This is a genomic window from Cupriavidus sp. 10L45 (genome assembly GCF_056395225.1).
In genome coordinates this window covers 1-56,775 of sequence record NZ_JBFTJC010000012.1, presented here as the reverse complement: position 1 = coordinate 56,775, position 56,775 = coordinate 1, and the positions used below count along the sequence as shown (strand labels likewise).

Genomic DNA, 56,775 nt, shown 5'->3' with positions numbered 1-56,775 from the left:
AACGACTGGCTCGTGCCGGCCGCCACGCGGGACTCGAAGCCGCGCCCGCTGATGGTCAGCGCGAAGGTGCCCTGGGTTTCCTCGCAGGCGCGCACGCAGCGGTTGCAGACGATGCACTTCGAGGCATCGTAGGTGAAATACGGGTTCGATTCGTCCTTGGTCAGCGCCGTGTGCGTGGCCACCGGCACCGCGCTGGCGCCGTCGTTGTAGCGCACCTCGCGCAGGCCGACCACACCGGCCATGTCCTGCAATTCGCAGTTGCCGTTGGTCGGGCAGGTCAGGCAGTCGAGCGGATGATCGGAAATATAGAGTTCCATCACGCCGCGCCGCAGATCGCCGAGCTTGTCGCTCTGGGTGCGGACCTTCATGCCCGCCTCCGCCGGCGTGGTGCACGAGGCCGGGTAGCCGCGCCGTCCCTCGATCTCCACCAGGCAGAGCCGGCACGAGCCGAAGGACTTCAGCGAATCGGTGGCGCACAGCTTGGGTACGCCCACACCGGCCTCGGCCGCCGCCCGCATCACCGAGGTGCCGGCCGGCACCGTAACGGCCACGCCGTCAATTTCCAGCGTCACCTGCGTCTCGGACAGGCTGGCCGGGGTTCCAAAATCGAAATCGTCGCGTGCGTTCAAGGGATGTCTCCCGTCAAACTTCGTAGGGCTGCGCGCCCCTGAGGGGCGCGTCGTTCTTTGATCTGGCTCGGTGATCCGGCTCAGGCGGCCTTGGCGGACTTCGGCGCGAGGCCGAAATCCTCCGGAAACTCGTTCAGCGCGGAAAGCACCGGGTACGGCGTCATGCCACCCATCGCGCAGAGCGAGCCGTTGAGCATGGTGTCGCAGAGGTCGCGCACCAGCGCCACCTGCTTCACCGGCTGCTCGCCGGCAATGATCCGGTCGATGACCTCCACGCCGCGCGTGGAGCCGATGCGGCACGGCGTGCACTTGCCGCAGGACTCGATCGCGCAGAACTCCATGGCGTAGCGGGCCATTTTGGCCATGTCCACGGTCTCGTCGAACACGACAATGCCGCCGTGGCCGACCACCGCGCCGAAGGCGGCGAAAGCCTCGTAGTCCATCGGCGTGTCGAAGCGCGACTCGGGCAGGTAGGCGCCCAGCGGCCCGCCGACCTGCACCGCGCGGATGGCCCGGCCGCTGCGCGTGCCGCCGCCGTAGTCCACCAGCAGTTCACGCAGCGTGATGCCGAACGCCTTCTCCACCAGCCCGCCTTGCAGGACGTTGCCGGCCAGCTGGAACGGCAGCGTGCCGCGCGAGCGGCCCATGCCGAAGTCCCGGTAGAACGTGGCGCCGCGCGCCAGGATCACCGGCACCGTGGCCAGCGAGATCACGTTGTTGATGACGGTGGGCTTGCCGAACAGCCCTTCGATGGCCGGCAGCGGCGGCTTGGCGCGCACCACGCCGCGCTTGCCTTCCAGGCTCTCCAGCAGCGCCGTTTCCTCGCCGCAGACATAGGCGCCAGCGCCCTTGCGCACTTCCAGATGGAAGCGCCGGCCGCTGCCGCGAATGTCATCGCCCAGCCAGCCGGCCCGCGTGGCCAGGGCGATGGCCGCCTCGGTCACGGCAATCGCGTGCGGGTATTCGGAGCGGGTATAGATATAGCCGCGCTCGGCGCCGACGGCGAGGCCGGCGATCGTCATGCCTTCGATCAGCATGAACGGATCGTCCTCCATGACCATGCGGTCGGAGAAGGTGCCGGAGTCGCCCTCGTCGGCATTGCAGACGATGTACTTGATGTCCGACGCCGCGCCCAGCACGGTCTTCCATTTGATGCCGGTGGGAAACGCGGCGCCGCCCCGGCCGCGCAGGCCCGAGTCGGTGACTTCCTGGACGATCTGGGCCGGCGCCATGGCCAGCGCGCGGATCAGCCCCGCGTAGCCCTCATGGGCGATGTAGTCGTCGAGCGAGAGCGGATCGGTGATGCCCACCCGCGCGAAGGTCAGCCGCTCCTGCTTCTTCAGGAACGGGATCTCGTCGGTCAGGCCGTGGGCCAGCGCGTGCGCGCCGCCGGTCAGGAAGTCGGCGTCGAACAGGCCGGGCACATCGCTGGCGGCCACCGGCCCGTAGGCCACGCGGCCCGCGTCGGTCTGCACCTCGACCAGCGGCTCAAGCCAGAACAGGCCGCGCGAGCCATTGCGCACGATGCGCACGTCCGCGCCGCGCTTGGCGGCTTCCTGTTCGATGGCGCGCGCCACATCGTCGGCGCCGAGGGCCAGCGCGGTGGAGTCGCGCGGGACGAAGATCGTCGTGCTCATGCCTGGACCTCCGCCTCGGCCGCTTCGGTGATTTCCGGCAGCGCCGCCACCAGCGCGTCGAAGCGCTTCGCATCGACGCGTCCGTGGAGCTGTTCGCCGATCAGCATCGCCGGGCCGCATGCGCACTGGCCCAGGCAGTAGACCGGCTCCAGCGTGAAGCGGCCATCGGCCGTGGTCTCGTGGAAGCCGCAGCCCAGCGCCCGGCTGGCGTGCGCGGCAAGCGCGTCGGCACCCACGGACTGGCACGCCTCGGCGCGGCAGACCTGCACCACGTGCCGGCCCGCCGGCTGCTCGCGGAAATGGTGATAGAACGTGATCACGCCGTGTACTTCGGCGCGCGAGAGATTCAACGCCTTGGCGATGACTGGCACCGCATCGGCGGGAATGAAGCCGTGGCTGTCCTGAATCTCGTGCAGGATGGGCAGCAGCGCGCCCGGCATGTTGCGCCGGGCATCGACGATGCGCGTAATGGAATTGGGGATGTCCGGCATGGTTGTCTCCGTGCTTGTCATCGTTCTGGCCCCGGGACCACATAGGCTATTTATTTCATATTCCGGGGTTTCGCAGCTGGCTCTTTGGGCCTTTTCGCGACTATAAGCCCGTGATTTCTGGCGTTCAATATGCTATTTTCTGCATATGCTACGTATCTCGATCGAGCCCCATCTCCAGATCCGCGACGACGCCGCCCCCGATGCCGCGCGGGCCGCGCCCAGCCTTGATGTGTCACGGCTGGTGGCCCTGCTTGGCCATATCGAGGCCACCGGCAACATCGCCCAGTCGGCCGAGGCCGTGTCGTTGTCTTACCGCTACGCCTGGGGCATCCTGCGCGACGCCGAAACGCTGTTCGGCGGCGCCCTGATCGCCAAGACACGTGGACGGGGATCCACCCTGACGCCGATGGCCCAGCAGTTGGTGTGGGCCAGCAAGCGCATCGCGGCGCGGCTCTCGCCCACGCTGGACAGCCTGGCGTCCGAACTGGAAATCGAACTGAAGAAGCTGATGGATGCCACCGACCCGGCCGTGCGGCTCTACGCCAGCCACGGTTTCGCGGTGGCGGCGCTGCGCGACTATCTCGACGAACAGAAGGTGCGGCACGACCTGAAGTACTGCGGCAGCCTGGAAGCCGCGGCGGCGCTGGCCGAGGGTGCGTGCGACGTGGCCGGCTTTCATGTGCCGATTGGGGCACTCGAACAGGATACCCTGCACCGCTTCGCCGCCTGGCTGCGGCCCGAGACGCATTGCCTGATCCATCTCGCCGTGCGCTCCCAGGGTCTCTTTGTGCGGCCCGGCAACCCGCTTGGCGTGGAAACGCTGGAAGACCTGGTCCGGCCGGACGTGCGATTCGTGAACCGGCAGGTCGGCTCGGGCACGCGGCTGCTGCTGGAGCTGATGCTGGCGCGGCGCGGTATCGACCCGAACCGGATCGAGGGCTTCAGCAATGGGGAGTTCACGCACGCGGCGGTGGCGGCCTATATCGGCAGCGGCATGGCCGATGTGGGCTTCGGCGTGGAGACGGCAGCGCGCCGCTTCGGGCTCGAATTCGTGCCCGTGCTCAAGGAGCGCTATTTCTTTGCGATCGGAAAGGCGGCGCTGCACAGTCCGGCGCTGGCTGGCGCGGTGTCGGCCATGCGCAGCGCGGCCTACCGTGAACGCGTCAACGCGCTGCCGGGCTACGACGGCGCGCTGACGGGAACCGTGCTGACCTTCGAAGAGGCGTTCCCGGGCATCCCGCTATAAGTCATAGGGGATGCCGGGAAGCGATCGGACCCGGCAGGACCGATCAGTAGGCCACGACGGACAGCGTCACGCCGGCCGGCAGGCGCACCTTGTCGCTGTAGACGCCATTGGTGGCCGTGCGCTTCAGCGGCAGCGTGCCGAGGCCCTGCAGGAAGGTCGGCACCGACGCCGGCAGCTTGCGCAGCGCGGCATTGGCGGTGGAGGCCGGGTCGATCTCCGGCAGCTCGAAGGTGCCGTCGGTCCAGCGCGGATAGCCGTAGCCGGTCGGCGCCTTGTCCGCCGGCATGCCGCTGCCGTTGGTCGCCGCCCAGCGCGTCAGCGCCAGGTTGAAGGACAGGCCCGGCTGGGCCGCCTGGATCGCCTGGTCGAGCACCGTCTTGGAGCCCACCACCTGGCGCGTCAGCAGATCCTTATAGAAGGGCAGCCCGAGCTGGCGGTCCAGGTAGCCGCCGAAGCTGCCGGAGACCGAGTAGCTCTCGCACGTGCCGCCGCCCGTGAAGGTCAGCAGCGGGCAGTTGAAGCCGCTGTAGCGGTAGAAGTCCGGGAAGCGCACATCGCGGATCGCGTTGTAGGTCGGGTCGATGCTGTAGCTGAGGAAGTCCTCCATCTGCATCGCCGTCATTTCCTCGAGCCAGTCGTCGTAGGCGTAGGCGGTGCCCATCTTCACGGCGCGGCGGTAGAAGTTCTGCATGTGCGTCCCTTCGTGCGCCATGGTCATCTTCATCGCCTTCATGCCGGTGGCGCCGCCCAGGGCCAGCGTCTCGCTGTCCAGGTACAGCGAAATCGACTCGTTGCTGCGCGAATCCGTGGTCTTCAGCAGGTTGTGCAGGCCCCAGAAGTAGCCCACGGTGCCGCCCGGGGCGCCGTTGCCGTCGAAATTCAGGATGACGATGTCGATCGGCTGGCCGGCGGGCAGCACGGTGTCCGGATGCGTGTTTGCGCCCCAGACCGCGCCGCCGATGCCCGTCAGCAGGTCATAGATCTTGCCCGTGCCGGCGAAGGCGGCGCCCAGGTCGTCGACGATGGTCGAGTCGATGCCGTTGACGACGTTGTACTGGGAGTCTTCCACCCAGACATTGACGAGGGTGCCGTCGGTGGCGGTCATCTGCTTGCGCAGCGTGGCCGGGCGCGTGGAGCCGTCGGTGTGGTACCAGGACTTCGTCGAACCCACGCCCGGCACGGCGACGGCATGTGGCGCCGGCACGCCCAGCGTCTGGCGCAGCGGTTGCGCGGCGGCAACCTTCTCGGCCCAGCCGGTGCGGTTGAATTCGGCGATCTCGCGGCGGCGGGCTTCGGCCTCGGCGTCAGCGGTCAGGGCCTGGGGCGACAGGCGGGTCACCGTGGTGGCATCGAGCATGCTGGCGGAGAGCCCGGCCGGCATCAGCGCCAGGGTGTCCTTCACGTTGGTCAGCAGCAGCGAGATCGAGGTGCCGAGCAGGCCCGAGATCGAAAACTGCACGTCTTCGGAGGTGCCGCCGGCGTTGGTGTGGCCCCAGATGCCGGTGCCCGCGCCCGAGAAGGTGGCGCTGGTGGCGGCGCTGCATTGGACGCCGCTGCAGGCCTGGTCGAGGCCGGTCACCAGCAGCGGCTGCGTCGGGACTACGGGCGTGTTGGTGTCGCCGGCCTGCTGCTGCGTCGTGGTGGTAGTGGCGGCATTGTCACCGCCGCCGCCGCAGGCGGTGAGCGCAAGCGCCGCCAGGACGGTCAGCGCGGGGAGGCCGCGCGAAAACAGGGACAGATCAGAACCACGCACAGCAAGGCGACGCATCAGGACACTCCCAAGAAATAGGTGAGCCCCCGGCAGGGTGCCGGGGCGCGTCCTGTCTTAACGGCGGGCGTCACCCGTGCTTTAGGGATTTGTCAGAATTTGTCGCGTTCTGTCGATTTTGCTGCTTTGGGGTCAGATCTGGCGGATCAGTAGACCTCCGGCACGATCATCGAGTCCGGCACCGGCTGGCGCGTGTAGTCGGCATGGCGCTCGCGCTCGGGCAGCACGATGACCGGCTGCGACGGCTCCACGTACGGCATCTGCGTCAGCAGGTGGCGGATGCAGTTCAGCCGCGCGCGCTTCTTGTCCACGGCCTGCACGATCCACCACGGCGCCTCCGGAATATGGGTGCGCTCGAGCATGGTCTCCTTGGCCCGGGTGTAGTCTTCCCAGCGGCGGCGGGACTCCAGGTCCATCGGGCTCAGCTTCCACTGCTTGAGCGGATCGTGGATGCGGCTCAGGAAGCGCAGGTGCTGCTCCTCGTCCGAGATCGAGAACCAGTACTTGACGACCTGGATGCCCGAGCGCACCAGCATGCGCTCGAACTCCGGCACCGAGCGGAAGAACTCCTCGTACTGGTCGTCGGTACAGAAGCCCATCACGCGCTCCACGCCGGCGCGGTTGTACCAGCTGCGGTCGAACAGCACCATCTCGCCGGCGGCCGGCAGGTGCGACACATAGCGCTGGAAGTACCACTGCGTGCGCTCGCGGTCGTTGGGCGCCGGCAGCGCGGCCACCCGGCACACGCGCGGGTTCAACCGCTGCGTGATGCGCTTGATCACCCCGCCCTTGCCGGCGGCGTCGCGGCCCTCGAACAGGATCACCACCTTGTGACCGGTGGCCACCACCCAGCTCTGGAGCTTCACCAGTTCGCCCTGCAGGCGGAACAGTTCGCGGAAGTACATGTGACGTTCCGCGCGCTCAGCGTCGCTGTCGGGCACGTCCGAAGTATCGCCAGGCCCGCCCGATTCGCGCGCCAGCAGGCTCTGGATCACCGAAGGATCCCGGTCCTCGAGCTCCAGTTCCAGTTCCTCGTCGTAGTAGTCCGCCACCTCGCGGTGGATGCGCCGGATCAGCGCTTCGTCGTTGTAATCCATGGCAAATCCTCCGTCATGTCCTGCATCGGCTATGGCGAAATATCGTACGCCTGACCCATGGCAATTGCATGAATTTGCGTGGTGCGGGTCACTCCGCCTGCTTCCGGAACGCCCATCGCCCGGCCAGCACCGAGAAGCTGCCCACCACCGCCACCAGCACCCAGAAGCCGTGCGGGTGGTCGGCCAGCGGAATGCCGCCCACGTTCATGCCGAAGAAGCCGGCCACGATGTTGATCGGCAGCGCCAGCACGGTCACCAGCGTCAGCGTGAACAGCGTGCGGTTGGTCTGCTCGTTGAGCTTGGCGGCGATTTCTTCCTGCAGCAGCTTGATCCGCTCCACCAGCGCGGCGAGGTCGTCGAGCACGAGCGAGAATTCCTCGGTCGACTCGCGCAGCGCCTGCAGGTCGGCCTCGCGCAGCCACGCCGGCGGGCGGTTCAGCAGCCGAAACAGCGCGCCGGGCTCGGGCGCCAGCAGGCGCTGCAGCCGCACCAGCCCACGCCGCATGGCGCCCAGGTCGGCACGGTTGCCCTGCAGCCGCTGGGACAGCAGGCGGTCCTCGATCTGGTCCACGCTGACCCCGGTTTCACGCACGATCTGTACCAGCACATCGGCCTGATCGCGCAACAGGTGCACGACGAGATCCAGCGGCGAGCGGAAGTCCTCGCCCCGGCGCACGGCGGCGCGCAGCTTGTCCACGGAGCGCAGCGGGCGTGCCCGGGCGGTCACCAGCAGGCGGTGGTCGGCGTTGGCCCATAGGGTGGAGATGTCGGTCGAGGTCACCCCGAAGTTGTAGATCACGTCGTTGACCACGGCCAGCAGCGCGTCTTCCTGGCGCTCGATGCGCGTGGAGTGCGACCCCTGCCGCAGCGCCTCGAAGAAATCGTCGGGCAGGCCGAGGTGCATCTTCATCCAGCGCTCGCAGGCGCTGTGCGACAGGTTGAAATGCAGCCACAGGAACGGCCCGTCATGGGGACGCGCCTGGGAGGGATCGGCGTCCGCCGCATCCTGGCGCTGCAACCAGGCTACTGCCTCGGCGGATGGAATCTCGCGCGGCGGCTGCCCCGGCTCGAACAGGAACCCGTTGACGAGCCCCACCGGATCGGAACCATAGCCGGATTCGACAATGCCGGATTGCATGAAACCCCCTGTCCCTTCGTCGATGATCGACACGATGTGCGCCAGCGCGCGACGCTAGCACAACAGCGTGAAAAGTCGGTGACAGACCCCCCATCCCGCGCGAATCCGAACGCGCCGAATGCACTATAACTAACCCATCACCACAAAACCGGGCGCCCGACGCCCACCAGGAGGGGACATGTCGAGACAGATCAAGAACAAGGCCGAAGTCCGCGCGATGATCCGCGCCGAGCAGGAAAAGCTCCCGGCCTGCAAGGGATGCTGCTTCGGCGACGTCTGCTGGAATGCGCCCGATGGCGACGGCTGCAACTGGAGCGTCTCGAAGATGGAAGGCGAGAGCGGCGCGGCCTGCAGCGAGGCGCTGGCGCCGAAGATCCGCGCGCTGCAGGCGCAGTTCAATATCGCCGAGGAATCGCCGCGTGGGTGAGGCCCGGCAGCCATAAAGCGCGCCCGGGGCATCTTTCGGAAAGCCACGTGAAATAAACCCGGGGCGCGCCTGTTTTGGTGTGGAATTGCGCGTACAGTGGGCCCATCCACTTTCCCGGAGGCGGCCATGGACACATCACCGAGCGCCAGCTACAAAGGGTACGACATCTACCCGCTGGTCTACACACATGCCGCGACGCACGAATGGTACGAACGCCGCCCGGACCGCACCTACAGTGCCTCCGTGGTGATCTGCCGTGAAGGGACCGATCCGGTATCGGCCCTGGTCCGGGTCTTCCCGATGCTCGCCCGCCAGTGGGACAGCCTCGGCGGCGCACGCCGCGCGGCGGTACAGGCCGGCACTGAAATCATCGACGGGCAAGTGCCCGGGCAGTCAATCTCAGGGCTCTAGCCCTTCCCTCCCCCTTACGCTTAGTACCCGCCGCCTGCAAGGGGCGGCGAATCGGGCTACCCTGTCGGTCATCGCTTTTTTGCGCGCCGAACAGGATTGCCATGACCCAAGCCCAACCCCTCCGCATCGACTTCGTTTCCGACATCGCCTGCCCCTGGTGCGCGATCGGCCTGTCCTCGCTCCAGGTCGCACTCTCCCGCCTGGGCGACGCCGTGGCGGCCGAGATCGTCGTCCATCCGTTCGAACTGAACCCGCAGATGGGGCCCGAGGGCGAGGACATCGTCGGCTACATCAGCAAGAAGTACGGCCGCACGCCGGCGCAGATCGCCGAGACCCAGACGATGATCCGCGCGCGCGGCGCCGAGGTGGGCTTCACCTTCGGCCCGCGCGAGTGGGTCTACAACACCTTCGACGCCCATCGCCTGCTCGAATGGGCGGGCCAGCAGGCGCCGGCCAAGCAGCTGGCGCTGAAGGAAGCCCTGCTGCGCGCCTATCACGGCGAGGGCAAGGACCCGAGCAGCCACGCCGTGCTGGTGGAAGCGGCACAGTCGGCCGGGCTCGACGTCGCCGCGGCACGCGCCGTGTTGGACAGCGACGACTTTGTCGAGGAAGTCCGCGCCGAGGAGCAGCAGTCCCAGGCCATGGGTATCACGTCCGTGCCGTCGATTATTTTCGACAACCGCTACCTCGTCACGGGCGGCCAGGCGCCCGAGGCATTCGAGCAGGCCATCCGGCAAATCCTTGCCGAGCGCGGCGAAGCGGCCTCCGCCTGATCTCCCTGTCCTCTTTAGGTACACGCTTATCGCGTTGGCGGTGTGACGCCAACGCGACACCCCTCTACGTCGCCCACACTTTCCCGTTCACATTTGCTAACTTTCACCCCCATTAAGTAGGGGCAGCCCTGCGCATGCATCATGCGACCAGGGCGCCGGGCCATGTCGATACATGACATTTGTCATGTACCTGTCATGAACCCAGCGACAAATACGAGCGGCACCGAAGAGTGACCGCCGGCAGTAACGGGAAGCTGTTCAACAAAAACGAAGGGGTCAAACCATGCAGGTCCTTACATCACGCCCTCGGCCGGGGCGCGACGGGCATCGCGCCACGTCTCGCCTATCGCGCCTAACGAGCCTATCCGCCGCCCTATCGGTCTGTGTTGCCGCCACCCTGCTGCTGGCCGCCTGCGGCGGCGGCGGCGGTGACAGCGCGCCGCCCGCGAGTACGCCAGCCGGCGACACCCTCGGGTACACGCCGCTGTTCCCGGCAGGCACGCCGATGAACGAGCAGATCCAGTACCGTGAAGCCGACGGCACGCTGGTCACGATGATGGGCTCGCGCCCGACCGAGCGCCACGCGCGCGAGCGCGGCGAGGCGTGGGACGCCCCCGATGCGGGCCCGGGCCGCTACCTGACCTTCCCGACCTTCTACTTCCAGAACCGCACCTTCGGCCTGGAGATCCACGACCACGTGCCGGCCGGCATCTCGCGCGTGGACGTGTACCTGCGCGTCAACCAGGGCATCTTCGACGGCACCACGTTCAGCCTGTTCCGCAATATCCTGGACACCACCGTGCGCGACTACGGCTGGTCGCTGAACTACGGCTTCAACAATCCGAAACAGGGCGGCCTGCCGATCTGTAGCGAGGGCCAGCCGAAGGAGGACTGCATGATGTCCTTCGACTCGAACTGGCGGACCGATCCGCACAGCCCGCTCAAGATCGGCGACAAGGTCGAACTGGCGCCGGCGCCGCGCCTCAAGCGCGACCCGGTGGTGGACGGCGGCGGCAGCCGCTACTACTCGTTCGAGCAGCTCTACGTGGTGGGCGTGGGCATGCGCCCGTGGTACGGCATCGCCCCGAACCTCGACTCGGAACCGCTGCCCGAAGAGACGCTGCTCGGCGGCCAGGCCAGCATCTCGTACAACTACTCCGAGGAGCCGATGCGCGTGTTCCAGCAGATGGCGAACAACATCGGCATCGTCAACACGCAGCGTTTCGTGGAAGGCCGCCGGCTGTTCCACACCTCGTTCCTCGACGGCAAGCACTCGGAGCACGACGCCGACAACCCGGTCTTCACGGCCCACATCGGCCAGCTCGGCCCGCGCTACAACCAGCCGCGCTGTATCGAGTGCCATACCAACAACGGCCGCAGCGTGGCCGCCGGCATCGGGGCGAAGCTCGACACCATGTCGATGCTGACCAACGGCGCCGATGGCCGCGCCGACCCGGCCTACGGCTACAACGTGCAGCAGCACGCCCAGGACCCGACGGCGACGCCGTTCGACGTCACGCTCCAGGCGCTCGACAAGACCGTGCGCACGCTGCCTGACGGCGAGCGCGTGGAACTGGTGAAGCCGGTGTTCGCCTTCAAGGGCCCCACGCCCGCGCAGTTCTCCGCGCGCCAGGCGCCGCAGGTGATCGGCATGGGCCTGATCGAGGCGCTGCCCGAGGCCACCATCCTGGCCCAGGCCGACCCGAACGACGCCAACGGCGACGGCGTGCGCGGCATCCCGAACTGGATCGTCGATCCGGAAACCGGCAAGACGCACCTCGGCCGCTTTGGCTGGAAGGCGTCGAAGGCCAGCCTGCGCCATCAGGTGGGCGATGCGCTGATCAAGGACATGGGCGTGACCTCGCCGACGTTCCCGACGCGCGGCTGCCAGCGCGGCGCGCCGGACTGCCGCACCACCTCGGCGGCCACCTCGGTCTCCGAGGGCGAACTGCAACGGCTCACGCACTACCTGTCGCTGATCGGCGTGCCGGCCCAGCGCAGCCTGCGCAGCGGCTTCCCGGACGGCATCCGCGTGTCGCCCGAGCATGACGTGGACCCGCCCCTGATCGCACGCGGCGCCGCGCTGTTCAACCAGGTCCGCTGCGTGGCCTGCCACACGGCGACGATGAAGACCGGCAACACGCACCCGTTCGCCGAGCTGCGCAACCAGACCATCCACCCGTACTCGGACCTGCTGCTGCACGACATGGGCCCGAACCTGGCCGACTCGCTGCGGGAAGCCAACGCCGCGCCGAACCTGTGGCGTACCGCGCCGCTGTGGGGCGTTGGCTCGCTGCGCTTCGTACAGGGCGGCGACGCGAACGTGCGCCTGCTGCACGACGGCCGCGCGCGCTCGATGCTGGAAGCCATCCTCTGGCACGGCGGCGAGGCCGACAGCAGCCGCACGCAGTTCGAAGCGCTGCCCAAGGCCGACCGCGACGCGGTGGTCGCGTTCCTGCAGTCGCTGTGATGTCGATGTAGTACCAAGCGTTGAAAAGAAAACCGGGGCCTTGTGCCCCGGTTTTTGCTTTCCTCCAAGCCAGTCTGGCTAATCCGTCTGCCGCGCCGGCACCGTGAACTGGACCACCGCCCCGCGCGGGGTGTTGGGGCTGGCCCAGAGCCGCCCGCCGTGTCCGTCGATGATCGACCGGCAGATCGACAACCCCATCCCCAGCCCGGTTTCCTTGGTGGTGTAGAACGGGGCGAACACGCGCTCGACGCTGTCGGCGCTGTCGGCGCTGTCGGCGCCGAAACCGGGCCCCGAGTCGCACACGGCCACGCTCACGCAGCCGTCCTCGGCGGGCGCGGTGCGGATCACCAGGTGCCGGCCGCCATCGCTGACGCCGCCCATCGCCTCCAGCGCATTGACGATCAGGTTGAGCAGCACCTGTTGCAGTTCGACACGATCTCCCTCGATGTGCGGCAAGCCGTCCGCCAGCGCCGTCTCCACCGTGGCAAGGCCCTTGGCGGCTTCGCCACGGGTCAGCTCCACCACCTCGCGGATCGCCGCGTTCATGTCCACCGGCTCCTTGCGGGGCGGCGATTTCTTGATCAACTGGCGGATGCGCCCGAGCACATCGCCCGCCCGGTTGGCGTCCTTGACGATGCGGGTCAGCGCCTCCCCCACCTCGTCGACATTGGGCGGCCGGCCCCCCAGCCAGCGCAGCGCGGCCTGCGCGTTGGTCACCGTCGCCGCAATCGGCTGGTTCACCTCGTGCGCGATCGACGCCGCCAGCTGCCCCATGGTCGCCACCCGGTTGGCGTGCGCCAGCTCGGTCTGCACCTCGCGGTAGCGCCGCTCGCCCTCGCGCACGCGCTCCTCGGCCTGCTTGCGCTCGGTCAGGTCGAGCACGAACGCCACGCCCTCCTGCCGGCCGTCGCCGAACGAGGCCAGGCCGACGATGACCGGCACCCGCGTGCCATCCTTGCGGATGTATTCCTTCTCGAACGGCGTGGCGTGCCCGGAGCGCTCGCTCTCGGCCAGCGCCAGCTCGCTCTCCGCGCGGATCTCCGGCGGGGTCAGGTCGCGCCAGCGCACCCGGCCGGAGATCAGATCCTCGCGCGCGTAGCCCACCATGCGCAGGAAGGCGTCATTGGCTTCCAGCACCTCGCCGGCCACGTTCCAGACGATGATGCCGATGATATTGGCCTCCACCAGGCGCCGGATCTTGGCCTCCCGCTCGGCCACGTCGCGGTACAGCCGGGCGTTCTCCAGCGAGATGGCGGCCTGCGACGCCACCAGCTTCAGCACCGCGATCCGCGTCGGACTGAACGCGCGCGCGGTGAGATTGTTCTCCAGATAGAGCGCGCCGGTCAGCCGCGCCTGGTTCATCAGCGGCAGGCACAGGATCGAGCGGGCGCGATGCTGGCGCACATAGGGGTCGGTGGCGAACGGCGAGTCGGCCGACGCATCGTCCAGCACCACGCTCTCCCGCGTGCGCAGCACGTGGAACAGCAGCGACTCGGGCAGCATTTCCGCGCTGACCGGGACGTCGCGCAACTGGAGCTGGGGCGCGTCCGTGCCAGTGGTGGCTTCCGCCGCCACCCGGTGCGCACCCGCGCCGGACAGCACCAGCAGGCCGCGTTCGGCGCCGGCCTGCTCGATGGCCGTGCGCATGACCATGTCGATCAGGTTTTCCAGCACGATGTCGCCCGAGGCGGCCTGAGACACCTTGAGAACCGTCGCCAGGTCGAGATGCTCCACCGGCGTGGCGATAGTGGTCGTCGGGCCCGGCGCGGGATCTTCGGTGCGCAGATACGGATACTCGGCCTCCAACTGCCGCACCTTGCCGTCGGCGCCCCAGCGCAGGTAGCCATAGCGCGCGTCATGCAGGTAGATCCGGGCGATCCTCTCCAGCCCGCGCGCCGCGTAGAAGCGCGCGGCCAGTTCGTTGGCAAGCGCCTCGATGTGCACGAATCCGCTCGCCTGCGCCGCGTCGATGGCCCGCTCGTAGCCATGCTCGGCGTCCACCAGACGGCCTTCAAGCCGGGCGATCTCGGCGCCGACCAGCGTCGCGCGGTCCGCGAAGTTCTCCGGGCAGTGCTCGGCCCAGTGCGCGAGCTGCCCGTGATGTGCGGCCAGCGCGTCAAGATGCGGCTGGCGGCCGTCGGCCGGCGCGCTGTCACAGGTGGCGGCCTCGGCCAGCGCGGCGTAGAAGTGGTATTCCGCCTCCTCGAAGAACGAGGACGAGGTCGAGAGCAGCACCTGCGCACGCGCCGCCGCGGCCATGGCGGTGACGTAGTCGCCGCACAGGTAGCGCGACTGGAGCTTCCGGGTCCAGTACCAGCACTCGGCCAACACAAGGTCCGGGCTGGCCGCCAGATGCTGTTCGACGCGCGCCTCGTCGAATGGATCGCCGTCCAGGCTGCCGAAGACCGGCGTCAGGCCGCGCAGCATCCGCACCAGCGCCAGTTGCGTGCCGATAAAGTCGGTCACCAGCCCGAAGCGCACCTTTTCGGCGTAGGCCAGCCCGCGCTCGGCCTCCGCCTGCACCTCGGCCAGCGGCTCGCCCGCGAACAGCATGTCCGAGTTGCGGGCGTTGCCCGCGAAGGCGCCGTACGGCAGGTCGCCGATCCGGTTCGCCGCCGCAAACGCGCGGCGCAGCATCGGCTCGCACTCGCGCACCGGCCGCAGCCAGCGCATGACGAAGATCGAGAAACAGAGGAAGGTCTTGGCCTCGAAGCGCGTGAGGCCGCGCCGGTCCACCAGTTCGCAGCCCAGCTGGCCGAAGCGGAAGCCGGCCTGATAGTCGCCAAAACGCCGCCCGGCCACCCGGCCGACATTGGCGTAGAGCACGCAGGACGCATCGCAGTTACCCCGCTCGATGCTGAGGCTGACTGCCTTGCAGATGGTCAGGCCGGCCAGGTTGGCATCGGTCTGCACGGCCGGCGCGAACAGCTTGCTCAGCGCCTCCACGGTGCCCAGCGACGCCGCGTCGTCCATCAGCGGCAGGTCGATCAGGTCCTCGATGGCGCGGTCCCCGAGGTGGGTCCAGATCTCGTCGTACTCGCGTCGGACCGCGTCGTCGTCCGGGTGGGGCGTCCATTCGATGCCGACCTGCCGCAGGTACTCCAGGCACACCGCCACCGCGCGGTCGCTCTGGTCGAGCACGAGGCAGATGTCCATCTGGAGGCAGGCGATCAGGGCCTTCTCGACTGTGGTGGTGGCGCGCGCCGTCAGCGCGCCCAGGCGCGCGTCCGCGATATCCAGCTGGCCAGTCAGGAACTCGCATTCCACCCGGTGCTGCTCCAGCGCGAAGCGCAGCGCATGCCGATTCGCCCAGCCCCCGTCGCCCAGCAGCTCCGCGCCGGTGCTCAGGTAAGCCAGCGCCGAGGCATAGGCCGTGGAGGCCTTCGCGCGCTGCCCGGCCATCAGGTTCAGTTCCGCCAAACGCTCGCGTTCGGCCGGCTCGGTGATCAGCGCCGCGCCGCGATTGAGCTGGCCGGCGATTTCGAAGATGGCCTCGTCGAGCATCTCCGGCGGCGTCTGCGCCGCCAGCATCCGGCCCACGCGCAGGTGGGCGGCGGGGCGCGACGCTTCCGGCGTCAGCAGGTAGGCGGCCTCGTGCACGCGGTCATGCGCGAAGGCATAGGCGCCGTCGGCGCGTTCGACCAGTTCCTGGCGGAAGGCCTCCCACAGCGCCGCGTGGACCTGCGCCTCCGGCACGCCCAGCACGGTGGTCAAGGTCGTCATCTCGGCCACGTTGCCGAGGCAGGCCAGTTGCTGCAACGCCTGCTGGGTCTCGGCCGGCAAGCGGGCCAGCTTGCCGACCATCAGGTCCACCACGTTGTCGGTGTAGCCCTTGGCGTGGATGCGGTCGGGGTCCCAGGTCCACTGCCGCGCGTCATGGTCGAACGTCAGCAGGTTCTCCTCGACCAGTGCCTGCAGGAACTGGATCACGAAGAACGGGTTGCCGGCGGTCTTGTCCTCCACCAGCTCTGCCAGCGGGGCGATGCGCGCCCGCTCGCAATGGAGCGAATCGGCAAACAGCTGCTCGATGTGGGCGCGGCTCAGCGGCGCCAGCTTGATGTCCTCGACCTTGACCCCGGCATTGCGGATGGCCAGCAGCTTGCCGGTCAGCGGATGGGTGGCATCGACCTCGTTGTCCCGGTAGGCGCCCACCAGCATCAGGTGGCGCAGGTCGGAGCGGACCAGCACGTCCTCGATCAGGTCGAGCGTGGCGGCGTCCAGCCACTGGAGGTCATCGAGAAACAGCGCCAGCGGATGCTCCGGCTGGGCAAACACGCCGATAAAGCGCCGGAACACCAGCAGGAAGCGTTGCTGGGCCTGCTGCGGCTCCATGTCCGGCACCGGTTCCGGCTCGCCGATGATCAGCTTCAGCTCGGGAATCAGGTCCGTCACCAGCCGCGCGTTGGACTCCAGCGCCTCCAGCAGTGCGCCGCGCCAGCGCGCCAGTTCGGCATCGGGCTTGCCGAGCAGCGTGCGGACCAGGCTCTGGAACGCCTGCACCAGCGTCGAGTACGGGATATCGCGCTTGTACTGGTCGAACTTGCCGGCGGCGAACAGCCCGCGCGGCGGCACCAGCACCCGGTGCAACTCGTTGACCACCGAGGACTTGCCGATGCCCGAGTAACCGGACACCAGTACCAGTTCCGGCGTGCTCGTCCGGATGATGCGCGAGAAGGCCGAGAGCATGGTATCGACCTCATGCTCGCGCCCGTACAGCTTCTCGGGGATCATCAGGCGGTCGCGCGTGCCGTGTTCGTCGAGCGGAAAATCCTCGATGCGGCGCTGGCGCTCCCAGTCTTCCAGGCAGCGCCGCAGGTCGTGCTCGACCCCGGCGGCGGTCTGGTAGCGCTCCTCGGCCGTCTTGGCGAGCAGCTTCATGACGATGCGGGACAGCGCGGCCGGCACGGTGTCCACGCGCAGCCGGGGCGACTGCGGCATCCGGGCGATATGGCAGTGCACCCACTCCATGGCATCCGTCGCCGCGAACGGCAGCGCGCCGGTCAGCATTTCGTAGAGGGTGATGCCGAAGGCGTAGAGGTCGCAGCGCGAGTCGATCGACCGGTTCATCCGCCCGGTCTGCTCGGGCGCCATATAGGCCAGCGTGCCAGCGATGGTCTCGGGCGGCTCCGGGGCCTGGCGCTCGCGCGGCAGGCGCGAGGCGAGGCCGAAGCCGGTCAGCCGGGCCTGGCCGTCGGCGCAGTTCACGAGGATATGGGAGGGCTTGAGATCCTTGTGGACCAGGCCGCGCTGGTGCAGCTTGCAGAGCGCCAGCGCGATGCTGGTGGCGTGGCGCAGGAAGGTGCCGGCTTCCATCGGCGTGCCCAGCATCGTCGAGAGCGGCTCGCCGCCCGGATCGTCGAGCATCAGCACGGTTCGTCCGCCGTCGCGCGACAACTCCAGCGGGCGCAGGGCCCAGGCGTCGTCCAGTTCGTCCCGGAGGGCGAACTCGTGCACGAGGCGGTCGAGCGTGGCGGGCAAAGGGTGTTCCGCGGCCGGGCGTGCCAGCAGCACGGCATGGCCGTCGCCCTCGCCCGGAAGCCGGTCTCGGCAGAACACGCGTTCGCCGTCGTCCCACAGGACGTGCAATCTGTTACCCATTGGTGCCGAGACCCGATATTGATCTGCGTCAGCATATACCAAGGCGAACGCGCCGCCATGAAACGTGCGTGATCGGGCACAGCAAGGTCAGTGGGCATATGTTGGGGAGCAGGGCCGGCAGTCGCCTAATATGCCTCATCAGGCGCTTTTTCTTCAGGCCGCCATCCGCTCCGGCACGGCTTCGCTTTCGGCCACCTGAAGCAGGTCGAGCGCGCGGATCTGGTCGGTCATGAAATCGACGAACGCCCGGATGCGCGTGGGCAGGTGCTGGCGGCACAGGTAGCTGATGTAGTGGCCGCGGTCGCTCGGCACATGCTGGCGCAGGGCCATGACCAGTTCCCCGCGCGCGAGGTAGTCCTTCACCTGGTGCGCCGGCATCTGGGCGATGCCCCGGCCATCGCGCACGGCCTGGAGCACGAGGTCGGCGTCGTTGAAGGTCAGCCGGGCAGTCGGCAGCACCTTGCGCAGCTGGCCGTCCACCTTGAATTCCCACTCGGCCACCCGCCCGCTGGTGAAGCGCTGGTTGATGCAGTCGTGCTCGCCCAGTTCGTCCAGCGTGGCCGGCAGGCCCCGCTTCTGGACATAGGCCGGCGCGGCGCAGACCACCATCTGCATCGGAATGAGCTGTTTGGCGATGATGCTGGAGTCGTCGATATAGCCGTCGCGGAACGCCACGTCGACCTGATCGGCGGCGAAATTGGCGGGCCGGTCATCGAGCAGCAGTTCCACCGAGATGTCCGGGTAGGCCTCGGAGAACTTGAGCAGCAGCGGCGCCACCACATTGCGGCCGAAGCCCACGGTGGAGCAGACGCGCAGCATGCCCTGCGGCGGGCCGTTGCGCAGGTCCAGCATGTCGTTCATGGCGCCGACGATCTGGGTCACGCCGAGGTTGCAGTTCTCGAAGAAGCGCTCGCCCTCGCGGGTCAGGTTCGTGGTACGCGTGGTGCGGAGGAACAGGCGGGTACTTAGCTGCTCTTCCAGTTTCTGCACACTCCGGGAAACCGCCGAACGGCCGATGCCCAGTCGCTCCCCGGCGCGCACGAAGCTGCCCTCCGTGGCCACCGCCATGAACGCGATGATGCCGGCGTAGCTGGTGGAGAAGCAGCTGGACAGCGCGTCGGCGCGATTGGGCGTGCCCACACGAAAACCACACTGAGATGACACCGTCTGATGCATTTGATGGCCCCCCTATCAAGCGTGCCGGCAGTCTGCGGAGTGCACTGCGCACTTCGCACCGGCCATGACAGAAGGTTACGTGCCGGGGGGCCGTAAAACTATTCTGCACAGGGGTAGCGGGAGGTCCTACCTAGGATGCGCGAAGTCATACTGGGGTATTACCTGAGGGCCGCCAGGCGACGCGTAATACGTTTGTATAATGCTCCGCCGCAGGCATGCGCGCTACGCTGGAAACGTCTACACATTCACGCGATAGGTGCACGCCTGTCGCGTGCCATATCCATCCCCAAGGGTCGAGGTCGGTCTTTTGCCTTCTGATCAGATAGTGTCGATTGTCGACGATGAAGAGGCCGTTCGCCTCGCGACGGAGAGCCTGGTGCGCTCGTTCGGCAGGCAGACACGCCTGTTTGCCTCGGCGGAGGAGTTCCTGCAATCGGGCCTGCTCGCCGTCACCGCCTGCCTGATCTCCGACGTGATGATGCCCGGCATGTCCGGTGTGGCGATGCATGAACGCATCCTGTCGCTCGGCTATACGCCGCCGACGATCTTCATCACTGCGTTCCCCACCGCAGACCTCAAGGCCCGCGCGGCCGAGAACGGCGCGCTGGCCGTGCTCGACAAGCCGGTGGACCCGGACGCCATCGCCCACTGGCTCAGCGTGGCGCTGGACCTGCCATCGTAGATCGACGAATGCCGGAAGGTGGCGTCCGCTCAGGCCGGCTTGCGCGGCTGTGGCTGGACGCCCAGTGACTCGGCCTTGCGGACCAGATCGGCCACCGAGCGCGCGGCCATCTTCTTCATGACCCGGCCACGGTGGATCTTCACGGTGACTTCCGTGAGATCCATCTCATAGGCGATCTGCTTGTTCATCAGGCCGGCCACCACGAACACCAGCACCTCGCGCTCGCGCGGGGTCAGCGATTCGTAGGCCGTGCGCAGACCCGCCACCGACTGCTCGGCGGCCAGCCGCTCGCCGTCACGGGCCAGGGCGTTGGCCACTGCGTCCAGCATGTCCTGGTCGCGGAACGGCTTGGCGAAGAAATCGACCGCGCCGGCCTTCATCGCCTTCACCGTCATCGCAATATCGCCATAACCGGTCATGAACACGATCGGCATGCGCACGCCACTCTTGGCAATCTGCTCCTGGAACGCGAGGCCGCTCTCGCCGCGCAGGCGGACATCGAGAATCAGGCAGCTCGGCGCATCATGCTTGGGAAACGCCAGGAATTCCTGCGACGACTCGAAAGTCTCCACGCGCAGGCCGGTGGAGCGCAGCAGGCCGCTCAGGGCGAGCCGGACCGCCTCGTCGTCATCGACCACGTAGACCACTCGCTCCTTGCTGTCCTGCGGGCTTTTGGCCAACGTCGTTTGCGACCACGAACTCATCTCGCCTCCTGGGGGGTTACTGCGTCGATCACCTTCGCTATTGTGGCTATTGTAGGTGATTTACTATGTGCAGGCGCTGCCGCACCACCGCCGGGCGCGGACACGAAAAAGGCCCCGTTCCGGGGCCTTTCCCTACCGCCTTCGTGACGAATTTGTCACGCTTGCGGAACCTGGATTCAGGCGAAGTTCTGCGACGCGAAGTCCCAGTTCACCACGTTCCAGAATGCCTCCACGTACTTCGGACGGGCATTGCGGTAGTCGATGTAGTAGGCGTGTTCCCACACGTCGCAGGTCAGCAGCGGCTTGGCGTCGGTGGTCAGCGGCGTGGCGGCGTTGGAGGTGGAGACCAGGTCCAGCGAACCGTCGGTCTTCTTCACCAGCCAGGCCCAGCCGGAGCCGAACGTGCCCACGGCGGTCTTGGTGAACTCTTCCTTGAACTTGTCGAACGAGCCCCACTTGGCGTTGATGGCATCTGCCAGCGCGCCGGTCGGCTGGCCGCCGCCGTTGGGCTTCATCGAATCCCAGTAGAACGTGTGGTTCCACACCTGGGCGGCGTTGTTGAAGATGCCGCCCGACGACTTCTTGACGATGGCTTCCAGCGTGTCGTTCTCGAACTCGGTACCCTTGATCAGGTTGTTCAGGTTCGTGACGTAGGTCTGGTGGTGCTTGTCATGATGGAACTCCAGGGTCTCCTTGGAGACGTGCGGAGCCAGGGCATCATGCGCGTAGGGGAGCGGGGGGAGCTTGTGTTCCATTGTTCTGTCTCTTGGTTTGGGGTGGGGAGTTGCCGATTGTAGGTGACTTGCCAGACCCGCGCAAACGCGGGCGGAATGCCCCCTGGACTCATGTTAGTTTGCGCGGAAGACAATGTCGGGTCGATTGAGAATCAGTCCCATCACGGCTCCAGAACGACTTCAGAACGACTTCAGAACGCCGCCAGCTTGGCCTGCACCCCGGCGATTTCCAGGTCCGCCACGCCATCGGCCAGATGCGCCTCCACCACGCTGCCCGCGCGCAATTCGGCCGGCGAGCGCAGCGCCTTGCCACGCTGATCCAGCAATACCGCATAGCCGCGTTCCAGCGTGCGCTGCGGCGCCAGCAATTCCAGCGCGCCGGCCACGCGGCCCAGCCGCTGGCTTTCGCGCTCGTGGCGGCGCACGGCGGCGGCGTCCAGGCGCGCGGCCAGCCGGCCCAAATCGGCCTGTGCGGCCGCCACGTCGGGGCGGCACGCGCGCCAGCGCATCGCCAATACGTCCTGCCGGTGGCGCTGCGCGGACACCGTATCGCGCAGGGCTGCACGCAAGTGCCGGGCCAGATTGTCGACCCGCGCGCGCCGCTCCTGCAGTTGCGCCTGCGGGCTGCGCAGCCGCCGCGCCAGCCATTCCAGGTGCTGCGCGCGGCGTTCCATCTGCCGGTCCAGGCTTTGCGCCAGCGCATCGCGCGCGCGGCGAACCGCCTGCAGCAGATGCGCGCGGTCCGCGCTGACCAGTTCCGCCGCGCCCGTGGGCGTGGGGGCGCGCACATCGGCGACGAAATCGGCAATCGTGAAATCGGTCTCGTGGCCCACGCCGGACACCACCGGCACGGCGCTGCGCGCAATCGCGTGCGCCACCACTTCCTCGTTGAACGACCAGAGATCCTCGATGCTGCCGCCGCCCCGGCACAGGATCAGCACGTCGCATTCGCGCCGCGCACTGGCGATATCGAGCATGGCGGCGATCTTCTCGGCCGCGCCGGCGCCCTGCACTGGCACTGGATAGACGATGACCGGCACATGTGGCGCGCGCCGCTGGAGCGTAGTCAGCACGTCGCGCATCGCTGCCGCCTGTAGCGACGTCACCACGCCAATCGTGCGGGCGTGGCTCGGAATTGGTCGTTTGCGTTCGGGAGCGAACAGACCGGCCTGGGCAAGTTTTTCCTTGAGGCGCAGGAAAGCCTCGTAAAGATTGCCCATGCCGGCGCGGCGCATGGCCTCCACACCCAGTTGCAGCTCGCCGCGCGCCTCGTACATCGACACCAGCGCGCGCACTTCCACCGCCTCGCCTTCGCGCGGGGCGAAATCCACGTGCTGGTTGCGCCCCCGGAACATCACGCAGCGGATCTGCGCGCGGGCGTCCTTGAGCGAGAAATACCAGTGACCGCTCGCCGCGCGCGTGAAGTTCGAGATTTCTCCGCGCACCCAGGCCAGCGGGAAGCTGCGCTCGAGCACGCCGGCAATCGCATGGTTCAGCTCACTGACGGGAATGACCTCCCGGGTCCGCGCGGACACGGCGGGCATCGCGGGCGGCAGGTTGCGCGGAACATTCTCAAAGTCGGGCATGGCGCACGGCCGCACAGGCGGCGTGGAATGGACATGTCCACAGCATACCCGCTGTGTCAAGTGGTACACCCCGGGCCGCGCCGATCGCTCGGATTGCCGCATCCATCCGTACAACCCTTTGATTCTTATGAGGAATCGGGTCGGACCAAAAAACAGGCAATGTAAGAGAAAACCTTACGCGTCAACCACTTACGGCCAGCGGCCGCATCTTGTTCACAAAGTTATCCACAGAAGTTCTGGATAATCAATTTGTCAAGCGTTTTGCCTGTGGAGAACTTCCGCCGATGCGCGGCGCTTGCGCTACAGCAACGGCTGGCGAGTTGCGATGTCGATCCCCGCTCACCGGGCACCGCAGTGCACCAAAAGTGCCTGATTTTTCAGCAATCGAACGGAAGTCCATATCGATCAATGACTTAACCCGCTTGTCCGGCGCTTATCCACAAGCGGTCCACAGTACTGTCCTGCTTTCATGTGGAAAGCGGTCGACTTTTTCCGGACAGGCGGCGCGAAGGGCCCCTTCGGCCACCTTCCTGCGCCCTTTCGCTCCCTTTGGCTCATTTGCCCGTTTTTTAGGCAGGGCACGGTTCCCCGTTATGGATCAACGGCTTAGGCGGCTTCTCAGAACGCTGTCCACAGCGGGTCCACAGTCCTGTCCCGCGCCGCTGTGGACAGCGGTGGCGGTCGGACTCCGGCACCTGCGCCGCCAGGCCGCATCGCGCACCCGCCGCGTTTGCCTGTTTTTTGGGCAACGCCATGGACACCCTTTCCAATCAAGGGCTTAGCCCGCTTTTCAGGCAGCTTTCCACAACCCGTCCACAGCACTGTCCCGCGCCAATGTGGAAAGCCACGCAGACAGCCACGCAGACAGCCACACGAGCCGCCCGGGCCGGGCCGATGCGCGCCTGAGACAGCACGCGCGCGAGTGTCTTGCCGCGCGCCGAGGGGCGGGTTAGAGTGGCGCCTGCATTTTTCGAGCATTGCCGCGGCGCGCCGGGTCCATCGGTGCGCAACAAAGGCTGCCGCGCATTGGCGGTACCGCACCGGTACCTCGCTGTCCGTTTCGGGTCTGTTGGTTCTGTAGATTTCGGGGGTCCACGTGTTTTCCATCATTCAAGCGGCCGGCTGGCCGATCTGGCCACTGCTGCTCGCCTCGATCATTGCCCTCGCGCTGATCGTCGAACGTTTCCTCACCCTCAAGCGCAGCAAGGTGCTGCCGGCCCGTCTGTACGAGGAGGCCCTGTCGGCCGCCCAGCAGCGCAAGGCCACGCCCGAGGTGGTGAACAATCTCGAGAAGAATTCCCCGCTGGGCCGCGTGCTGGCCGCCGGCCTGCGCCATGTGGTGCTGCAGCCGCATACCTCGCGTGACGCCGCCAAGGATGTCGTCGAGGAAGCCGGCCGCGTCGTGGCGCATGAGCTGGAGCGCTACCTGAACGCGCTCGGCACGATTGCCTCGGTGGCCCCGCTGATGGGCCTGCTCGGTACTGTGATCGGCATGATCGAGATCTTCGGCAGCCAGGGCGGCACCGGCGCCAACCCGGAACAACTGGCGCACGGCATCTCGGTGGCGCTGTACAACACGGCTTTCGGCCTGATCGTGGCCATTCCGGCGCTGATCTTCTGGCGCTACTTCCGCCGCCGCGTGGACGACTACGTGGCCGAACTCGAATTCCGCGCCACCACGTTCCTCGACGCGATCCTGCCCCAGCGGCGGGCCTGAGCCGCGGGGACGCGCCATGCATTTCCGTTCCCGCCAGCGGCGCGAGGAGCCCGAGATCAACCTGATCCCGCTCATCGACGTCCTGCTCGTGATCCTGATCTTCCTGATGATCACGACCACCTATTCGCGCTACACCGAGCTGCAGATCCAGCTGCCGACCGCTGACGCCGAGCGCGCCCCGCAGCGGCCGAGCGAGATCGTCGTGTCGGTCTCGGCCCGTGGCGTCTACTCGGTCAACAAGCAGGTGCTCGAACAGAAGGACGTGACGAGCCTCGCCGATCAGCTACGCAACGCAGCCGGCCCCCTCGGCAATGGCCCGCCGCCCGTGGTCATCGTCAATGCCGATGCCCAGGCGAGCCATCAGGCCGTCATCAATGTGATGGAGGCCGCACGTGTGGCCGGCCTGTCGCGCCTGACCTTCGCCACGCAGAGCACGCAGCAACGCTGACCTGCCCCGGTATACCCGGCGGCCCACGCCCAAAGGGCGCCGGGCCGCTGGTGTACCATCCGCACCGGGCTTGCGGCGTGCGCCGCGCAATGCCCATAATGTCTGCATGCCGATCGATGGCGCGCCAGCCGGTGCGCCATCGCCGATTTCCGTCCGCCCTATCGTCGCCTCCGCCGCCCGCATGCCCGCTCCCCGACACGCCGTAGCCGACTTCGTCACCGCCCAGTGGCAGCGCCGCGGCTGGTTCGCGCGGCTGATGTGGCCGGCCTCGCTGCTGTTCGGCCTGATCGCCCGGGTGCGCCGGCACGGCTATCTCAACGGCTGGTTCAAATCGACCCGACTGCCGATGCCGGTGATCGTGGTCGGCAATGTCACCGTGGGCGGCACCGGCAAGACACCGGCCGTGATCGCGCTGGCGCGCGCGCTGACCGAAGCGGGGCTGCGGCCCGGCGTGGTCTCGCGCGGCTATGGCGTGTCGCTGAAGCATCCGCGCCGCGTGAAACCCACCTCGCAGGCCAGCCAGGTGGGCGACGAACCGCTGCTGATCGCGCGCGCCACCGACGTGCCGGTCTGGGTCTATCCGGACCGCGCGCTGTGCGCGCAGACCATGCTGGTGTCCCACCCCGGCGTGAACGTGCTGCTGCTCGACGATGGCCTGCAGCACTACAAGCTCCAGCGCGACTTCGAGATCGTGATGTTCGACACCCGCATGGGCGGCAACGGCATGCTGCTGCCGGCCGGCCCGCTGCGCGAACCGCTGACCCGTCCGCGCGACGCCACGCTGATCAACGACCCGCACTTCCGCGCCACGCCCGACAAACCCGATGTCTACGGCATGCGCCTGGAACTCGACGACGCGTGGCAACTGAACGACCCGACCATGGTGCGCCCGCTCTCCACCTTCGCGGGGCGGCGCGTGCTGGCCGCGGCAGGCATCGGCAATCCGGAACGGTTCTTCGCCAGCCTGCGCGGCGCCGGCCTCCAGCCCGCCACGCTGCCGCTGCCGGACCACTACGACTTTGCCGAGGACCCGTTCGCGGACCACCCGGCGGCGCTCGATGCCGACGTCATCCTGATCACCGAAAAGGATGCCGTAAAATGCGACCGCTTCGACGACCCGCGCATCTGGGTCGTCCCCACCACGCCCGTGATCGACGCGGGCCTGATCGACAAAATCCGCCGCGCCGTGCAGGCGCGCAACCCGGCCATCGCCACGCCCGTCACCGTGGGGCAAGCCGCCCCCGCAGCAAACGGGGCGACGACCGGGCTCGACAAGGAATCCCACGATGGACAACCGGCTGCTTGAAATCCTCGTCTGCCCGCTCTGCAAGGCCAAGCTCGAATACGACCGCGCCGCGCAGGAACTGATCTGCCACGCGGACAAGCTGGCCTACCCCATCCGCGATGGCATTCCGGTCATGCTGGCCGATGAAGCGCGCCAGACCGTGCCGGGCCGCGTGGTGCCCGTGGAGCCGTCCGCCCCGGCCGCCGGCAACTGAGTTTTCCCGCGATGCGTATTCCCGCCTTCACCGTCGTGATTCCGGCCCGGCTCGCCTCGACGCGCCTGCCGAACAAGCCGCTTGCCGATATTGGCGGGCACCCGATGATCGTGCGCGTGGCCGAACGCGCCCACGCCTCGTCCGCGCGCCGTACCGTGGTGGCCACCGATGCCGCCGCCGTGGCCGAAGCCTGTGCCGCGCACGGTGTGGAGGCGGTGATCACGCGCGCCGACCATCCGTCCGGCACCGACCGCCTCGCCGAAGTGGCCACCCTGCTGGGCCTGGCCGACGACGACATCGTGGTCAATGTGCAGGGCGACGAACCGCTGATCGACCCGAACCTGATCGACGAGGTGGCGCTGTATCTGGCCGCCCATCCCGATTGCGCGATCGCCACGGCGGCGCATCCGCTCGATGACGTGGCGGAGGTGTTCAATCCGAACGTGGTGAAGGTGGTGTGCGACAACCTCGGCCGGGCGCTGTATTTCTCGCGCGCGCCGATTCCGTGGGCGCGCGACGCCTGGACCGCCGTGCCCACGCAGCCGGCGGCCAGCGCCACCGTGCCGCTGCCGGCCATGCCGGTGCTGCGCCATATCGGCCTCTATGCCTACCGCGCGGGCTTCCTGCGCCGGTTTCCGACGCTGGCCGTCGCCCCGATCGAGCAGACCGAGGCCCTGGAGCAGCTACGCGCCATGTGGCACGGTGAGCGGATCGGCGTGCTGGTGACGGGGGCAGCACCTGCCCCCGGTGTGGACACCCAGGCCGACCTCGAACGCGTGCGCGCCCTGTGGGCCAGCAGCGTGGCGCAGGAAGGTCCGTGACAGCATTCCTGCACGGAAGTTCATACTGCTGCAACCTGAACGGAATCCGAACCGTACTGCCCGTGGCATAATGCTTGCCGATACAGAGCCCGTGGGCGCGTGCTACGCGTCCGCATAAGGCTCGGTGGGGAGATAGAGAAAGCGAGCCAGACCGTGAGCCCCGCTGCCTTCGGCAGCCGAGTGCGCCCGGGCGCCAACCATGACGTGACGTCGGCACGACTTGCCGGCGTAAGTCCTGCGTCAAGTTGCGGCGTTACCCTCCTTCGATACCCCCGCAAGACCGAATTCAAATTGTTCTGAGGACCCGTAAATGCGTTTGATCCTGTTGGGCGCACCTGGCGCCGGCAAAGGCACGCAAGCCAAGTTCATCTGCGAAAAGTTCGGCATTCCGCAAATCTCCACGGGCGACATGCTGCGCGCCGCGGTGAAGGCCGGTACGCCGCTGGGTATCGAAGCCAAGAAGGTGATGGACGCGGGCGGGCTGGTGTCCGATGACATCATTATCGGCCTGGTCAAGGACCGTCTTAAGGACTGCGACTGCGAAAAGGGCTATCTGTTCGATGGCTTCCCGCGCACCATTCCGCAGGCCGAGGCGATGAAGGAAGCCGGCGTGGCCATCGACTACGTGCTGGAGATCGACGTGCCGTTCGACGCCATCATCGAGCGCATGAGCGGCCGCCGCGTGCACGTGGCTTCGGGCCGCACCTATCATGTCAAGTTCAACCCGCCCAAGCAGGACATGCTGGACGACGTGACCGGCGAAGCGCTGATCCAGCGCGACGACGACAAGGAAGAAACCGTGCGCAAGCGCCTGGACGTGTACTCGCAGCAGACCCGTCCGCTGGTCGACTACTACTCGAACTGGGCCGCCAACGGTGACGCGTCGGCCAAGGTGTCGCCGCCCAAGTACCGCAAGATCGCGGGCGTGGGCGATGTGGACAAGATCACGGCCTCCGTGTTCGAAGCGCTGAAGTAAGCGCACCGCGCCGCTGTACCGAGAAAGGCGACCTCCGGGTCGCCTTTTTTTCGTCCGCGCGTTCGTTTTTTATCCGCAGTCTTTCCCATGACGGTCGATTTACGTTAACGTAAACGGCAATCTGACCACAGGAAACCAAGGAGACAGGCGGATGGACATCCAGAACAACGTATTCATCGTTACCGGCGGCGCATCGGGACTGGGCGCGGGCACCGCGCGGATGCTGGCGCAAGCCGGCGGCAAGGTCGTCATCGCCGACCTGAACGAGGCGGCCGGGACCGCGCTGGCCGAGGAATTGGGCGGCCAGTTCGTGAAGTGCGATGTGGCGTCCGAGGTGGATGGCCAGGCGGCTGTCGACGCCGCGCTGAAGCTTGGCCGGCTGGCCGGGCTGGTCAACTGCGCGGGGATCGCCGTGGCGGCCAAGACCGTCGGCAAGGATGGCCCCCACCCGCTCGCTTCGTTCGAGAAGACCGTGCGCGTGAACCTGATCGGCACGTTCAATATGATCCGGCTGGCCGCTGCCGCCATGGTGCGCAACACGCCCGACGCCGATGGCGAGCGCGGCGTGGTCATCAATACCGCCTCGGTGGCGGCGTACGACGGGCAGATTGGCCAGGCGGCCTACGCGGCGTCCAAGGGCGGCGTGGTCGGCATGACGCTGGCCATCGCCCGCGACCTGGCGCGCGACGGCGTGCGCTGCATGACCATCGCCCCCGGCCTGTTCGAGACCCCGATGCTGATGGGCATGCCGCAGGAAGTGCAGGACGCGCTCGGCCGGATGGTGCCGTTCCCTCCGCGTCTGGGCCGTCCGGCCGAGTATGCGATGCTGGTGCAGGCCATCGTCGTCAATACGATGATGAACGGCGAGGTGATCCGCCTCGATGGCGCGATCCGGATGCAGCCGAAGTAAGTACCGACGCTACCCGGCCGTCGGCAGCAGCATGCCGAGCATCAGGCCCGGCGCGGCCGGCGGCACCATCGTGATCTGTTCGAAGGCAAGCAGGCCGCGCGTCGGGTGATGAAACCCGCGCCGGCCGCCCTGGCGCTCCTCCACATCCTGCGAGGCCCAGGCCGCGCGAAACGCCGCGCTCTCCGCCCGCAATCCCTCCACCAGCGCCCGCGTCGGCGGGTCTTCGGCATGGCGCAGGCTGTGCACGCGGAACTCCGCCACCAGCCGCGCCGCCCGATGCGGCCAGTCCTCGACCAGTGCCTGCAAGGCCGGCGACAGGAACATCGCACGCATCAGGTTGCGCTCCGTACTGCCGGGATCGAGCCAGCCGACGAACAGGTCGGCCGCCGCCGCATTCCACGCCAGCGCATTCCATTGCCGATCAAGCAGATAGGCGGGGCCGGCGATCGCATGCACGCTGGCCAGCAGCGCGGGCGGCACGGCCGGCTCGGCGTCATCGCGCGGGGCGGGACGGCCCGCCAGCGCGAACAGGTAACCGTGCTCGGCGCGCGAGAGCCGCAGCGCCTGGGCCAGGCTGGTCAGCGCACGCGCGGACATCGACACCGGCCGGCCCTGCTCCAGCCACGTCACCCAGGTCGCGCTGAGCCCGGCCAGTTGCGCGACTTCCTCACGACGCAATCCAGGGGTGCGGCGCCGCCGGCCGGGCGGCAGGCCCACATCGGCAGGCGTGAGGCGCTCCCGGTGGGCGCGCAGGAAGGCGCCAAGTTCGGCTTCGCGCGATGAAGGGGCAGATGGCTCGGACATGGTGGTGCTTCTTATACCAGGATAAATCGGTCACTTGTACCGGGAAAACGTGCCGTCTACAGTACGTGAACCCTTGGGCCCAAGGCAAGTCTTCCCCCGTCCAAATAGAACAATGAGGCACCCCATGCAACAGCAGGAACTCGTCGCGGCGCAGTTTGGCGCCACCGCGCAGGCTTATCTCACCAGCGCGGTCCACGCCCAGGGCGCGGATCTCGATCAACTCAAAGCCGCCCTCGCCCACCTGAAGCCGGTGGGCCATAGCCGCGTGCTCGACCTGGGCTGCGGCGCCGGCCATGCCAGCTTCGCTGCGGCGACGCAGGCCAATGCGGTAGTCGCGTACGACCTCTCGCCGTCCATGCTCGACGTGGTGGCGGGCGCCGCGCGTGAGCGAGGACTGACGAACATCACCACACAGCAGGGCGCGGCCGAGACGCTGCCGTTCGCCGATGCCAGCTTCTGCGCCGTGGTCTCGCGCATGAGCGCCCATCACTGGCGCGACGTGCCCGCCGCGCTGCGCGAAATCCGCCGCGTGGTAAAGCCGCAGGGCAAGCTGGTGATGATCGATATTGCCGGCGCCGACGATCCGCTCTGCGATACGTGGCTCCAGTCGGTGGAGTTGCTGCGCGATCCGTCACACATCCGCGACTTTTCGCCGACGCAATGGGCGGCGCTGTGCGAAGCGGCGGGATTCGATGTGACGGTGTCACCGACCTGGCGGATCGAACTCGATTTCGATACCTGGGTGGCGCGCATGCGCACGCCCGAGGTGGCGGTGGCCGCCATCCGCCATCTCTGGCAGCAGGCGCCCGCCGAGGTGCGCGAGCGCTACCGGGTGCAGCCAGACGGCAGCTTCTCGCTGGAGGCGACCATGGTGACCGCCACGCCGCGCATCGGATAAGGCTGTTAACTAATTAGTCAGGACCGCTTCGGCCGGAATCGGCAGCGTCTGGACCATCTGCCAGACCGCTGCCGCCGCCGGCGAGAGCGAGCGATCCTCGCGCCGGACCATGACGATGCTGCGCTCCTCGCGCGGCGTGAGCGGGCGCGACACCAGCGGCGACGCCTCCGGCAGCGGCAGTGAGAACGACGGCAGCACCGACGCCCCAATCCCCGCCTCCACCATTCCGAACACGCTGGCCGAATGGCCCAGCTCCTGCACCACATGCGGCGCCACGCCATGGCGCGCGAAGATCCGGTCGATCAGCGGCCGGCTGCCGGACGCGAAATCGAGCAGCACCAGCCGTTGACCGTGCAAGGCGGTCCATGAGACCGATTTGGCGTCCGCCAATGGGTGATCCCGGCGGCACACGAAGCAGAAGGGATCGGTCGCCAGCGGGGCGATGGTCAGCCCTTCCCGCGCCATCGGATCGATCAGCACGCCGAAGTCCACCGCGCCGGCACGGATCTGTTCAAGGCCATCGGCCTGCACGTTGTCACGCACGAACAGGCGGATTTCCGGGTACTGGCGTGCGCATTCCGCCACATACATCGGCATCAGGCGGGCGGAGATGGTGGGTGCGCTGGCGATCACCACGCGGCCTCGGTAGCGCTCGCCCAGTTGGCGGGTTTCCTCGAGGGTGTCGTCCAGCTGGCCGAGCAGCCGCTCCAGCGCTGGCACCAGCGCCGTGCCGGCATCGGTCAACACCACCTCGCGCGTGGTGCGATCCAGCAGCCGCACGCCAAGTGCTTCCTCAAGCTCTGCCACGCCCCGGCTCACCGCCGGCTGCGTGAGGCCGACGGCATCCGCCGCCCGGCTGAAACTGCCGTGCGCCGCCACCGCCAGAAAGACCCGCAACTGCCGCAATGTGTAATTCATGCAACGATCAGATGAATCAATACGATAAATGAATTTGCATTCTAGACGCCGTTGGCGTCCAATACCAAGCGGAAACCCTTAAGCACTATCCCCAATGTCTGCCATCCTGACTCCCTTCAAAAAGCTGTACGACCTGATCGACGGCTTCGTCCTGATCATGCTGACCGCGATTGCGGTGGCGCTGATCGCCCCCGAGGTCGGTACCGGTGACGGCCCGCTGCACCTTGGCATTGTCACCAACCTTGGCGTCGCGCTGGTGTTTTTCCTGCACGGCGCAGCGCTCTCGCGCGACAAACTCGTGGCCGGCGCGCGTCACTGGCGCCTGCACGTGTTCGTCCAGGCGTTCACCTACGTGGTGTTCCCGGTGGTGGGCGTGGTGCTGATGTTCGCGCTGCGCGACGCGCTGCCGGCAGACCTGCTGCTCGGCGTGTTCTTCCTGTGCGTGCTGCCGTCCACGGTGTCCTCGTCGGTGGCCATGACGTCGATGGCGCGCGGCAACGTGCCGGGCGCCATCTTCAACGCCACCATCTCGGGCCTGATCGGCATGGCGCTCACGCCGCTGCTGATGGGCCTGGTGATCAGCGCCTCGGGCACCGGCAACATGCCGCTGGGCCGCGCGCTGACTGGCGTGGCGCTGCAACTGCTGCTGCCGTTCGCACTGGGCCAGCTGGCCCGTCCGCTGATCGGCAACTGGCTGGCAAAGAAGAAGCAGATCACCAGCAAGATCGACCGTGGCGTGATCGTGCTGATCGTCTATTCGTCGTTCTGCGATGCCACGGCCGCTGGCCTGTGGCACCAGTACCACTGGCAGACCATCGGCGCGGTGATGGGTATCGCGGCGATCCTGCTGATCGTGGTGCTCGGCGCCACCACCTTCGTCGCCCGCCGCCTCGGTTTCTCGGTGGAAGACGAGATCACGGCGGTGTTCTGCGGCTCGAAGAAGAGCCTGGCGAACGGCATTCCGATGGCCAAGATCCTGTTCGCGGGCCATCCCGCGCTGGGCCTGCTGGTGCTGCCGCTGATGGTCTACCACCAGCTGCAACTGATCGTCTGCTCGGTGATCGCCGGCCGCTACGCCAGCCGCGACGACGCCCCCGAGGCGCGCGGCACGGCGCGCGCCTGAGCCGCACCCCCCTCTCCCTCCCCGCATGACAAAAGCGGCGCCCTCGGGCGCCGCTTTTTGTTTCTGACCAGTACGAAAAGGGCTTACACCGACGGATTCTTCGCCAGCGGCGGGTTCTTCGCGAAGTACGCCTTGATGCCGCGCAGGATGGCGTTGGCCAGCTGCTCCTGGTGCGCGTCGTCGTTGAGCTTGCGCTCCTCTTCCGGGTTACTGATGAAGGCGGTCTCGATCAGGATCGACGGAATGTCCGGCGCCTTGAGCACGGCAAACCCGGCCTGCTCCACGCTGCCCTTGTGCAGCTTGTTGATGCCGCCGATCTCGCCCAGCACGGCCTTGCCGACCTGCATGCTGTCGTTGATCTGCGCCGTGGTGGACAGGTCCAGCAGCACGCGCGCCACCTGGGCATCCTTGTTGCCCATATTGGTCCCGCCGATCAGATCGGCGTTGTTTTCCTTGTTGGCGAGCCAGCGGGCGGCAGTACTGGACGCGCCCCGCTCCGACAGCGCGAACACGGACGCCCCGCGCGCCTCCGGCGACAGGAAGGCATCGGCGTGGATCGACACGAACAGGTCGGCCTGCACGCGCCGCGCCTTCTGCACGCGCACGTTCAGCGGCACGAAGAAGTCCGAGTCGCGCGTCATCATCGCGCGCATATTGGGCTGGGCGTCGATCTTGGCGCGCAGCCGGTGCGCGATCTGCAGCACCACGTCCTTTTCGCGCGAACCCGCCGCGCCGATGGCGCCGGGGTCCTCGCCGCCGTGGCCGGGGTCAAGGGCCACGGTCAGCAGGCGGCGCATCTTGAACTGGCTGGGCGGCGGCACATTGGTCTGGGCCATCGGCGGCGGCACGGGCGGTGCCGAGGGAGCCGAAGGGGTAGAAGGCCTGGGCTTGACCTGCGCGACAGCCGGCGGCGGCGCCGTGGTGGCCGGCGGGAGCTGGTCCTTATCCTCGAACTTGCGCACCAGCGCGCCAATCGCATCTTCCTCGGCCCCGGGCGGCGCGCCGGACACGCCCTCGCTGCCGGCCGGCGGCGGGGTCTGGGCGAAGCGGCGCTGCTTGTCCTCGGTATCGCGCACCAGCTTCCAGAGCGGATCGGGCGGATTCACCGGGTAGAGGTCGAACACGAGCCGGTTGCGATAGTTGCCGATCGGGGCCAGCGTGAACACCTGCGGCGAGACGTCTTCCTTGAGGTCGAACACCATCCGCACCACGCGCGGCCGGTTCTGGCCCACGCGCACGGTCTGGATATAGGGGTCGTTGGTGCTGATCTTGGCCACCAGCTCGCGCAGCGTGGGCGAGAGGTCGAGGCCGTCGATATCGACCACCAGGCGGTCCGGGCTGCGGATCATCTGGTGTTGCGCGGCCAGCGGCGCGTCGGACTCGATGGTCACGCGCGTGTAATCCTCGGCGGGCCAGACGCGCACGGCCACGATGCCGGCGCCGCGTGCAATCTGCGGGCCGACGAGGGTCAGCACCACCGTGCCCGCGCCCAGCCGCGCAGCCTGCGCCATCCACTTGCGCCGGGCCTGCAGCAGTCCGTCGGGTCCATCGGGTCGGTCGGTGGCGAGTCGCTTGATCAGCATGCGTTCAGCAGGATAAGTCCAGTGGGAGTATAGGCCCGCAGCGTGGCCATGCGGGGATCGGCGCCTTCCGGATCGGCGCCCGCGGCCAATTCCAGCGCGCGGATGTCCGATTGGAGCAACACGTGGAGGTCCGGTTCCCCAAGCAGGCGGCCCGCCTTTTCCGGCCATTCGACGAGATTGAACGCCGGCTCGGCGAAACAGTCGCGGAATCCGGCGTCGATCCACTCCTCGGGGTCCGCGAAGCGGTACAGGTCGAAGTGGTAGACGGTGAGGGGCGAGCCATCGGCCCGGGCCACCTCGTAGGGCTCGCACAGCGTGTAGGTGGGGCTGCGGACCTTGCCCGCGTGGCCCAGCGCGCGCAGCACGGCGCGCGAGAGCGTGGTCTTGCCCGCGCCCAGGTCGCCCGAGAGCTGCACATGCACCGTGCGCGGCGGCATGGCCTGCACCGTGGCGGCCAGCGCGGCGCCGAAGCGGGCGGTGGCGGCCTCGTCCAGCAGCGTCAGGATGCGTTCTTCGAGCAGGGGCATTGCGTACAATTCAGGAATGATCGATGTCGCAGCACCCGCCCCCACTGAAATCTCGCCACAGGCGCCACCGGATCTGGCCGCCCTGGCGCAGTCCATGCGTGGCTGGGGCGCGGCGCTTGGCTTCGATGCGATCCGCATCGCCGATGTCGATCTGCGCCACGCGGAAGCGGGCCTGTTGGCGTGGTTGCAGGCGGGCTACCACGGCGACATGGATTATATGGCCAACCACGGCATGCGGCGCGCCCGGCCGGCCGAACTGGTGCCGGGCACGGTGCGGGCCATCGTCGCCCGCATGCCCTATTTGCCTGCCGAAGGCCCTGACGACTGGCGCGGCCACGAACTCGCGCGGCTCGACGATCCGTCCACGGCCGTGCTCTCGCTCTACGCCCGGGGCCGCGACTATCACAAGGTGCTGCGCAACCGGCTCCAGCAGCTGGCGGCGCGCATCGAGCAGGCCATCGGCCCGTTCGGCTATCGCGTATTCACGGATTCCGCGCCGGTGATGGAGGTGGCGCTGGCCAGCCAGGCCGGGCTGGGCTGGCGCGGCAAGCACACGCTGCTGCTGGACCGCGACGGCGGCTCGATGTTCTTCCTCGGCGAAATCCTCGTCGACCTGCCCCTGCCTGCGGACCCGCCCGAGGCCCCCCACTGCGGCAACTGCCGCCGCTGCATCGACATCTGCCCCACCGCCGCCATCCTGGAGCCGTACCGGCTCGACGCCCGGCGTTGCATTTCTTACCTGACTATCGAGCACAAGGGGCCGATTCCCGAGGAATTCCGCGCGCCGATGGGCAACCGCGTCTATGGCTGCGACGACTGCCAGCTCGCCTGCCCGTGGAACAAGTTCGCGCACCGGGCCACGCTGCCCGATTTCGATGTGCGCAACGGCTTCGACGCGCCCGACATGGTCGACCTGTTCGACTGGACCGAGGCCGAGTTCAACCAGCGGCTGGAAGGCAGCCCGATCCGCCGCATCGGCCATGAACGCTGGCTGCGCAACCTCGCCGTGGGGCTGGGCAACAGCCTGCGCGCGGCGGCCGGTACCGATCCGGCGCTGGCCGGGCGCATCCGCGCCGCGCTGCGGGCCCGGCAGGACGCCGCCACGCCGCTTGTGCGCGAGCATATCGACTGGGCACTGGCCCAGGACCCCTCCCCGGCCGCCCCCGCTCCCTAGCTGACCAGCGCCAGCCAGAACGGCGTGGTGACGATGGCGGCGATGGTCATCAGCGAGATCGTCGCCGCCACCATCGGCCCATTGCCGCCCATGCGCACCGCGAGGATGTACGCGCTCGGCGCCGTGGGCAGCGAGGCGAACAGCACCACGATCTGGTACTGGAGCGCCGTCAGCGGCAGGTAGCGGCCAGCCAGCCACGCGAAGGCCGGCATCGCCAGCAGCTTCACGCCGCACCACCACGCCACCGGCCCGATCGCGCCCATGGCGCCGCGCATCTGGAGCCCGGCGCCCACGGTCATCAAGCCCAACGCCGTGGAGGCCGAGCCGATCCGGTTGAGCGTCATCGCCACCACTTCGGGCGGATGCAGGCCAAGCAGGTTGGTAATCAGCCCGCCCGCCGTGGCCAGGATCAGCGGATTGCGCGCCAGCTCGCGCAGCAGCCGGGACTCCCCATGCCGCGCCAGCGCCCACACCGCCACCACGTTGCACAGCGGCACGGTCACGCCCACGACCAGCGCCATCAGCGCGAGCCCCTCGCTGCCGCCCAGCCGCGACGCCAGGGCCAGCCCGATATAGGAATTGAAGCGGAAGGCGGTCTGGAGCCCCGAGGCGAAGTCGCGCGGGGCCGGCCGCAGCACGAATTTGACGAGGCAGCCCGTGACCACGCCCAAGAGCGTGGTGGCCAGCGCCAGCCCCAGCATGGCCGAGGTGGAGGAGAAATCGAACCTGGCACTGTTGGTGGATTGCAACAGCAACGCCGGGAACAGGACGAAGTAAACCAGGCGTTCCACGCCGGACCAGAACACGCGGTCGAACGGCGTGTAGCGGACCAGCAGCCAGCCGATCAGGATCAGGCTGAAGTCCGGCACCAGCAGCAATGCTGAAGACATGTCTCTTTAGTTTTTATGCACGACAGACCACCCTTGTGACGCATGCGGCAACCGGGAACGCGGGCGGGGAACCCCCACGGCAGGCACGGCCAAATGTGCAGACTAGGGCAGATACGGATGGGTATTGTTCCAGAACTCCGGCAACATGGCATGCCAAATTTCGTCTTGCCCGCCGCACCCATGAAGGTCCCCGCCCGCCGATCCACCGCTCTCCGCAGACACGCCGCCGCGCTCGCCGTGGCCGTGGGCCTGCTGTCGCCGCTGTCGGCCATCTCCACGCATGCCATGGCGATGGAGATCGAGGGGGTGCGCTTCGACGACGCCACGCGCGTCGGCGGCAAGGAGCTGCAGCTGAATGGCGCCGGGCTGCGCGCGGTGTTCGTCATCAAGGGCTACGCGGCCGGGCTCTACCTGCCCGAGCGTTCGCGCAACGCCACCGTGGCGCTGGGCACGCACGGGCCCAAGCGGCTGCAGATCCGCCCGCTGCGCGAGGTGGAGTCCGATGCCTTCGTCAAGGCGCTGAACACGGGCCTGCGCGAGAACCACTCCGAGCCGCAGCTAAAGCTGCTGGCCGACCGCCTCACCCAGCTCGAGCAGACCATGAACCTGGTCGGCACGGCGCGCCGGGGCGATGTCATCAACTTCGACTACGCCCCCGAAAGCGGCACCGTGGTGGCCGTCAACGGCATCCCGCGCGGGCGGCCGATTCCGGGCGAGGACTTCTACCAGGCGGTGCTGCGCATCTTCCTGGGCGAACATCCGGTGGACCGCGAACTCAAGCGCGGCCTGCTGGGCGGCTGAATCCGCAACGCCGCCGGCGCAACGCTCGCCGGCGTTTTATGACCTCCCCGGGCGCGATCCGTCCGGCTTTCAGAACGGGAGACTCTCTTCTCATGCACGCTCGTAAAACCGCACTGACCCTGGCCGTTGCCGCCATCGCCTCGGTGGCTTCCGTGGCGCACGCGCAAAGCTTTCCGACCAAGCCGATCCGCCTGATCATTCCGTTCGCGCCGGGTGGCACCACCGACATCGTGGGCCGTGGCGTGGCCGACCAGATGAGCCGCATCCTCGGCCAGCCCGTGGTGGTGGAAAACCGCGCTGGCGGGGGCGGTTCGATCGGCGCCGACGCCATCGCCAAGGCCCCGCCGGATGGCTACACCATCGGCATCTCCACGGTTTCGACCATGGCCGTGAACCCGGCCTGCAACCCGAAGCTGTCGTACGACCCGATCAAGGACTTCAAGCCCATCACGAACGTGGCCAACGTGGCCAACGTGATCGCCGTGAATCCGAACTTCCCGGCCAAGGACTACAAGGAGTTCCTGGCCGTGCTGAAGGCCAATCCGGGCAAGTACTCGTATGCGTCGTCGGGCACCTGCGGCTTCGGCCACATGCTGGGCGAGCAGTTCAAGGTCTCGACCAAGACGTTCATGGTGCACATTCCGTACCGTGGCGCAGGCCCGGCGCTGAACGACGTGCTGGCCGGCCAGGTACCGATCATGGTGGACAACCTGCCGTCGTCGATGCCCTACATCAAGGCCGGCAAGCTGCGCGCGCTGGTGGTGGCGTGGGACAAGCGCGTGGACGGCCTGCCCAACGTGCCGACCTTCGGCGAAATGGGCCTGAAGGAGCCGAATGACCCGGCCTGGTACGGCCTGGTGGCCCCCGCCGGCACGCCGGACGACGTGATCGCCAAGCTGAACGCGGCGGCCGTCAAGGCGCTGCAGGACAAGGACTTCGTCCAGCGCCTGCGCACGGCTGGCGCCGAGCCGTCGGGCAACACCCCGGCCCAGCACGCCGCCGAGATCAAGAAGGAATTCGACAAGATGAAGACGCTTGTGAAGGTGCAGAACATCAAGCTGGAGCAGTAAGTACGCCCAAGTGGCCCTTCAGGACCACGAGTTTTGCTCCCTCTCCCCTCAGTGGGAGAGGGTCGGGGAGAGGGGTGGTCCAGCATGCGACCACATCAAGCGGAGCCTTCGGTGTGTTCCAGCATGCGGGCTCCGGCCAGCGCCTGCCCTCTCTCCCGGCCTCTCTCCCAGAGGGAGAGAGGCGCAAACCGCAGCACCGGCGCGAATCGGCATAAAATCCGGGGTCATCACCCCAGCCGTCCGCCAGCCATGTCCCACCGCTTCGATGCCGTCCTGCCCGCGCCTTTCGGCAAGATCGGCGTGCGTGCCGATGGCGAGCACGTCCACGAAATCGTCTACCTGCCCGACAGCTTCGAGCTGATTGCCCCGGCCAGCGCCCTCGCGCGCCGCGTGGCCACGCAGCTGGACGCCTACTACGCCGACCCCGACACCGTGTTCGACCTGCCGCTGGCCCATCGCGGCACCGCGTTCCAGCGCAAGGTCTGGGACGCCATCTCGGCCGTGCCGCGTGGCGGCCTGACCACCTACGGCACCATCGCCAAGCGCCTGCAAAGCATGCCGCGTGCCGTGGGGCAGGCGTGCGGGCAGAACTGGTTCCCGGTGGTCATTCCCTGCCATCGCGTGGTGGCCGCCAACGGGCTGGGGGGCTTCGCCCATCATGGCGAGGAAGGCTTCCATCTCGGCGTGAAGCGCTGGCTGCTGCGCCACGAGGGCGCGATGCTGCTATGAGCGAGGTTGTGCACGCCGAGGCCCCGGCCGGCACCGATCCCAGCGCCGATCTCGCGCTGGTCGATCGCTTCTGCGACGCGCTGTGGCTGGAAGACGGCCTGTCGCGCAACACCATCGACGCCTATCGCCGCGACCTCGCCCTGCTGGCACGCTGGCTCCACGGCGCCGCCCACGGCAAGCTGCTGGGCGTGGACGACACCCTGCTGTCCGCCTACTTCGCCGCGCGCCATCTGGAGACACGGGCCTCGTCGGCCAACCGGCGGCTCACCGTGTTCCGCCGCTTCTACCAGTGGGCGCTGCGCGAGCACATGATCCAGGCCGATCCGTGCCTGCTGCTGCGGCCCGCCAAGCAGCCGCCGCGCTTTCCGAAGACGCTCTCCGAAGCCCAGGTCGAGGCCCTGCTCGAAACCCCCGATACCGACACCCCGCTGGGGCTGCGCGACCGCACCATGCTCGAGCTGATGTACGCGAGCGGGCTGCGCGTGTCCGAGCTGACCAACATGAAGACCGTGGAAATCGGCCTGAACGAGGGCGTGGCGCGCATCGTGGGCGGCAAGGGCAACAAGGAGCGGCTGGTGCCGTTCGGCGCGCAGGCCGGCGACTGGCTGCGTCGCTACCTGGCCGAGTCGCGCCCCGCGCTGCTGGCCGGGCGCCCCTGCGACGCGCTGTTCGTCACGCAGCGCGGCGAAGGCATGACGCGCCAGACCTTCTGGCACCTGATCAAGAGGCACGCGCGCGAAGGCGGCATCCATGCGCCGCTTTCGCCACATACGCTGCGGCACGCGTTCGCCACGCACCTGCTGAACCATGGCGCCGACCTGCGCGTGGTGCAGCTGCTGCTGGGCCATGCCGATATCTCCACCACGCAGATCTACACGCACGTGGCGCGCGAGCGCCTGCGCGAGTTGCATCTCCACCACCATCCGCGCGGCTAACCCCCTGCCGCGCCGCGCCTCATGAGCAAAGCGAAACACATCTCCGAGACCCCCGCCACGCAGATGCTGCGCCGGCATGGCGTGGATTTCGGCGAGCATCCCTATGAATATGTCGACCACGGCGGCACCGGCGAGTCTGCCCGCCAGCTGGGCGTGCCCGAGCACGACGTGGTCAAGACCCTGGTCATGGAGGACGAGCGCGCGCAGCCGCTGATCGTGCTGATGCATGGCGATTGCTCGGTCTCGACCAAGAACCTGGCGCGGCAGATTGGCTGCAAGAGCGTGCAGCCGTGCAAGCCCGAGGTGGCGCAGCGCCACAGTGGCTTCATGGTCGGCGGCACGTCGCCGTTCGGCACGAAGAAGCGGATGCCGGTCTATGTGGAGGCCGGCGTGCTGGCGCTGGAGCGGATCTATATCAACGGCGGGCGGCGCGGCTATCTGGTCAGCATCGCGCCGGAGGTGCTGACGCGGCTGCTGGAGGCCAAGCCGGTCGAGTGCGCCCTGCCGGACTGAAATCGGATTGAATCGGGGCTGACCCGAGCCTGACTGACACGGACGGGCGCGCTACAATCGCGCCAGCCTGAAACCCCCAAAAAGATTCCCCTGCAATGGTCAACCTGCTATTCGCCGTCGTCGCCTACCTGATCGGGTCGGTGTCCTTTGCCGTCGTGGTCAGCAAGCTCATGGGCCTGCCGGACCCGCACAGCTATGGCTCGGGCAACCCCGGCGCCACCAACGTGCTGCGCACGGGCAACAAGAAGGCGGCCATCCTGACGCTGATTGGGGACGGCCTGAAGGGCTGGTTCGCGGTCTGGCTGGCCCGGCACTTCGGCCCGGGCTACGGGCTGGAGGATTCGGGCGTGGCGCTCGCGGCGCTGGGCGTGTTCCTGGGCCACCTGTTCCCGGTGTTCCACCGTTTCGCGGGTGGCAAGGGCGTGGCCACGGCCGCCGGCATCCTGTTCGCGATCCATCCGCTGCTGGGCGCCGGCACGCTGGCCACCTGGCTGATCATCGCGTTCTTCTTCCGCTATTCGTCGCTGGCCGCGCTGGTGGCGGCCATCTTCGCGCCGTTCTTCTATGTGCTGATGTTCGGCGTGGATATCATCACCGGCGCGGTCTTCGTGATCGGCGTGCTGCTGGTGGTGCGCCACCGCCAGAACATCGCCAAGCTGCTGGCCGGCAAGGAAAGCCGGATCGGCGAGAAGAAGAAGGCTGGCTGAGGGCACCTCGCCAGCCTGACCGCTACTGTCCGTTACTGACCGTTACGCGGCCTGCGCCAGCGCCGCGAACGGGAACACCATCTCCACCCGCAGGCCGCCGTCGGGCCGGTTGAGCAGCATCAGCCGCCCGCCGCCCTGCCGCACCAGGCGGTCCACGATGGCCAGGCCGAGTCCCGAGTGGGCATTGCCACCACGCGCCGGGTCCAGCCGCACGAATGGCAGCGTCACGCGCTCCATCGCCTCTTCCGGAATCCCGGGTCCCTGATCTTCCACCGTCAGCCGCCAGCCGTCCGGCCCCCGTGCCGTCGCCACGCAGACGGGCGGCGCGCCATAGGCATAGGCGTTGTCGACAAGATTGCCGATGATGCGATCGAGCTGGGTGGCGATCATCCGGAAGCCCTCGCCAGCGGCCAGTTCCAGCACCACGGTGCGGTCCTGCTCCTGCAGCGACAGCGCCAGTTCGCCGATGCGCTTGTCCACCGGCACCGGGCGGGCGGTGGGCTCGCTGCTCTGGGCGAAGCTCAGGAACTGTTCGACGATCGCCGCCATGGAGTCCACGTCGCGGGTCACGCCGGCCGCCGCCTTGGGGTCGGACAGCATCTCGGCACGCAGCCGCAGCCGCGCCAGCGGCGTCTTCAGGTCGTGGGCGATGCCGGCCAGCATCGTATTGCGCTCCTGGTCGATGCGCGCGAGGTCCGCCACCATCCGATTGAAACGCACGATCAACTGGCGCAGCTCATGCGGCCCGCGCTCGCGCAGCGGCTTGACCGCATGCTGGCGGGAAAGCTGCTCGGCGGCCTCGGCCATGTCGCGCACCGGGCGCTGGATCTGCCACGCAATCAGCAGCGCGAAGATGATCGCCACCCCCACCACCAGCACCACGCCGGGCACCATGCGGTTGTCGGGCGGCGGATTGTGCACGAACAGAATCGGCATGGCGATCCACTGCGCGCGCGTGGGCAGCTTGATCCAGAGGCGCGGCGTGGTCTCGTCTTCCAGGCGGATCTGCGTGCCGGCGGGCAGCTGGCGCACGAACTGCTCCACCAGCCGGCGCGGCCGGCCGGGCGCCGGATCGGCCGAATGCTCGTCGGCCTCGGCGGTATCGGCCACCTCGACCAGGCTCGGCAGCGCCACCGGCGGCTTCGCGTCCAGCGCGCGCTCGATACTCTTCAGCTGGAACATCATCTGCTCCACCGAATAGTCGATCTGCTGCTGCCGGCGGTCCATGCGCAGGATGGCCAGCCACGAGAAATGGCTGATGAACAGCACGGCCGCAATCAGCAGCGCCATGCGGCCGAACAGGGTGTCGATCCTCAGCTTCATTGCGGAATGCTGTCCTCGGCTTCGTCAGGCACGAAGGTGTAGCCCCGGCCCCGTACGGTCTGGATATAGCGCGGACGCTGGGCGTCCTCGTCGAGCAGGCGGCGCAGGCGCCAGATCTGCACGTCGATGCCGCGGTCGCTGATGCCGCTGGCACTGCCGTACATCAGCTCGACGATGCGTTCGCGCGAGAGCACTTCCAGCGGGTGGGACAGCAGCAGCTTGAGCAGCGCGAACTCGGTATCGCTGATCTGCACCGACTGGTCGTTGCGCAACAGCGTGCGCAGCCGGAAATTGACGCGGAACGGGCCGAACGCCACCGATTCGCGGTCCTCGGGCGCGGCGGCCGGGCGCGCCAGCTTGCGCCGCAGCACCGCGTTGATGCGCGCCAGCAGCTCGCGCGGCGAGAACGGCTTGCCGAGGTAGTCGTCGGCGCCGATCTCCAGCCCGACGATGCGGTCGATCTCGTCGCTGCGCGCCGTGAGCAGGATCACCGGGATGTCGTCGTTCTTGGCGCGCAGGTTACGCAGCGCGGTCAGGCCGTCCACCTTCGGCATCATCAGGTCGAGCACGATCAGCGCCGGCCGCTCGCGCTCGAGGCGGGCCTGGAGGCCATCGCCATCGTGCAGGACCGAGACGGCAAAGCCCTGGCTGGTCAGGTACTCGCGCAGGAGGTCGCGCAGTTCGGGATCGTCGTCGACGACGAGGATCTGGGTAGGCTGGTTCGTTCGCATAGCCACATGATAGTCAGGCCGGCAGCGCCAGATGGCGATTTACCCCGACCGTTTTGTTTCCGGAGGTTACACCCGGCGCCATCGTAATCCGATGTAATAAAAGCGGGACGCCACGAAACAGGTGGGATGGCGGCGGCACATTATCCTTCAGGCCATGGCACCGCAGCCGTGCCCGCCTGCGGCATACTGCTGCAACTTCGCCGTCATATGGGGTCATTTGCCCCGATATGCCGAGCAAGCCCGTTGGTACGCCCTTCGTCGTGCCGTCCCCAGGATTCCCGGTCTATGTCCAGCCCCGAACAAGGTCAATCTCTTCCGCCCTCCCCGCCGCGCCGCCCCGGCCCGGCCCGCCGCCGCACCTGGATCGCCGTGGCCGTCATCGTCGTGCTGGCCGGCGTCGGCTGGTACTGGCACAGCCACCGGCAGGCCGCGCAGGAGGCCGGCGCGGCCACCGGCGGCGCCAGCGGCCCCGGCGCGGGTCGCCGCATGGGTGCCAGCGGCCCAGGGGGCCCGGGCGGCCCGGGCGCGCAACCGCGTTCGCCCGTGGTGGTCAACACGGTGGCCCGGCGTGACATGGACGTGGTGCTCAACGGCCTGGGCAACGTGACGCCGGTGACCAATGTCACCGTGCGCGCCCAGGTCTCGGGCCCGCTGCTGAAGGTGCTGTTCAAGGAAGGCCAGATGGTCAAGGCCGGCGACGTGCTGGCGGAGATCGACCCGCGCCCGTTCCAGGCCACGCTCGACCAGGCCGTGGGCCAGCTCGCGCGGGACCAGGCGCTGCTCCAGAACGCCCGGCTGGACCAGCAGCGCTACAAGACGCTGCTGGCGCAGGACTCCATCTCCAAGCAGCAGGTGGATACCCAGGACGCGCTGGTGCGCCAGTACGAGGGCACCGTGAAGACCGACCAGGGCAATGTGGATAACGCCCGCATCCAGCTCGGCTATACCAGGATCGTGGCGCCCAACTCGGGCCGCATCGGCCTGCGGCAGGTGGACCCGGGCAACATCGTCGGCACCGGCGACACCAACGGCATCGCGCTGATCACCCAGATCCAGCCGATTGCCGTGCTCTACACCATTCCCGAAGACAACCTGCCGGCCGTGCTGAAGAAGCTCAACGCCGGCGAGAAGCTGCCGGTGCAGGCGTGGGACCGCCAGGTGCGCAACCAGCTTGGCGAAGGCACGCTGCTGACCACCGACAACCAGATCGACACCACCACGGGCACGGTCAAGCTCAAGGCCATCTTCCCGAACACGGACGGCATGCTGTTCCCGAACCAGTTCGTGAACGTGCGCACGCGCGTGGACACGCTGGTGGACGCCACCGTGATCCCGGTGGCCGCCATCCAGCGCGGCCAGCAGGGCACCTTCGTCTACGTGGTGGGCGATGACAACCAGGTGAAGGTGCAGGTGGTCACGCTGGGGCCGACCGATGGCGCCCAGACCGCCGTCATGAAAGGATTGGAGCCGGGCCAGCGCGTGGTCGTGGACGGCGCCGACCGCCTCAAGGAAGGCATGATCGTGGAAGCCGTGGACCCGGCCGCGCGTGCCGCCGCCACCACGCCGGCCAGTTCGCCGCGCGGGCGTGGCCGGCGCCATGGCGGTGCCAGCGGCCCGCACGCCGGGGCCAGCGATGCCTCCGGAGCGGCTGGGGCGATGGGCGCCTCCGGCGCCGCAGCCGAGCGCCGGCGCCCCCGTGACGGCGACACCAATCCGAACCCGACCACGAACACGCCGGCCAACCCCACCGGCACCGTCGGCCAACGGCCGCAGCAGTAAGCACGGCGACGCACCCGAGACGGCATGAATCCCTCACGCATCTTTATCGAACGGCCGGTGGCCACGGCACTGCTGATGCTGGCCATCCTGCTGTCCGGGCTGGTGGCGTACCGGCTGCTGCCGCTGTCCGCGCTGCCGGAGGTGGATTACCCGACCATCCAGGTCACCACGCTCTACCCGGGCGCCAGCCCGGACGTCATGACCTCCTCGGTCACGGCGCCGCTGGAGCGCCAGTTCGGCCAGATGCCGGGGCTCAAGCAGATGTCGTCGTCGTCCTCTGGCGGCGCGTCGGTCATCACGCTGCAGTTCGAGCTGTCGCTGTCGCTGGACGTGGCCGAGCAGCAGGTGCAGGCCGCCATCAATGCGGGCGGCAACCTGCTGCCCTCGGACCTGCCCATGCCGCCGGTCTACAGCAAGGTCAATCCGGCCGATGCGCCGATCATGACGCTGGCGATGACCTCGGACACCCTGCCCCTGCCCAAGCTGCAGGACATGGTGGACACCCGCGTGGGCGCCAAGATCTCGCAGATCCAGGGCGTGGGGCTGGTCACCATCAGCGGCGGGCAGCGCCCCGCCGTGCGCATCCAGGCCAATCCCACCGCGCTGGCCGCGTTGGGCATGTCGATCGACGACCTGCGCACCGCCATCGGCAGCGCCAACGTGAACGGCGCCAAGGGCAGCTTCGACGGCCCCGCGCGCGCCTCCACCATCGACGCCAACGACCAGCTCCGCTCCGCCGACGAATACCGCCAGATCATCATCGGCTACCAGAACGGCGCGCCGATCCGCATCACCGACGTGGCCGACATCGTCGACGGCCCCGAGAACAGCCGGCTGGCCGCCTGGGCCAACAGCAAGCCGGCCATCGTGCTGAACATCCAGCGCCAGCCCGGCGCCAACGTGATCGAGGTGGTGGACCGCATCAAGACGCTGCTGCCGCAGCTGCAGGCGGCGCTGCCGGCCTCGGTGCACGTGCAGTTGCTGACCGACCGCACCACCACCATCCGCGCCTCGGTCAAGGATGTGCAGTTCGAGCTGCTGCTGGCCATCGCGCTGGTGGTGATGGTGATCTTCGTCTTCCTGCGCAACATCCCGGCCACCATCATCCCGGGCGTGGCGGTGCCGCTCTCGCTGGTCGGCACCTTCGGCGTGATGTACATGGCCGGCTTCTCGATCAACAACCTGACGCTGATGGCGCTGACCATCGCCACCGGCTTCGTGGTGGATGACGCCATCGTGATGATCGAGAACATCATGCGCTACATCGAGGAAGGCGATTCCCCGATGGCTGCGGCGCTCAAGGGCTCCAAGCAGATCGGCTTCACCATCATCTCGCTGACCTTCTCGCTGGTGGCCGTGCTGATCCCGCTGCTGTTCATGGGCGATGTGGTCGGCCGGCTGTTCCGCGAGTTCGCCATCACGCTGGCGGTGTCGATCCTGATCTCGGCCGTGGTGTCGCTGACGCTGACGCCGATGATGTGCGCGCGCCTGCTGCGCCACGTGCCCGAGGAGGAACTGCCGCGCTTCCATCGTGCCACGGGCCGCTTCTTCGACAACGTGATCCACCGCTACGGCCAGGCGCTGGAGTGGGTGCTGGACCGCCAGACCGCCACGCTGGTGGTGGCCGTGGGCACGCTGGTGCTGACCGGCCTGCTCTATATGCTGGTGCCGAAGGGCTTCTTCCCGGTGCAGGACACCGGCGTGATCCAGGCCATCACCGAGGCCTCGCAGACCACCTCGTTCGCGGCGATGGGCCGCAAGCAGGAGGCCGTGCAGAAGGTGATCCTGCAGGACCCGGCGGTGGCCAGCGTCTCGTCGTTCATCGGCGTGGATGGCACCAACACCACGCTCAACGCCGGGCGCATGCTGATCAACCTCAAGCCCAAGGCCGACCGGGACAGCATGGCGGTGGTCACGCAGCGGCTCCAGGACGCCGTGCAGCAGCTTGGCGGCGTCTCGCTCTACACCCAGCCGGTGCAGGACCTGACCATCGAGGACCGCGTCTCGCGCACGCAGTACCAGTTCACCGTGGAAGACCCGGACCCGGCCACGCTGGCCGAATGGGTGCCCAAGCTGGTGGAGCGCCTGCGCCAGGAACCTGAGCTGCGCGACGTGGCGAGCGACCAGCAGAACAACGGCCTGCGCGCCTATGTGGACATCGACCGGGACGCCGCCGCGCGGTTCGGCATCACCACGGCCGTGATCGACAGCGCACTCTACAGCGCCTTCGGCCAGCGGCTGGTGTCGACCATCTTCACGCAGTCCAGCCAGTACCGCGTGGTGCTGGAGACCATGCCGCAGTTCCGCACCAGCCCGCAGTCGCTGGCCGAGCTGCGCCTGCCGTCGTCGTCGGGCGGGCAGGTGCCGCTGGGCGCCATCGCCCGCATCAGCGAGCGCACCGGCCAGTTGGTGATCAACCATCAGGGCCAGTTCCCGGCCGCGACGGTCTCGTTCAACCTGGCCCCGGGCGAGTCCCTGGGCGCCGCCGTGGACAAGATCACGCAGATCGAGAAGGAGCTGAACCTGCCGATCTCGATGGTCACCGAGTTCCAGGGCGCCGCGCTGGCCTTCCGCGCCTCGCTCTCCAACACGCTGTGGCTGATCCTGGCCGCCGTGATCACGATGTACATCGTGCTGGGCGTGCTCTACGAGAGCACGATCCACCCGGTGACCATCCTGTCCACGCTGCCCTCGGCCGGCGTGGGGGCGCTGCTGGCGCTGCTGGTCTCGGGGCAGGACATCGGCATCATCGCGATCATCGGCATCATCCTGCTGATCGGCATCGTCAAGAAGAACGCCATCATGATGATCGACTTCGCGCTCGAGGCCGAGCGTGAGGGCGGCATGGCGCCGCGCGACGCCATCTTCCAGGCCTGCCTGCTGCGCTTCCGCCCGATCCTGATGACGACCATGGCCGCCCTGCTGGCCGCCCTGCCGATGATGCTGGGCACGGGCATCGGCTCCGAGCTGCGCCGGCCGCTGGGCGTGACGATGGTCGGCGGCCTGCTGGTCAGCCAGGTGCTGACGCTGTTCACCACGCCGGTGATCTACCTGGCATTCGACAGCGTGGCGATGCGGCTCAAGGGGTGGCGCAAACGCCGCTTCGGCGATCCCGACGACGGTGGCGACGGTGGCGACAACGAGGACGCCCATCGTCCCCGCCAGAACCCGAATCCGAACGCGAACCCGCAGGAGCCGCACGCCTGATGAACCTGTCGGCCGCCTTCATCCAACGCCCGGTTGCCACCGCGCTGCTGACCATCGGCATCCTGCTGGCGGGCCTCGCGGCGTTCCGGCTGCTGCCGGTCTCGCCGCTGCCGCAGGTGGACTTCCCGACCATCTCGGTCTCGGCGTCGCTGCCCGGCGCCAGCCCCGAGACCATGGCGGCCACCGTGGCCACGCCACTGGAGCGCGCGCTGGGCACCATCGCTGGGGTGACCGAGATCACCTCCAGCAGCTCGCTGGGCTCCACGCGGGTGACGCTGCAGTTCGACCTCTCGCGTGACATCGACGGCGCCGCGCGGGACGTGCAGGCGGCCATCAACGCCTCACGCGGGACGCTGCCGACCAGCCTGCCGAACAATCCGACCTATCGCAAGGTCAACCCGGCCGACGCGCCGATCATGATCATCGGGCTGACCTCGCCCACCATGACGCGCGGCCAGCTCTACGACGCCGCCTCGACCATCCTCTCCCAGAAACTGTCGCAGGTGGAGGGCGTGGGCCAGGTGACGATTGGCGGCGCCTCGCTGCCGGCGGTGCGGGTGGAGCTGAACCCCACGGCGCTGAACAAGTACGGCATCTCGCTGGAAGACGTGCGCAACACGATCTCGGCCACCAACGCCAACCGCCCGCTCGGCGTGCTCGAGAACAACGTCAACAACTGGCAGGTCTACGCCAACGACCAGGCGATGACGGCCAAGGACTACATGCCGCTGATCGTGCGCTACGCCACGCCGGGCACGTATTCGTCCGCCTCGGCCGGCGCGCTGATTGCCAGCACGGCCAACGCCACGGCCGGCGGCGGGGTGAGCACCAAGACCGTCAACGGGATCACCACTACCACCATCACCACCAGCAGCGGCACCACCACCGTCAGCTCGGGCGCCACGGGCGGCAACAGCGCCGCCGCCGGCCCCAACGCCTTCGCGGTGCCGATCCGGCTCCAGGACGTGGCCAGTGTGGTGGATTCGGTGCAGGACATCCGCAATGCCGGCTCGGCCAACGGCAAGCCGTCGGTGCTGCTGGTGCTGAACCGCTCGCCCGGCGCCAACATCATCGAGACCGTGGACCGCGTCAACGAGATGCTGCCGCAGCTGCGCAAGATGATCCCGGCCAGCATCTCGATGGACGTGATGATGGACCGCACGCCCACCATCCGCGCCTCCCTGCGCGAGGTGGAGCACACGCTGATGATCTCGGTGGCGCTGGTGATCATGGTGGTGTTCCTGTTCCTGCGCAACGTGCGCGCCACGCTGATCCCGAGCGTGGCCGTGCCGGTGTCGCTGGTCGGCACGTTCGCCGTGATGTACCTGTGCGGGTTCTCGCTCAACAACCTGTCGCTGATGGCGCTGACGATTGCCACCGGCTTCGTGGTCGATGACGCCATCGTGGTGCTGGAGAACATCTCGCGCCATATCGAGAATGGCATGAAGCCGCGCGCGGCCGCCCTGCGCGGGGCGCGCGAGGTGGGCTTCACGGTGTTGTCGATGAGCCTGTCGCTGATCGCCGTGTTCATCCCGCTGCTGATGATGGGCGGCATCGTGGGCCGGCTGTTCCAGGAGTTCGCCATCACGCTGTCGGTGGCCATCCTGGTCTCGCTGGTCGTGTCGCTGACCACCACGCCGATGATGTGCGCGCGGCTGCTGCGCCCCGTGGACGAGCACAAGGCCAGCCAGGGCCGCTTCTACCGGGCCAGCGAGCGCGTGTTCAACTGGATGCACGACCGCTACGCGCGTTCGCTGGACTTCGCGCTGCGGCACGGCAAGCTGGTCTGGGTGATCCTGCTGGCCACCATGGCGCTGAACGTCTGGCTCTACGTGGTCGTGCCGAAGGGCTTCTTCCCGCAGCAGGACACCGGCCGGCTGATCGGCTTCATCCGCGCGGACCAGGCCACCTCGTTCCAGGCCATGCGCGGCAAGCTCGACAACTTCATCAAGATCGTCCAGTCCGATCCGGCCGTGGTCAACGTCACCGGCTTCACCGGCGGCTCGCAACGCAACACGGGGCAGATGTTCGTGACGCTGAAGCCGCTGAACGAGCGCAAGGAGTCCGCCGACGCCATCATCGCCCGGCTGCGCCTGAAGCTGGCCAAGGAGCCCGGCGCCAACCTCTACCTGCAATCGGTGCAGGACATCCGCGTGGGTGGGCGCCAGAGCAGTTCGCAGTACCAGTTCACGCTCCAGTCCGACGACCTGGAGACGCTACGCACCTGGGAGCCCAAGGTGCGCGCGGCGATCTCGAACATCAAGGGGATCGAGGATGTGGATACCGATACCAATGACAAGGGCCTGCAGACCTCGGTGATCATCGACCGGGACACCGCCTCCAAGCTCGGCGTCACCGCCCAGCAGGTGGATGCGGTGCTCAACGACGCCTTCGGCCAGCGGCTGGTCTCCACGATCTACCACCCGCTGAACCAGTACCGCGTGGTGATGGAACTGAGCCCGGAGTACCTGCAGGGGCCGCATGCGCTGCAGGACATCTACGTGGTCACCGGTAACGGCCGGCGGGTGCCGCTCTCGGCCTTCGCGCGCGTCACGCCGACCAGCACGCCGCTCGGCGTGAACCACCAGGGCCAGTTCGCCGCCTCCACGATCTCGTTCAACCTGGCCGAAGGGTTCTCGCTGTCGGAGGCCACCGACGCCATCCGCCAGGCGTTGGCCAAGATCGGCGCCCCGGAGACGCTCCAGGCCAACTTCCAGGGCGGCGCCAAGGCGTTCCAGGACTCGCTCAAGAGCCAGCCCTACCTGATCCTGGCCGCGCTGATCACCATCTACATCGTGCTCGGCATCCTGTACGAGAGCTACGTGCACCCGCTGACCATCCTGTCCACGCTGCCCTCGGCCGGGGTGGGCGCGCTGCTGGCGCTGCTGCTGTTCAAGACCGAATTCAGCATCATCGCGCTGATCGGCGTGATCCTGCTGATCGGCATCGTCAAGAAGAACGCGATCATGATGATCGACTTCGCCATCGACGCCGAGCGCAATGAGGGCATGAGCCCGCGCGAGGCGATCTATCGCGCCTGTCTGCTGCGCTTCCGGCCGATCCTGATGACGACCATGGCCGCGCTGCTGGGCGCGGTGCCGCTGGCCATCGGCCGGGGCGACGGCGCCGAGCTGCGCGCGCCGCTCGGCATCTCGATTGTCGGCGGCCTTGTGGTGAGCCAGTTGCTGACGCTCTACACCACGCCCGTGGTCTACCTCACGCTCGACCGCTGGCGCCTGCGCGTGCAGGCATGGCGCGCCCGCCGCCAGCGCCACGGCCAACGCCCGGACGCCGCGCCGCGGCTGGAATCCTGACCTCCATGATGAAGATGAACCGCCCCCTTTCGCTGCCCGGCGCCTCCGCCATCGCCCTGGCCTGCATGGTCCTGGCCGGCTGCGCCGTCGGCCCCGACTACCAGCGCCCCGATGCGCCCGTCCCCAAGGCATTCAAGGAGGCCAGCGAGGCCATGCCGGGCTGGACCGGCGACTGGAAGACCGCCGAGCCGCAGGACGCCACGGCGCGCACCGACTGGTGGCGCGTGTTCGGCGACCCGGCGCTCGACGACCTGATGGCGCAGGTGCAGATCTCGAACCAGAACATCAAGGCGGCCGAGGCGCAGTACCGGCAGGCCACCGCCTCGCTGCAGGCCGCGCGCGCGGGCTTCTTCCCGGTGATCGGTGCGTCCGCCGGCCTCTCGCGCGGCGCCAGCAGCACCGGCGGCCGTATCACCAACGGCCAGAACGCCACGCTATCCGCCAGTTGGGAGATCGACGTCTGGGGCCGCATCCGCCGTCAGGTGGAGAGCGCCCAGGCCGGCGCGCAGGCCAGCCAGGCCGATCTGGCCGCCACGCTGCTCTCCACGCAGGCCACGCTGGCGCAGAGCTACTTCCTGCTGCGCATTGCCGATTCACAGCGCGCGCTGCTCGACCGCACCGTGGCCGACTACGAGAAGTCGCTGCTGCTGGTGCGCAACCAGTACCAGGCCGGCACGGCGCAGCGTTCGGACGTGTTGCAGTCGGAAACCCAGTTGAAGAGTGCGCAGGCGCAGCAGATCGACATCCAGATCACGCGCGCGCAACTGGAACACGCCATCGCGGTGCTGGTCGGCAAGCCGCCGGCAGACCTGACCATGGCCGTGGTCGAGGTGGACGACGCCATTCCCAACGTGCCGGTGGCTGTGCCATCGACGCTGCTGGAGCGCCGGCCTGACATCGCGGCGGCGGAGCGGCGCATGGCCTCGGCCAATGCCGATATCGGCGTGGCGCAGGCGGCGTACTACCCCACCCTGTCGCTGTCGGCCACGGGCGGGCTGACGGCGGGCACGCTGGCGCGCTGGCTGTCCTTGCCGGACCGCGTGTGGTCCGTCGGCGCCGGGCTGGCCGGCACTGTGTTCGATGGTGGCCTGCGCGGCGCGGCCAAGGCGCAGGCCGTGGCGGCGTATGACCAGACCGTGGCCAACTATCGCCAGACCGTGCTGGGCGCGTTCCAGGAGGTGGAAGACAACCTCGCCGCCGCGCGGCTGCTGGGGCAGGAAGCCACCGTGCAGAACGACGCGCTGCGTTCCGCGCGCGAGGCGCTGGCGCTGGTCAACAATCGCTACAAGGCCGGCACGGCCGGGCTGCTCGATGTGCTGACCGCGCAAACCGCCGCCTACACGGCCGAGCGCACGGCGCTGTCGATCACGGGCCGCCAGTACACGGCGGCCGTCACGCTGATCGCCGCGTTGGGCGGCGGCTGGCACGCGGAGGGGACGGACACGGCGCAGGCGCCGCAGCCTGCCGCGCAACCGACCCCGCAACCCGCGCCCCAGTAATCAACGCTGCTGGTACCGCGCCGGCGCGAGCGGCAAGGGCTGCTGCCGCACGCGCTCGCGCAGCCAGGTGGCGGCCTTGCCGAGCGGGCGCTGCTTGTGCCAGACCAGCTCCATCGCCACCGGCCAGTCCTGGTCCTGGAAGGCCAGCCGGGGCGATACCAGCGTGGCCGCCGCCGGCGAACTGGCGGCGATGTGCCACGGCACGAAGGCCCAGCCCAGCCGCCGCTTGACCAGTTCGACGATCACCCACTGGCTCTCCACCCACCAGACCTCGGCCGCCACGCGCAACCGCTTCTTCTCCTCGCTGTCGCTGCGCGTGGCCACCATCAGTTGGCGGTGGCGCTTCAATTCCTCGAAATCGACCTGCGCATGGGCGGCCAGCGGATGGTCGGGCGCGCAGATCACCGGCATCGGCACCCAGCCCAGCGCGTGGAAGGCCAGTTCGGGCGGCAGCACTTCCTGCCGCCACATGATGCCGAGGTCCGCGCACTGGCTCATCACCAGCCGGCTGACGTCCTCCATCAGCGGGAACAGCAGCTCCAGCTCCACGGCGGGAAAGCGTTGCGAGAACTCGTCCAGCAGCACGCCAAGCACTTCCTCGGGGTACAGCTCGTCCACGGCCAGCGTCAGGCGCGACTCCACGCCCTCGCCCAGGCTCATCGCCACGCCCCGGAAATGCTCGCAGCGCTCCAGGATCACGCGCGCCTCCACCAGCAGGCGCTCGCCAGCCGGCGTCAGCACCGGGTAGCGCGCGGTGCGGTCGAACAGCGCATTGCCGAGGTCGATCTCCAGATTGGCCACCGCCGCGCTGATCACCGACTGCGCCTTGCCGAGCTTGCGCGCCGCGCCCGAGAACGATCCACTCTCGGCGGCGGCTACAAAGGCTTGCAGCTGGTCCAGGGACAGGCTCATGGGTACTCCTTTCATCACATCGACACGGAATCGACGCCCCACCGGCAGCGATCCATCTGTTTTGCCGATGGTATCCAACTTGTCCTAAGTTGTCCTGCCGATAGAATGGCCTCCATCGATCCCAAGGAGTTCCTGTCATGCGCACCACCGGAGACCGCATCCGCCATACCGTCGGCTTCGAGCTGATCGGCCTGCTGGCCTTCGCGCCGCTGGCCAGTTTGGTGTTCGGCTACGCCCTGCACCAGATGGGCCTGATTGGCGCCGTGGCGTCGCTGATCGCCGCGGTCTGGAACTACGTCTACAACCTGATGTTCGACAAGGCGATGCTGCGCTTCCGGGGGCAGCTGCGGAAGACGCCAGCCATCCGCGTGCTCCACGCCATCCTGTTCGAGGGCGGGTTGCTGCTGGTCTTCCTGCCGTCCGTGGCGTGGTATCTCGACATCAGTCTGGTCGATGCCTTCATCATGGACATCGCCGTGGCCGGCTTCTACATGGTCTACGCGCTGATCTACAACTGGGCCTACGATGCGATCTTTCCGATCCCGAACGCCACGCCGCGCGACTGCGCCGCCGACTGCCCCTGATAGATCCGAGCGTCGCTGAGACGCCAAGCCGACTTCACGGGCGAACTGGCACGTGAAGCGGCTGTTTTACGTCATCCAGCCGATGGCGGGCATGCGTTAACATGCTCGCCATGCCAAATCGTCCCGCCCTGCTTCGTCTCCCGCTGACGGCCGCCATCGCCGCCGTCGCCCTGCTCTCCACCGGCATCGCCGGAGCCCAGGCCAAACCCGCCAAGGCGGCGCAGGCCGTCAAAGCCACTGCATCGAAATCCGCCACGGTCCGCCGCGCGAGCGCCGACACCGTCGATCTGGCCGCCGCCCGCACCGGGCTGCCGGCATCGGTCACGGCCGCGCTGCGCCGGGCCAACGTGCCGCTCTCCGCCGCCAGCTTCTACGTGGTCAAGGTCGGCGCGCCGCAGGCCCGCGTGAGCTGGAACGCCGAGACGCCGATGAACCCGGCCTCGACCATGAAGGTGGTGACCACCTTCGCCGGCCTGCAGCTGCTGGGGCCGGACTACCGCTGGCTGACCTCGCTCTACGCCGATAGCGAACCCGCTGCCGACGGCACCATCCGGGGCAACGTCTACCTGCGCGGGCGCGGCGATCCCAAGCTGGTGCCCGAGGAGATGGCCAAGCTGGTGGCCTCGGCGCGCAACGCGGGCGCCACCACCATTGACGGCGACGTGGTACTCGACCGCAGCTTCTTCGCCGATGCCTCCGAAGGCACTTATACGATCGACGGCGAGTCCCAGCGCGCCTACAACGTCAATCCGGACGCGCTGCTGTACGCCTTCAAGACCCTGTCATTCACGATCACCCCGGACGCCGCCGGCCGCACCGTGGACGTGGCGGTCACGCCCGCGCTGGCGCAGTTGCGCGTGGAGAACCGCCTGACGCTGACCAACGGCCGCTGCGGCGACTGGCGCTCGCGCGCCACGCCCAACATCACCCCGCAGCCGGATGGCACCGTGGTGGCCTCGTTCGACGGCACCTATTCGAGCGACTGCGGCGAGCACGTGGTCAACCTCGCCACGCTGTCGCACAGCGATTTCATCTGGGGCGGCTTCGTGGCCGAATGGCAGGCGGCCGGTGGCCGCTTCGCCCACACGCCGGGGCTGCGCAGCGGCGCGGTGCCGCGTGGCGCGTTCCTGCTGTCGCGCCACTACGGCCAGCCGCTCGGCGACGTGGTGCGCGACATCAACAAGTTCTCGAACAACGTGATGGCGCGCCAGCTGTTCCTGACGATTGGCGCGGAGATGGACCGCAGCGGCCCGGCCAGCACGGCGCGTTCCGCGCAGGTGATCCGCCGCTGGCTGACACGCCAGGGGCTGGACATGCCGGGGCTGGTGCTCGACAACGGCTCGGGACTGTCGCGCGAGGAGCGCATCAGCGCCTATGACATGGCCCGGCTGCTCCAGCAGGCACTGGCCAGCGACGTCGGCTATACGCTGGTCGATTCCCTGCCCATCCTCGGCGTGGACGGCACGCTGCGCAACCGGCTCACGCGCGCCCACGCGGCGGGCAACGCCTACCTGAAGACCGGCACGCTGGCCGATGTGCGGGCGCTGGCCGGCTATGTCGATGCGACGAACGGCGGCCGCTACGTGGTGGTGGCGTACATCAACCACCCGAACGCCTCCGGCGCGCAGGCAGCGCACGATGCGTTGATGGAATGGGTGTTTCGCGGGGCGCCTTGAACAGGSTCGTGGCGCATTGATGCGCCCGCCCTCTCCCCCGCCCCTCTCCCGGAGGGAGAGGGGAGAACACAGGGGGAAGATCGAAAGCCCTCGGTTTGCTCCCCTCGCCCGCTTGCGGGAGAGGGGCCGGGGGAGAGGGT

The 56,775-nt window shown here is 68.0% G+C and carries 47 protein-coding genes (1 of these 47 only partly in view); 28 read left to right on the top strand and 19 right to left on the bottom strand.

Annotated elements, in window-relative coordinates; genetic code table 11:
* The 3 genes from fdhF to AC1DFU_RS21050 form a co-directional block, all read right to left on the bottom strand.
* Positions 1 to 629, bottom strand: partial view of a formate dehydrogenase subunit alpha gene (fdhF, locus tag AC1DFU_RS21060; protein ID WP_441591812.1) — the beginning only. The gene continues 2,248 nt to the left of window position 1, outside the view; only the first 629 of its 2,877 coding nucleotides appear in the window; the start codon lies at positions 627 to 629; the stop codon falls past the left edge of the window.
* A gap of 80 nt (positions 630 to 709) precedes the next feature.
* Entirely contained in the window at positions 710 to 2,266 is a 1,557-nt protein-coding gene (locus tag AC1DFU_RS21055; RefSeq protein WP_092298122.1) for a formate dehydrogenase beta subunit, read from the bottom strand.
* Entirely contained in the window at positions 2,263 to 2,757 is a 495-nt protein-coding gene (locus AC1DFU_RS21050; protein ID WP_441591810.1) for a formate dehydrogenase subunit gamma, read from the bottom strand. The genes AC1DFU_RS21055 and AC1DFU_RS21050 overlap by 4 nt, the downstream gene beginning before the upstream one ends.
* A 145-nt stretch (positions 2,758 to 2,902) precedes the next feature.
* Here AC1DFU_RS21050 and AC1DFU_RS21045 point away from each other — a divergent pair, with 145 nt between their 5' ends.
* Entirely contained in the window at positions 2,903 to 4,003 is a 1,101-nt protein-coding gene (locus tag AC1DFU_RS21045; protein ID WP_441591808.1) for a substrate-binding domain-containing protein, read from the top strand.
* A gap of 43 nt (positions 4,004 to 4,046) precedes the next feature.
* Here AC1DFU_RS21045 and AC1DFU_RS21040 read toward each other — a convergent pair whose 3' ends face one another.
* The 3 genes from AC1DFU_RS21040 to AC1DFU_RS21030 all read right to left on the bottom strand — a co-directional run bounded on the left by AC1DFU_RS21040 (position 4,047) and on the right by AC1DFU_RS21030 (position 8,006).
* Positions 4,047 to 5,771, bottom strand: coding sequence for a M30 family zinc metallopeptidase (locus tag AC1DFU_RS21040; protein WP_441591806.1), 1,725 nt, complete (start codon positions 5,769 to 5,771; stop codon positions 4,047 to 4,049).
* 146 nt (positions 5,772 to 5,917) lie between these two features.
* Positions 5,918 to 6,868: a polyphosphate kinase 2 gene (gene ppk2 / locus AC1DFU_RS21035; protein WP_092298110.1), complete on the bottom strand. Its 951-nt coding sequence runs from the start codon at positions 6,866 to 6,868 to the stop codon at positions 5,918 to 5,920.
* An 88-nt stretch (positions 6,869 to 6,956) separates the two neighbouring features.
* Complete coding sequence (locus AC1DFU_RS21030) at positions 6,957 to 8,006, bottom strand: transporter (RefSeq protein WP_092298439.1); 1,050 nt, start codon at positions 8,004 to 8,006, stop codon at positions 6,957 to 6,959.
* A 178-nt stretch (positions 8,007 to 8,184) separates the two neighbouring features.
* Here AC1DFU_RS21030 and AC1DFU_RS21025 point away from each other — a divergent pair, with 178 nt between their 5' ends.
* From AC1DFU_RS21025 to AC1DFU_RS21010, 4 genes are all read left to right on the top strand, one after another.
* Positions 8,185 to 8,433: a hypothetical protein gene (locus AC1DFU_RS21025; protein ID WP_441591804.1), complete on the top strand. Its 249-nt coding sequence runs from the start codon at positions 8,185 to 8,187 to the stop codon at positions 8,431 to 8,433.
* 126 nt (positions 8,434 to 8,559) lie between these two features.
* Positions 8,560 to 8,844, top strand: a complete 285-nt coding sequence (locus tag AC1DFU_RS21020) for a hypothetical protein (protein ID WP_092298104.1) — start codon at positions 8,560 to 8,562, stop codon at positions 8,842 to 8,844.
* A gap of 101 nt (positions 8,845 to 8,945) precedes the next feature.
* On the top strand, positions 8,946 to 9,617 hold the full coding sequence (locus AC1DFU_RS21015; RefSeq protein ID WP_092298101.1) for a DsbA family oxidoreductase: 672 nt from the start codon (positions 8,946 to 8,948) through the stop codon (positions 9,615 to 9,617).
* A gap of 505 nt (positions 9,618 to 10,122) precedes the next feature.
* On the top strand, positions 10,123 to 12,087 hold the full coding sequence (locus AC1DFU_RS21010; protein ID WP_218158048.1) for a di-heme oxidoreductase family protein: 1,965 nt from the start codon (positions 10,123 to 10,125) through the stop codon (positions 12,085 to 12,087).
* A 78-nt stretch (positions 12,088 to 12,165) separates the two neighbouring features.
* On the opposite strand, the gene AC1DFU_RS21005 is transcribed toward AC1DFU_RS21010, so the two are convergent.
* Together AC1DFU_RS21005 and AC1DFU_RS21000 are read right to left on the bottom strand one after the other, a co-directional pair.
* Positions 12,166 to 17,685, bottom strand: a complete 5,520-nt coding sequence (locus AC1DFU_RS21005; protein ID WP_477155752.1) for a trifunctional serine/threonine-protein kinase/ATP-binding protein/sensor histidine kinase — start codon at positions 17,683 to 17,685, stop codon at positions 12,166 to 12,168.
* Positions 17,686 to 17,838: 153 nt separating this feature from the next.
* Complete coding sequence (locus tag AC1DFU_RS21000) at positions 17,839 to 18,861, bottom strand: LysR family transcriptional regulator (RefSeq protein WP_092298092.1); 1,023 nt, start codon at positions 18,859 to 18,861, stop codon at positions 17,839 to 17,841.
* 325 nt (positions 18,862 to 19,186) lie between these two features.
* On the opposite strand from AC1DFU_RS21000, the gene AC1DFU_RS20995 reads away from it, so the two are divergent.
* On the top strand, positions 19,187 to 19,543 hold the full coding sequence (locus AC1DFU_RS20995; protein ID WP_369823513.1) for a response regulator transcription factor: 357 nt from the start codon (positions 19,187 to 19,189) through the stop codon (positions 19,541 to 19,543).
* 29 nt (positions 19,544 to 19,572) lie between these two features.
* Here the strand turns inward: AC1DFU_RS20995 and AC1DFU_RS20990 are convergent, their stop codons facing one another.
* The 3 genes from AC1DFU_RS20990 to xseA form a co-directional block, all read right to left on the bottom strand.
* A complete protein-coding gene (locus tag AC1DFU_RS20990; protein WP_092298086.1) occupies positions 19,573 to 20,247 on the bottom strand; it encodes a response regulator transcription factor in 675 nt (224 codons plus the stop codon).
* Positions 20,248 to 20,423: 176 nt separating this feature from the next.
* On the bottom strand, positions 20,424 to 21,002 hold the full coding sequence (locus AC1DFU_RS20985; RefSeq protein ID WP_092298083.1) for a superoxide dismutase: 579 nt from the start codon (positions 21,000 to 21,002) through the stop codon (positions 20,424 to 20,426).
* A 170-nt stretch (positions 21,003 to 21,172) separates the two neighbouring features.
* Positions 21,173 to 22,567, bottom strand: coding sequence for an exodeoxyribonuclease VII large subunit (gene xseA, locus AC1DFU_RS20980; protein ID WP_092298080.1), 1,395 nt, complete (start codon positions 22,565 to 22,567; stop codon positions 21,173 to 21,175).
* 1,096 nt (positions 22,568 to 23,663) lie between these two features.
* Here xseA and AC1DFU_RS20975 point away from each other — a divergent pair.
* The 7 genes from AC1DFU_RS20975 to AC1DFU_RS20945 all read left to right on the top strand — a co-directional run bounded on the left by AC1DFU_RS20975 (position 23,664) and on the right by AC1DFU_RS20945 (position 28,938).
* The gene (locus tag AC1DFU_RS20975; protein ID WP_092298078.1) at positions 23,664 to 24,284 is read left to right on the top strand and encodes a MotA/TolQ/ExbB proton channel family protein; all 621 of its coding nucleotides are present in this window, start codon (positions 23,664 to 23,666) and stop codon (positions 24,282 to 24,284) included.
* Positions 24,285 to 24,300: 16 nt separating this feature from the next.
* Positions 24,301 to 24,732, top strand: coding sequence for an ExbD/TolR family protein (locus AC1DFU_RS20970; RefSeq protein ID WP_441591798.1), 432 nt, complete (start codon positions 24,301 to 24,303; stop codon positions 24,730 to 24,732).
* Between the two features lie 181 nt (positions 24,733 to 24,913).
* Positions 24,914 to 26,038: a tetraacyldisaccharide 4'-kinase gene (lpxK, locus tag AC1DFU_RS20965; RefSeq protein ID WP_441591796.1), complete on the top strand. Its 1,125-nt coding sequence runs from the start codon at positions 24,914 to 24,916 to the stop codon at positions 26,036 to 26,038.
* On the top strand, positions 26,019 to 26,231 hold the full coding sequence (locus AC1DFU_RS20960) for a Trm112 family protein (protein WP_092298073.1): 213 nt from the start codon (positions 26,019 to 26,021) through the stop codon (positions 26,229 to 26,231). The genes lpxK and AC1DFU_RS20960 overlap by 20 nt, the downstream gene beginning before the upstream one ends.
* An 11-nt stretch (positions 26,232 to 26,242) precedes the next feature.
* Positions 26,243 to 27,052 (top strand): 3-deoxy-manno-octulosonate cytidylyltransferase, encoded by an 810-nt coding sequence (kdsB, locus tag AC1DFU_RS20955; RefSeq protein WP_441591794.1) that lies wholly within the window; start codon positions 26,243 to 26,245, stop codon positions 27,050 to 27,052.
* Positions 27,053 to 27,362: 310 nt separating this feature from the next.
* Positions 27,363 to 28,028, top strand: a complete 666-nt coding sequence (gene adk, locus AC1DFU_RS20950; RefSeq protein ID WP_092298067.1) for an adenylate kinase — start codon at positions 27,363 to 27,365, stop codon at positions 28,026 to 28,028.
* Between the two features lie 151 nt (positions 28,029 to 28,179).
* Positions 28,180 to 28,938 carry a 3-hydroxyacyl-CoA dehydrogenase gene (locus AC1DFU_RS20945; RefSeq protein ID WP_441591792.1) on the top strand — a complete coding sequence of 253 codons (759 nt, stop codon included), beginning with the start codon at positions 28,180 to 28,182 and terminating at the stop codon, positions 28,936 to 28,938.
* A gap of 9 nt (positions 28,939 to 28,947) precedes the next feature.
* Here the strand turns inward: AC1DFU_RS20945 and AC1DFU_RS20940 are convergent, their stop codons facing one another.
* Positions 28,948 to 29,742 carry a helix-turn-helix transcriptional regulator gene (locus AC1DFU_RS20940; RefSeq protein WP_441591790.1) on the bottom strand — a complete coding sequence of 265 codons (795 nt, stop codon included), beginning with the start codon at positions 29,740 to 29,742 and terminating at the stop codon, positions 28,948 to 28,950.
* A gap of 124 nt (positions 29,743 to 29,866) precedes the next feature.
* Here AC1DFU_RS20940 and AC1DFU_RS20935 point away from each other — a divergent pair, with 124 nt between their 5' ends.
* Positions 29,867 to 30,640 carry a class I SAM-dependent methyltransferase gene (locus AC1DFU_RS20935; RefSeq protein ID WP_092298058.1) on the top strand — a complete coding sequence of 258 codons (774 nt, stop codon included), beginning with the start codon at positions 29,867 to 29,869 and terminating at the stop codon, positions 30,638 to 30,640.
* A gap of 9 nt (positions 30,641 to 30,649) precedes the next feature.
* Here AC1DFU_RS20935 and AC1DFU_RS20930 read toward each other — a convergent pair whose 3' ends face one another.
* Entirely contained in the window at positions 30,650 to 31,558 is a 909-nt protein-coding gene (locus AC1DFU_RS20930; RefSeq protein WP_441591788.1) for a LysR family transcriptional regulator, read from the bottom strand.
* Between the two features lie 94 nt (positions 31,559 to 31,652).
* On the opposite strand from AC1DFU_RS20930, the gene AC1DFU_RS20925 reads away from it, so the two are divergent.
* Positions 31,653 to 32,681: a bile acid:sodium symporter family protein gene (locus tag AC1DFU_RS20925; RefSeq protein ID WP_092298052.1), complete on the top strand. Its 1,029-nt coding sequence runs from the start codon at positions 31,653 to 31,655 to the stop codon at positions 32,679 to 32,681.
* Between the two features lie 83 nt (positions 32,682 to 32,764).
* Here the strand turns inward: AC1DFU_RS20925 and AC1DFU_RS20920 are convergent, their stop codons facing one another.
* Both AC1DFU_RS20920 and tsaE read right to left on the bottom strand, forming a co-directional pair.
* Positions 32,765 to 34,264 carry an N-acetylmuramoyl-L-alanine amidase gene (locus tag AC1DFU_RS20920; protein ID WP_092298049.1) on the bottom strand — a complete coding sequence of 500 codons (1,500 nt, stop codon included), beginning with the start codon at positions 34,262 to 34,264 and terminating at the stop codon, positions 32,765 to 32,767.
* A complete protein-coding gene (tsaE, locus tag AC1DFU_RS20915; RefSeq protein ID WP_441591786.1) occupies positions 34,258 to 34,791 on the bottom strand; it encodes a tRNA (adenosine(37)-N6)-threonylcarbamoyltransferase complex ATPase subunit type 1 TsaE in 534 nt (177 codons plus the stop codon). Before tsaE ends, AC1DFU_RS20920 begins: the two co-directional genes overlap by 7 nt.
* A 16-nt stretch (positions 34,792 to 34,807) precedes the next feature.
* Between tsaE and queG the strand changes: the two genes are divergently transcribed.
* Positions 34,808 to 35,965, top strand: coding sequence for a tRNA epoxyqueuosine(34) reductase QueG (gene queG, locus AC1DFU_RS20910; RefSeq protein ID WP_255370918.1), 1,158 nt, complete (start codon positions 34,808 to 34,810; stop codon positions 35,963 to 35,965).
* On the opposite strand, the gene AC1DFU_RS20905 is transcribed toward queG, so the two are convergent.
* Entirely contained in the window at positions 35,962 to 36,855 is an 894-nt protein-coding gene (locus AC1DFU_RS20905) for an AEC family transporter (RefSeq protein WP_441591785.1), read from the bottom strand. The two genes, queG and AC1DFU_RS20905, sit on opposite strands and share 4 nt — an antisense overlap.
* A gap of 180 nt (positions 36,856 to 37,035) precedes the next feature.
* On the opposite strand from AC1DFU_RS20905, the gene AC1DFU_RS20900 reads away from it, so the two are divergent.
* From AC1DFU_RS20900 to plsY, 6 genes are all read left to right on the top strand, one after another.
* A complete protein-coding gene (locus AC1DFU_RS20900; RefSeq protein ID WP_255370917.1) occupies positions 37,036 to 37,656 on the top strand; it encodes a chalcone isomerase family protein in 621 nt (206 codons plus the stop codon).
* Positions 37,657 to 37,748: 92 nt separating this feature from the next.
* Entirely contained in the window at positions 37,749 to 38,726 is a 978-nt protein-coding gene (locus AC1DFU_RS20895) for a tripartite tricarboxylate transporter substrate binding protein BugE (RefSeq protein WP_092298037.1), read from the top strand.
* 249 nt (positions 38,727 to 38,975) lie between these two features.
* Positions 38,976 to 39,455: a methylated-DNA--[protein]-cysteine S-methyltransferase gene (locus AC1DFU_RS20890; protein WP_441591783.1), complete on the top strand. Its 480-nt coding sequence runs from the start codon at positions 38,976 to 38,978 to the stop codon at positions 39,453 to 39,455.
* Complete coding sequence (gene xerD / locus AC1DFU_RS20885; protein ID WP_441591781.1) at positions 39,452 to 40,390, top strand: site-specific tyrosine recombinase XerD; 939 nt, start codon at positions 39,452 to 39,454, stop codon at positions 40,388 to 40,390. The genes AC1DFU_RS20890 and xerD overlap by 4 nt, the downstream gene beginning before the upstream one ends.
* A gap of 21 nt (positions 40,391 to 40,411) precedes the next feature.
* Positions 40,412 to 40,903 carry an aminoacyl-tRNA deacylase gene (locus AC1DFU_RS20880; RefSeq protein WP_092298028.1) on the top strand — a complete coding sequence of 164 codons (492 nt, stop codon included), beginning with the start codon at positions 40,412 to 40,414 and terminating at the stop codon, positions 40,901 to 40,903.
* A 95-nt stretch (positions 40,904 to 40,998) separates the two neighbouring features.
* Positions 40,999 to 41,610, top strand: a complete 612-nt coding sequence (gene plsY, locus AC1DFU_RS20875; RefSeq protein ID WP_092298025.1) for a glycerol-3-phosphate 1-O-acyltransferase PlsY — start codon at positions 40,999 to 41,001, stop codon at positions 41,608 to 41,610.
* Positions 41,611 to 41,652: 42 nt separating this feature from the next.
* On the opposite strand, the gene AC1DFU_RS20870 is transcribed toward plsY, so the two are convergent.
* Together AC1DFU_RS20870 and AC1DFU_RS20865 are read right to left on the bottom strand one after the other, a co-directional pair.
* Complete coding sequence (locus AC1DFU_RS20870) at positions 41,653 to 42,933, bottom strand: ATP-binding protein (protein WP_092298022.1); 1,281 nt, start codon at positions 42,931 to 42,933, stop codon at positions 41,653 to 41,655.
* Positions 42,930 to 43,664, bottom strand: a complete 735-nt coding sequence (locus AC1DFU_RS20865; protein ID WP_092298018.1) for a response regulator — start codon at positions 43,662 to 43,664, stop codon at positions 42,930 to 42,932. The genes AC1DFU_RS20870 and AC1DFU_RS20865 overlap by 4 nt, the downstream gene beginning before the upstream one ends.
* A gap of 285 nt (positions 43,665 to 43,949) precedes the next feature.
* On the opposite strand from AC1DFU_RS20865, the gene AC1DFU_RS20860 reads away from it, so the two are divergent.
* From AC1DFU_RS20860 to AC1DFU_RS20845, 4 genes are read left to right on the top strand one after another with little or no spacing between them, the layout of a single operon-like run.
* Positions 43,950 to 45,443 (top strand): MdtA/MuxA family multidrug efflux RND transporter periplasmic adaptor subunit, encoded by a 1,494-nt coding sequence (locus tag AC1DFU_RS20860; RefSeq protein WP_441591778.1) that lies wholly within the window; start codon positions 43,950 to 43,952, stop codon positions 45,441 to 45,443.
* A 24-nt stretch (positions 45,444 to 45,467) separates the two neighbouring features.
* Positions 45,468 to 48,650, top strand: coding sequence for an MdtB/MuxB family multidrug efflux RND transporter permease subunit (locus tag AC1DFU_RS20855; RefSeq protein WP_441591776.1), 3,183 nt, complete (start codon positions 45,468 to 45,470; stop codon positions 48,648 to 48,650).
* A complete protein-coding gene (locus AC1DFU_RS20850) occupies positions 48,650 to 51,964 on the top strand; it encodes an efflux RND transporter permease subunit (RefSeq protein ID WP_441591774.1) in 3,315 nt (1,104 codons plus the stop codon). The genes AC1DFU_RS20855 and AC1DFU_RS20850 overlap by 1 nt, the downstream gene beginning before the upstream one ends.
* Positions 51,965 to 51,969: 5 nt before the next feature.
* Positions 51,970 to 53,463: an efflux transporter outer membrane subunit gene (locus AC1DFU_RS20845; RefSeq protein ID WP_441591773.1), complete on the top strand. Its 1,494-nt coding sequence runs from the start codon at positions 51,970 to 51,972 to the stop codon at positions 53,461 to 53,463.
* Here AC1DFU_RS20845 and AC1DFU_RS20840 read toward each other — a convergent pair whose 3' ends face one another.
* Positions 53,464 to 54,375 (bottom strand): LysR family transcriptional regulator, encoded by a 912-nt coding sequence (locus tag AC1DFU_RS20840; RefSeq protein WP_092298003.1) that lies wholly within the window; start codon positions 54,373 to 54,375, stop codon positions 53,464 to 53,466.
* Positions 54,376 to 54,512: 137 nt separating this feature from the next.
* On the opposite strand from AC1DFU_RS20840, the gene AC1DFU_RS20835 reads away from it, so the two are divergent.
* Together AC1DFU_RS20835 and dacB are read left to right on the top strand one after the other, a co-directional pair.
* Entirely contained in the window at positions 54,513 to 54,959 is a 447-nt protein-coding gene (locus tag AC1DFU_RS20835; RefSeq protein WP_441591771.1) for a PACE efflux transporter, read from the top strand.
* A 101-nt stretch (positions 54,960 to 55,060) separates the two neighbouring features.
* On the top strand, positions 55,061 to 56,635 hold the full coding sequence (dacB, locus tag AC1DFU_RS20830; RefSeq protein ID WP_441591770.1) for a D-alanyl-D-alanine carboxypeptidase/D-alanyl-D-alanine endopeptidase: 1,575 nt from the start codon (positions 55,061 to 55,063) through the stop codon (positions 56,633 to 56,635).
* Positions 56,636 to 56,775: the final 140 nt, after the last annotated feature.

Bases quoted from the DNA above. Each gene is read 5' to 3' on its own strand.
- queG (WP_255370918.1), top strand. From the start codon at position 34,808: ATGATCGATGTCGCAGCACCCGCCCCCACTGAAATCTCGCCACAGGCG.
- AC1DFU_RS20895 (WP_092298037.1), top strand. From the start codon at position 37,749: ATGCACGCTCGTAAAACCGCACTGACCCTGGCCGTTGCCGCCATCGCC.
- adk (WP_092298067.1), top strand. From the start codon at position 27,363: ATGCGTTTGATCCTGTTGGGCGCACCTGGCGCCGGCAAAGGCACGCAA.
- AC1DFU_RS20835 (WP_441591771.1), top strand. From the start codon at position 54,513: ATGCGCACCACCGGAGACCGCATCCGCCATACCGTCGGCTTCGAGCTG.
- AC1DFU_RS21005 (WP_477155752.1), bottom strand. From the start codon at position 17,685: ATGGGTAACAGATTGCACGTCCTGTGGGACGACGGCGAACGCGTGTTC.
- AC1DFU_RS20925 (WP_092298052.1), top strand. From the start codon at position 31,653: ATGTCTGCCATCCTGACTCCCTTCAAAAAGCTGTACGACCTGATCGAC.
- AC1DFU_RS21010 (WP_218158048.1), top strand. From the start codon at position 10,123: ATGAACGAGCAGATCCAGTACCGTGAAGCCGACGGCACGCTGGTCACG.
- AC1DFU_RS20855 (WP_441591776.1), top strand. From the start codon at position 45,468: ATGAATCCCTCACGCATCTTTATCGAACGGCCGGTGGCCACGGCACTG.
- AC1DFU_RS20905 (WP_441591785.1), bottom strand. From the start codon at position 36,855: ATGTCTTCAGCATTGCTGCTGGTGCCGGACTTCAGCCTGATCCTGATC.
- dacB (WP_441591770.1), top strand. From the start codon at position 55,061: ATGCTCGCCATGCCAAATCGTCCCGCCCTGCTTCGTCTCCCGCTGACG.
- AC1DFU_RS20870 (WP_092298022.1), bottom strand. From the start codon at position 42,933: ATGAAGCTGAGGATCGACACCCTGTTCGGCCGCATGGCGCTGCTGATT.
- AC1DFU_RS20865 (WP_092298018.1), bottom strand. From the start codon at position 43,664: ATGCGAACGAACCAGCCTACCCAGATCCTCGTCGTCGACGACGATCCC.
- xseA (WP_092298080.1), bottom strand. From the start codon at position 22,567: ATGCCCGACTTTGAGAATGTTCCGCGCAACCTGCCGCCCGCGATGCCC.
- AC1DFU_RS21055 (WP_092298122.1), bottom strand. From the start codon at position 2,266: ATGAGCACGACGATCTTCGTCCCGCGCGACTCCACCGCGCTGGCCCTC.
- AC1DFU_RS20920 (WP_092298049.1), bottom strand. From the start codon at position 34,264: ATGCTGATCAAGCGACTCGCCACCGACCGACCCGATGGACCCGACGGA.
- kdsB (WP_441591794.1), top strand. From the start codon at position 26,243: ATGCGTATTCCCGCCTTCACCGTCGTGATTCCGGCCCGGCTCGCCTCG.
- AC1DFU_RS21040 (WP_441591806.1), bottom strand. From the start codon at position 5,771: ATGCGTCGCCTTGCTGTGCGTGGTTCTGATCTGTCCCTGTTTTCGCGC.
- AC1DFU_RS20945 (WP_441591792.1), top strand. From the start codon at position 28,180: ATGGACATCCAGAACAACGTATTCATCGTTACCGGCGGCGCATCGGGA.
- AC1DFU_RS20960 (WP_092298073.1), top strand. From the start codon at position 26,019: ATGGACAACCGGCTGCTTGAAATCCTCGTCTGCCCGCTCTGCAAGGCC.
- lpxK (WP_441591796.1), top strand. From the start codon at position 24,914: ATGCCCGCTCCCCGACACGCCGTAGCCGACTTCGTCACCGCCCAGTGG.
- AC1DFU_RS20970 (WP_441591798.1), top strand. From the start codon at position 24,301: ATGCATTTCCGTTCCCGCCAGCGGCGCGAGGAGCCCGAGATCAACCTG.
- AC1DFU_RS20940 (WP_441591790.1), bottom strand. From the start codon at position 29,742: ATGTCCGAGCCATCTGCCCCTTCATCGCGCGAAGCCGAACTTGGCGCC.
- ppk2 (WP_092298110.1), bottom strand. From the start codon at position 6,868: ATGGATTACAACGACGAAGCGCTGATCCGGCGCATCCACCGCGAGGTG.
- AC1DFU_RS21000 (WP_092298092.1), bottom strand. From the start codon at position 18,861: ATGCATCAGACGGTGTCATCTCAGTGTGGTTTTCGTGTGGGCACGCCC.
- AC1DFU_RS20900 (WP_255370917.1), top strand. From the start codon at position 37,036: ATGAAGGTCCCCGCCCGCCGATCCACCGCTCTCCGCAGACACGCCGCC.
- AC1DFU_RS20985 (WP_092298083.1), bottom strand. From the start codon at position 21,002: ATGGAACACAAGCTCCCCCCGCTCCCCTACGCGCATGATGCCCTGGCT.
- AC1DFU_RS20850 (WP_441591774.1), top strand. From the start codon at position 48,650: ATGAACCTGTCGGCCGCCTTCATCCAACGCCCGGTTGCCACCGCGCTG.
- AC1DFU_RS20860 (WP_441591778.1), top strand. From the start codon at position 43,950: ATGTCCAGCCCCGAACAAGGTCAATCTCTTCCGCCCTCCCCGCCGCGC.
- tsaE (WP_441591786.1), bottom strand. From the start codon at position 34,791: ATGCCCCTGCTCGAAGAACGCATCCTGACGCTGCTGGACGAGGCCGCC.
- AC1DFU_RS21025 (WP_441591804.1), top strand. From the start codon at position 8,185: ATGTCGAGACAGATCAAGAACAAGGCCGAAGTCCGCGCGATGATCCGC.
- AC1DFU_RS21015 (WP_092298101.1), top strand. From the start codon at position 8,946: ATGACCCAAGCCCAACCCCTCCGCATCGACTTCGTTTCCGACATCGCC.
- AC1DFU_RS20930 (WP_441591788.1), bottom strand. From the start codon at position 31,558: ATGAATTACACATTGCGGCAGTTGCGGGTCTTTCTGGCGGTGGCGGCG.
- AC1DFU_RS20840 (WP_092298003.1), bottom strand. From the start codon at position 54,375: ATGAGCCTGTCCCTGGACCAGCTGCAAGCCTTTGTAGCCGCCGCCGAG.
- AC1DFU_RS21045 (WP_441591808.1), top strand. From the start codon at position 2,903: ATGCTACGTATCTCGATCGAGCCCCATCTCCAGATCCGCGACGACGCC.
- AC1DFU_RS20990 (WP_092298086.1), bottom strand. From the start codon at position 20,247: ATGAGTTCGTGGTCGCAAACGACGTTGGCCAAAAGCCCGCAGGACAGC.
- AC1DFU_RS21050 (WP_441591810.1), bottom strand. From the start codon at position 2,757: ATGCCGGACATCCCCAATTCCATTACGCGCATCGTCGATGCCCGGCGC.
- plsY (WP_092298025.1), top strand. From the start codon at position 40,999: ATGGTCAACCTGCTATTCGCCGTCGTCGCCTACCTGATCGGGTCGGTG.
- AC1DFU_RS20890 (WP_441591783.1), top strand. From the start codon at position 38,976: ATGTCCCACCGCTTCGATGCCGTCCTGCCCGCGCCTTTCGGCAAGATC.
- AC1DFU_RS20880 (WP_092298028.1), top strand. From the start codon at position 40,412: ATGAGCAAAGCGAAACACATCTCCGAGACCCCCGCCACGCAGATGCTG.
- AC1DFU_RS20935 (WP_092298058.1), top strand. From the start codon at position 29,867: ATGCAACAGCAGGAACTCGTCGCGGCGCAGTTTGGCGCCACCGCGCAG.
- AC1DFU_RS20845 (WP_441591773.1), top strand. From the start codon at position 51,970: ATGATGAAGATGAACCGCCCCCTTTCGCTGCCCGGCGCCTCCGCCATC.
- AC1DFU_RS21020 (WP_092298104.1), top strand. From the start codon at position 8,560: ATGGACACATCACCGAGCGCCAGCTACAAAGGGTACGACATCTACCCG.
- xerD (WP_441591781.1), top strand. From the start codon at position 39,452: ATGAGCGAGGTTGTGCACGCCGAGGCCCCGGCCGGCACCGATCCCAGC.
- AC1DFU_RS21030 (WP_092298439.1), bottom strand. From the start codon at position 8,006: ATGCAATCCGGCATTGTCGAATCCGGCTATGGTTCCGATCCGGTGGGG.